The following is a 57,671-nucleotide window of genomic DNA, read 5'->3' on the forward strand; positions in this document are numbered from 1 at the left end:
CCCCCCCCCCCCCCCCCCCCCCCCCCCCCCCCCCCCCCCCCCCCCCCCCCCCCCCCCCCCCCCCCCCCCCCCCCCCCCCCCCCCCCCCCCCCACCTCTCTTGCCCGGTCAGTCCCGCCGCCTGCGTCGCGTGAGTTCCGCGATGCCGTCCACCCGTATCAGGTGCTCGACTCTCTTGCGGCCGGCCGCCCGCCCAGCTTCCCGGCGGGTGCCGGGAAGTCCAGCGCCACCTCCAGTTGGCGGGAGAGCACGGACGTGGGAGCCACTCGGAAGAGAATGTCGCGCATGGCGCGGGCGACCGGGTTCTCCAGCTGTTCCAGGGCGCTCAGCTTTCGGGACGCGGTGACCATGGCCCTGGTGCGCTCGCGCCGCTGGTCCTCGTAGGCGCGCAGGGCGGTCTGGGGGTGGTGCCGGTCCTCCGTGAGCGCGTGGGCGAGCATCACGGCGTCCTCGATGGCCATGGCCGCACCCTGGCCGAGGCTGGTGAGCATGGGGTGGGCCGCGTCACCCAGCAGCGTGACGGGGCCTGATCCCCAGCTCTCGAGGAATGCCCGGTCGTGCGAGGGGACGGCGAGTATGTCTTCCTCCGGGGTGCTGCGGATGATCGCCTGCACCTCCTCGGCCCAGCCGTCGTACGCGCGAACGATCTCTTGCTTGTCACCCGTCCAGTTCCGGGAGAGGGCGGCATCCATGTTCTTCGTGCCCCACCAGTAGTACCGGCCGTGACCGATGTCTATCAGGCCGAACCGCTGTCCGCGCCCCCAGTAGTGGCCGACATACCCTGGGTGGAGGCGCGGATGGTCGAAGGCTGCGAGCGCCAGCCAGCATATGTAGCCGCTGTCGCGGGATTCCTCCGGCCCGGCGAGTTGCCGGCGAATCACGGAGTTGAAACCGTCGGCCCCGATGAGAATGTCGCCGCGCGCGCTGGTTCCGTCGCCGAAATGAACGGTGACCCCGTTCTCGTCGGTCTCGTAGTGCGTGGCCTCAGCACCGAGGGACAGCGGGACATCGCCTGCCGCTTCGAGGAGCAGGTGCTGCAGAGCCGCACGGCTGATGTTCACACTCGGGGCACCCAGCCGGGCGGCGACCTCGGGCAACGGCTGCTTCCGGATCACCCGGCCGTGCCGGTCCATGATCGTGAATTCCTCGATGGCCTGGCCGTGCTCCTCGAGCGGCAGGCTGATGCCGAGGGAGGCGAGCGCATTGATCGCGTTGGTCATGACGGACAGGCCGGAGCCGGCTGCGGTCAATTCCGTGGCACGCTCGTGGACGCGGACGTCGATTCCGATCCGGCGCAGCGCGGCGGCGGCGGTCAATCCGCCGATGCCGGCCCCGACGATGACGGCCGTGGTGTTGGGAATCGGGATTGCCATGTGTTCAGGCCTTCCTGGTCTCGTCGGTCGAGGCGGTTGCGGACCTGCGCTCGAGCAGCTCGCCTACGGTCTTGGCGACGTGTTCCACGTAGGGTTCCTTCATGATCGACAGATGGTCGCCGGGGACCTGGATCACTTCCACCTGGCGGCCCGTCAGCTGACGCCATCCGTTGTCGGCGTCCAGGTACCGGGTGCCGACCGAGTCGTGCATCGACCGCAGCACCTCGGGTAGTGGGTCATTCGCCCGGATGAGGGTGAGGTCCAGATCGGCCGTATCCGGCATGTACTGAAGCGCCGCCGTCCAGTTCGACTCGTACACGTGGAAGAGCCGTTCGACAACGGCGGACGAGCTGCCTGCGGGAAGCACTCCGGATCGTGCCGCGGAGTCGGCGATGAAGGCGAACTTCTCCTCCAGCCCGACCAGTTCCGCCGGGATTCCCGACACCGCAGACTCTCCGCCGAGCGTCAGCAGCATCTCCCAGAAGAACCAGGTCAGCAGCTGGTCGTCGCTGTGGCGCGGGCGGGTGCCCGGAGTCGCGGCGACGGTGTCCAGCACGATCAGGTCGGCGACCTCCTCGCCTGCCGCCGTGAGCTGCCTGGCCATCTCGAAGGCGACGAAGCCACCGAAGGACCAGCCGCCGATGGTGTACGGCCCGTGCGGCTGCACCCGTCGTATGGCGGCCAGGTAGCTCTCCGCGAGTTCCGGCAAGGAGCGAAGCGGTGCCACGCCCGGGTCGGCACCCGCGGCCTGAAGGGCGTACAGCGGTTGGTCAGCCGACAGGTGACGGGCGAACCGCAGATAGCACAGTACGTTGCCGCCCATGGGGTGGACCATGAAGAGGGGAGGACGGGTGCCCTCCGGCCGGATCGGCACCAGGGGGTCGAAGACCGGTGCGGCCGCGTCCGAGTGCAGGCGGTTCGCCAGCTCGGCCACGGTCGGGGCGGCGATGAAGTCGGACAGCGAAATGGCGACGCCATAGCGCTGCTCCACATGCACCACCATCCGCATCGCCGTCAGTGAGGTGCCGCCGAGGTCGAACATGTTGCTGTGCACGCCGACGCTCGGCACTCGGAGCAGGTCGGCCAGTATGTCCGCCAGCACCCGTTCGTATTCGTCCCGTGGTGCGGTGGTGTCGGTGGCCCGGCCGGCGGTGGTGTCGGGACCGGTGAGCGGGATGCTGCGCAGCGCGGCGTCGTCCCGCTTGCCACTGGGGGTCAGAGGCAAGGCGGGCAGCCACTCGAACCGCGACGGCACCAGGTACTCAGGCAGCATGTCCCGCAGTCGGCTCCTGAGGCCGTCCAGGTCGGCGCGGGCCGGATCGCCGCTGAGGAACGCCGTCAGGAAGTCGTTGCCGTCCTCCGCCCGCCTGGCGACGACCGCCACCTCCTGGATGCCGGGGTCGTCCTCGGCAAGACGGACGACGGCCACCTCGGCCTCGGCCGGCTCGACCCGGTAGCCACGGATCTTGACCTGGTCGTCCGCCCGGCCGACGCAGACGATGTCCCCGTCGGGCAGGGTGAGGGCGATGTCGCCCGTGCGGTACAGGACCTCGCCCGCCGTGCCGGACGGGTGGTCGACAAACCGTTCCCTGGTCAGGTCGGGCCGTCCCGGATAGCCGAGGGCCAGGCACACCCCACCGATGTAGAGCTCGCCCAGGGCTCCTCGCGGTACCGGCCGCAGCTTGGAGTCCAGCACATGGACCTCGGCGCCGTCGATGGCTCGGCCGATGGGCGGCAGCGCGGGAAAGGCGGTGGAGTCACCGGTCATCGTGAAGGCGGTGACGACATGGGACTCCGTCGGCCCGTACTGGTTCTCGAGCAGGGCGCCGGGGAGCATGGCCATCAGCGCGCGGATCTCCCCTGTGACGCGGAGCTGCTCGCCGGAGGAGACCAGCACCCGCAGCCGACGTGGGGCGATGCCCAGGGTGGTTGCCGCCTCGGCGAACTGCTGGAGGACGACGTACGGGAAGAAGACCCGCTCGATCCCCTCACGGTCGATCCGGCGCAGAAGCGCGGGAAGGTCGCGCCGCTCGGACTCCGTGACGAGGTGCAGCGTGCCCCCTCCGCAGAGCGTGGAGAACATCTCTTGGAACGACACGTCGAAGCTCATCGGCGCGTAGGCCAGCGTCGCGCCTTTGACGGCACCGCTGTTCTGCCGGTTCTGCCAGGCCACCAGGTTGGCCATACCGCGGTGCGGCATAGCCACTGCCTTGGGCTCACCCGTGGAGCCGGAGGTGAACAGCACGTACGCGACCGACTCGGGATCCGGTTCGGGCATGTCGAACGTGCCGGGTACCTCTTCGGTGATGGAATCCGCGTACATCACCGGGACTCCGTCGCCCAGGTCCGCCTCATGCCCACGCTCGGTGATGATCCGGAACGGCTCGGCCTGCCGGACCATGGAGGAGATCCGGGCCTTCGGGAACGCCATATCCAGCGGTACGACCGCCGCGCCCGCCATGAGGGTGCCCACCGTCGCCGCGACGGTCAGCGGCGAGCGGTCCATCGCGATACCGACCCTGGCCCCGGAGGGCAGTCCGGCGGCGAGCAGCTGCCGCGCCACGGTACGGGAGGCATTCGCCAGCCGCTCGTACGTCCACCGCTCATCGTCCATGACCACGGCATCCGCTTGCGGAGTGCTTGCTGCCTGCTCCAGGAACCGCTGCACCACGCTGCGCCGGGCGTCGGCCCCGGGTTCGGCCCGGATCAGCGACGGCGCGAGGAAGGCGAAGTCCGGTGTCTCGTCAGGACGTTCGGCCATGCGGTGCAAGAGTGCGACCAGGAACCGGGCCAGCAGGTCCGCCTGGTCCGGGCTGAAGGCGTTGTCGGCGCAGTCGACCCGTACCCGCACCTTTGCGCTGTCGGGATCGGTGTAGACGTTGACCAGCAGGTCGAAGTCGGTCTCCTCCCAGGCGCCGAACGCCCGCAGCCGGATGCCGGGCAGTGCCAGCACCTGATCGAGTTGACGGAAGCGCACGTAGTTGAAGGCCGTGCGCATCACCGGCGCGCCGTGATCCTGCTGGATGGCGCTGATCGGATAGTGCCGGTGTGGGTGGCCCTCCTGCTCCTGCCGGAACACCTCCCGCACCACGTCCAGCCAGCTGGCGCCGCGTTCGCGCCGCCGCACGGGCACCGTGTTGAGGAACAGTCCGGCGATCCGGTCGCCGCCCTCCAGCTCCGGCCGCCCGTGCGTGATCATCCCGGTGGTCACGTCGTCCGTCCCGGCCACGAGCTGCAGCGCCAGGCAGTGGGCTGCGAGGAAGACGGACTTGACCTGCAGCGCGTTGTCCCGGGCGAGTTGTTCGATGCGGACGGTGAGGTCCTCCGGCAGCTCGACGTCGCGGACGGTCTGTCCAGTGTGGCCCCTCGGCGTTTGATGCGGGCGCAGCGTGCCCAGTGCCAGCGGTTCGGCATCGGCGAGGAGTTGCCGCCAGTGGCTGCGGCTCTTCTGTGACAGCAGAGCCTGCTGTTCGGCGCGGACGAAGTGGGCTCCGGACGGCAGCGCACCGTCGTCCACCGGGTCGATGGGAAGGCCCAGCTGGTGTGCGTAGTCCTGGAGCAGTTCCGCCATCAGGTTGGCCACGCTGCCGCCGTCGAGGAGCGCGTGATGGAAGCTGAGCACCAGTTCCACGGTGTCGGGCCGCAGATGGGCACGCAGCCGGTACAGCTCTCCCTGTTCCAGGGCGTAGTCGTGGTGACGGCGCTCCTCGATGTATCTGCCGATCTCCGCCTCGGCATCGGTCGAGGACCTGAGGTCGAGGACTTCGAGTACGTCGACTGCGGTGGTGTGGATGATCTGTACCGGTTCGCTGAGGCGGGCCAGGTCGAACGAGGACCTGAGCACCGGGTGACGTTCTGCCAGCGCACGGAACGCGCCGCGGAATGCAGGCTCCGCCCAGGGCATCTCCAGGGTGTAGCGGAAGACGTCTCGGTAGGCGGCCGCCCGTTCGCCGCGATTACCGTGGTAGAGCAGGCCCAGCTGAAGGCGGGTCAGCGGGTAGGCGTCCTGGGCCGCGGCCAGCCGGGCCCGGTCCACATTGGGGATGAGTGCGAACGGCGTCAGGTCCGGATCGGCGGCACGTCGGTCCGTGCGGGAGCAGAGCAGAGCCGCGAGGGCTTCGATGGTGGGGTGGCTCACCAGGTCGGCGAGGGAGAAATGGAGCCCGCGTCGCTCGGCCTGGGCGCGGATGCGCAACATGGTGATCGAGTCGCCGCCCAGGGCGTAGTAGTCGTCATTCACCCCCACCGTCCCGATGTGCAGCACGCCGGCCCAAATGGCGGCAAGCTCCGCCTCAACGGCGTTGGCAGGCGGCCGGCTCACCGACGGCGTGGTCGCGCCGCTCGGCGCGGGCAGGGCTGAGCGGTCGGCCTTGCCGTTGGGAGTGAGCGGGATGCGATCAATCCGCTGGAAGATCGACGGGATCATGAACTCCGGAAGTCGTTCACCCAGGATCCTGCGCAGACCGCCCGGCTCATGCTCCTCCTCGGAAACGTAGTAACCGACGAGATGGGTCCCCCTGGAGGGCTCGTGGCGGTCCACGACTATGGCATCGCGCACCCCGGGGACAGCGGCAAGAGCCGCGGAAACCTCGCGGGTCTCCACGCGGTTGCCTCGGATCTTGACCTGGCCGTCGGCGCGACCGAGGTACTCCAGAGTGCCATCGGCCAGCCATCGTGCCCGGTCACCCGTCCGGTAGAGCCGGCCCCCTGGGGTGAATGGGTCATCGACGAACCTGTCCCGGGTGAGCTCGGGCCGGTGCAGGTAGCCGCGGGCCACCTGCACGCCACCTATGTACAGTTCGCCGGGCACACCGACGGGCTGCAGCTCCCCGTGCCGGTCCAGCACGTACAGCTGGGTGTTGTCCACCGGGATTCCGATAGGTACCCGGCCGACGCGCTCTCCGCAGGTCGCCGGGCACTCGTACCAGGACACGTCCACGGTCGCCTCGGTGGGCCCGTAGAGGTTGACCAGCCTGGCGGTGAGCGCTGTCCTCCGGTCCGTGACCCGGTTGAACTGCTCGACCCTTGCCGGGGCCAGCGCCTCACCACTGCAGAAGACGTACCGCAGCGACCGGACCTGCTCGGCAGGGTATGACGAGTCGTCGAGCAACTCCAGGAGAGGGCCCAGCATGGAGGGTACGGAGTGCAGCATGGTGACCCGGTGTTCGCCGACCACGCGCAGGATCTCTTTCGGATCCTTCTCGCCGCCGGGCGGCAGCAGCACCAGCCGCACCCCCTCGATCGCCCACCAGAACAGCTCCCACACCGAGACGTCGAAGGAGATCGGTGTCTTCTGCAGCAGAGTGTCGCCTTCTCCGATCGGATAGGCGTGCTGCATCCACGCCAGGCGGTTGACCACCGAGCGGTGTTCCACCATGACGCCCTTCGGGATACCCGTCGAGCCCGAGGTGTAGATCACATAAGCGAGGTCGCCGGAGGTGGCAAGCGGCGCCACCGGCTGGGCGGATTCCTCAGAGTCCAGCAGTTCCGCCACTCGACGCAGTCCCGGGGCCTCCGCAGCCCCCGCGGGCACCGCCGAGTCGGCCAGCACTATTCTGGCGTCACTGTCCTCGAGCAGGAAGCGGATGCGCTGCTCCGGATAGCCGGGGTCCACCGGAACGTAGGCACCGCCGGCCTTCAGCACTCCGAACAGCGCCACCAGTAGCTGTGGGCCGCGCTCCATCATGACGGCGACCCGGTCGCCGGGCCCGACCCCCTCGGCTCGCAGGGCACGCGCGAGCCGGTTGGCGCGCTTGTCGAGCTCGCCGTAGGTCATGGTCTGGTCGTCGGCCGGGCCCACCAGGGCGATCCGGTCGGGGTCGCGCGCCACCTGAGTCTCGAACAGCCCGTGTAGAGTCGCCTGCTCCGGTAAGGCGACGACCGGCCCGCGGCTACGCCCCTCACCGAGGTCGGCGCGCTCGCCGGGGGTCAGCATGGGAACGGCGGTCAGCGGCAAGTCGGTCTTTTCGAGTCCATCACGCACCAGGGACTGCAGGTGGCCGGCCACGGACTCTATGGAAAAGTCCGCGTCGAAGACGTCTTTCGCGTGGACCAGGTCGACCCGGGCGTCGCCGCCGCGCTCGGGCACCGTCACGTAGACGTTGAGGGCGTCCTGGTCATGGCAGCCGGCATTGAGCAGGTTCGTCTCGCGGACCGCTCCGGGGACGTCCTCGGGCCGGGCGGTCTGGAGGTATGAGAAAGTAACGTCGAACAGCTGCCTGGCGTCGTTGCCCGTACTCGGGCGGGGAAGTGCCCGAAGGAGATCGCCCAGCGACAGCCGTGAGTGGCGCGCCAGCGGCAGGATCGCGTCCTGCACCTGCCCGACCAGGTCGTGCAGCGATGTCGTGTCCGTCGCGCACAACCGCAACGGCAGGGTGTTGGCGAAGTCGCCGACAACCCTCTTCTGTGCGCCCCAACGATTGGCCAGCGCGATCCCGAGAATGACCTCGTCCCGGCCCAGGACCCGGGAGAGATAGCCGCCGAGTACTGTGGCAAGGTAGGCGAACGGCGTGTACCCGGCCGCGCGGATGCGATCCATCGTCTCGCGCTCGATCACGAAGCTGTGGCTGGCGCTGCGTCGGCCGCCGGAGGCCGCCTTGCGTGAAAAGAGTGCCGGTACCGCGCCCTCGACGGCGCTGCGGCAGTAAGCCAGGTCATCCAGATACGCCTGCGAAGCCCGGTATTTGGCGTTGGCTTCCACGAACGGAAGGTATGCCGACTGCTTGTCTGCGGGGACGGACTCACCTGCCAGTGCGGCCTTGTAGTGATCGAAGACGCGCCGATCGAACAGCGCGCCCGAGAATCCGTCAGCGACGATGTGATGCACCTTCGAGTACACATGTGTCACGGCCGGGCTCTCCGCCAGCAGACTGACCTCGATCAGTGGACTCCGGTGCAACGGGAAGGGCCGGACCGTCGCACTCTCCATCCAGGCGGCACATGCCGCAGCAGGATCGTGATGTCCCGTCAGATCGATGACGGCAACCCGGAAGGGCTCCTCGCTGAACTGCTGATATGGCGTGCCATCTTCGTCCTCGTCGAATCGCAGGTGCAATGCGTCGAACTCCGAGTGGGCTCGTTCGACGCTCCGCACCAGTGCGGATCGGTCCACCTCGCCCTCGAGACGCGTATGCATCACACAGTTGAACTGGGGATTATCGGGCAGTAACGAGTTGGCCACCCAGATGTCATGCTGATAGGGGGTTAAACCATGGCGTTTTGCCATTACTTGCCACTCCGGATCCCGACCCTGACTATCGCCAAGACCGTTTCGAACTGCGAATTGCCTCACGTTGCCCCTCTCCTTGCCTGCGACTTGGATGATCACGATGCGCGCAGCATCCTAACCTCGCGCTTTCATGAGGGGGCCGTCCGACTTCTGTCCAAGAAGGCAGGAAGTGCCGCTGCCCAGCGAGAATAAGGTTGCTGAGGTCCTTGTTCCCGCCACGGTCGGAGGCACTTTTCAGGTGAAGAGGCGTATTGCGTCATACCCGCGTGTCCGCGTCGAGGTCGGTGGTCGCGGAGTGGTTTCGCAGGCCGGTGCTGTTGGTCGAGACGGTCCGCAAGTCCGGTCTGGATGCGGGGATATCGGCGGCGCTTGAGCCGTGGCGCGAAGCCCGGGCGGTGCACGATCCGGGCAAGGTCCTGCTGGACGTCGCGCTCGCGGTGGCGCTGGGCGGGGACTGCCTGGCCGATGCGGGCATGGTGCGGGCCGAGCCGGCCGTGTTCGCGCCGGTGGCCTCCGACCCAACAGTCTCCCGGCTGGTCAGCAAGCTGGCGTCGAGCGGACAGCGGGCCTTGGCTGCACTTTGCGCCGCCCGCGCCGAAGTACGCAAACGGGTCTGGCGGTTGGCCGGGAACGCGGCGCCGGACGCGGACGGGTAAGTAATCGTGGACATCGACGGTGTCCTCGTCCTGGCGCACTCCGAGAAGCAGGACGTCACCGCGACCTGGAAGAAGACGTTCGGGCACCGCCCGCTGATGGGATTCGTCGACCACGGTCGCGGCGGGTCCGGCGAGCCGGTCGTGGGCCTGCTGCGGCCCGGAAACGCGGGGCTCCAACACCGCCGCCGACCACATCGAGGCCACCCAGTCGGCCCTCTCCCAGCTGCCGAAACACCTCCGGCGGGGGCGTCAGACGCTGATCCGCACCGACTCCGGCGGCGGCACCCACGAGTTCGTCGCCTGGCTCACCCGGCGCGGGCGGTGACTGTCGCACTCGGTCGGCATGGCCATCACCGATGCCATCCGCCAGGCCGTCCTGAAGGTCCCGGCCTCGGCCTGGACGCCCGCCGTCGAACCCGGCGGTGACATCCGCGACGGCGCCTGGGTCGCCGAACTCACCGGCGACTGCCTGACCGGCCGGCCCAAGGGCCTTCGACTGATCGTGCGCAAGGAACGCCCGCACCCCGGAGCCCAGTTGCGCTTCACCGACGCCGACGGCATGCGCTTTACTGCTTCGCGACCAACACGGCCGTCGAGGCGATCGCCGCCCTCGAACTGCGCCACCGCCGGCGGGCCTGGGCCGAGAACCGCATCCGCGCCGCCCGCGCCACCGGCCTGCGCAACCTGACCCTCCACACAACAGCCCAGAACAAGGTCTGGCTCGAGATCGTCCAGATCGCCCTCGACCTGCTGGCCTGGATGCCCATGCCCACCCTCACCGGCAAGGCCCGAGTCTGGGAACCCCGCCGCCTGCGATTCCGCCTCTTCTCCGCAGCCGCCCAACTCGTCACCACCGGCCGACGCGAGATCCTCCGCCTCACCCAGCACTGGCCCTGGACCGGCGAGATCACCACCGCCCTCGAACGCCTCGCGCTCCTGCCCCCCGACTGACCAGCAACCTTCCACCGTCCCAACTGCAACATCACCCGCCCCGGGCAGTGGAACCCGGCGCCCACCCGACGCGACAACCGGGCCGCCGGCCTGCCCACCATCAGCTCCGGAAAGCGAAAAGGTCCACCGACTCCGTCGGCGGACCCTCATGAACGATCGAGGCTAGTGCATTGGGTAGCGCGTGAAAGACCACAACTCAAGGTAATCGGTTTCTCCCGTGCTCTGGTTCCCGTATATCGACGGGATTCCGAGGCATCGGAAGCACAAAGGGTTCATTCGTCATGCGTGCCGCCGAAATGTGCTCCTGAGTGGGCTGTGCCGAGTGCTTTCCCCTTGGGTTGGGAGGGGTACGACTCCAGCGCCTTACGGCGTACTGCGCACGGACATGAGACCTCGAAACCATGGAGACGCCATGACCCCGGAGATAGAGATGCCTTCGCTGCGATCAGGAGTGAGTACGGTCCGGACTCGATCGTCCGGGTCGAGGAGATCATGGCGGCGGGGAAGCAGCAGCGGCACCCTTAAAGAACGGTGCCAAGTGGATCCTGCCCGGTATTTCCCAGCAGCCCTGGCACGACCCGTACGGGCACCCGGAGCTGGCGCCGGTGGTGCATGCCTTCGATGCGAATCACGCTGCCATCAAGAAGGAGTTGGAGGACGCCTGGGCCGACCGGAGGGCCGCGTTCTCCGATTACGAGCACTACTTCTCACGCCAGTCGGACCGGCAAGCTCTCTATCTCTTTCGCAAGGGTGCCCGGGTGAGCGAGTCGGCGGACTCGGTTCCGACGCCTTCGACGTGCTGAACCAGGAGGTTGTCGACACGGGGAAGCTCTGCCCTCTGCTGGGGTGCCACTTCTCGACCCTGCTGCCCGGCGCGTGCATCGCCCCGCACTGCGACCTGTGGAACTTCAGCATCGACCTGCATCTGGCGGCGACATCCCCGAAGGTTGCGGTATCAGGGTCGCGGGCGAGACACGGGAGTGGCAGGAGGGCACGTGCCTGCTGTTCGACTACTCCTCCGGTATGACCAAGGACTCGACCGGCTCCATACGGCCGGTGCCGTTCTTCGAGACGTTCCGGCCGAGCATGGCGACCCCCAGGGAGGGGGAGGAGACGGACTCCAGCGTGTCCGCGGCCGCCCCGGTGTTCGTGATGTCGAAGAAGGCCGCGGTGGTCGCGGCGTCGAGCGGTGCGAAGATGCGGCCGTCATCCCGCCGACCAGCAGATCGGTGGTCGTCACGGTCCCGTCCGCCGTCGCACGGTGGCCGGTGTCCGTCACCGGCTGCGGTTTCGTGATCTATCCGGTCGGTTCCTCGCCGGAGCGTCGTCGGTAGTGGCTGCGGCGGGCTGTCGCTTGGTGTTGGCGCCGCCAGTTGGACCAGTGCAGCAGCCGTACCCGTTCTCGGCTGGGTACGGCCACAAGATCGCGACAGCAGACTGGAGTACTGGTGCTACCGGCAAGCGACTCGCCCTATGACCCTCCTGTGCCTGATGTGCCGTCAGGTAAGTCAGCATCTGATCAGCATCATTCCCCGCACATTCCGATTCCGAGACGGGCGTCCGAACAGACGCTTGGTCGGCGGCGGCACAACAGTCTGGCTCGCACGGAAGCCCAGGTAGGGAGCCTGGTTGCCAGAGTGAAGCGATGTTCCTCACAATCCTCGACTCCGACGCGTGCCGGTGTACAGTGAAGAACGCCCTTGACCTGCACAAAGCGGGCAGGGAGCCGTCTCCCAGGAGTCCAAAGTGCTGCGTACTATGTTCAAGTCGAAGATCTAGCGCTTAGATGTTTTCGCAGGTCAGAGCCCTAGTCGCCGCCTCCAGGTCAGTAAACGGTCAGCATCGGGCGCGGGAGCGTCCCAGCTTGCTGACCAGGTGGCCGCCATGACGGGGACTTGGACACAGGCGCCTGGCTCCTGCTTGGGAGGTTCGCTGCGTGGCTCGACAGCTCGTCCGCGGCATGGGCGTGAGCAACTGGGCTGCGTTCGGGGCCGAAGCGGCGTGCCCTATGGATGCTCCGGCCGCTGCCACGACCTACCTAGCCCGCCCCGGTGTCCTTCTCGTCCACTGCGCCGACGTCATGGCCCTCGGCTTCGACACCGTCGTCATTCGCGACACCGTGACCGAAGCCGCAGCCCACCCCACCGCGGCGCCCTCCGCGTGACCTGTTGCGTCACGATCACCCGCGCCCGCGAGCGGGGCTGGTCCTAGGTCGGCAGGGCAGCTGGTTGCCGCACCACCCGGAAGCTGCACGGGTAGGCCATGATGCCCTGAGCGCCCACGGGGTGAGGTGTTCGAAGGAAGGGCGGGTGGCGCCCGACCCGTACGTACGAGAGAGGAGCCCCGTATCCGCCATGCCGCCGCCTCCCAGCAGCGATACTGGATGCATGGACACGACGATCACCGCCCCTCGTGCTGAGGTGCTGCGGGACCGCTACCGCAGCCGGCTGCCCAAGCGCTTGCAGGAGCTGGCCGGCCCCGTCGAGGGCAACGTGGACCTGCCGCTCCACATCGTCTGGTCCGGGCGGACGAGCTACAGCCTGGACCGTCCGAAGTCCCGCATGACGCTCTACCGGACCGTCCTCGCCGAAGGACTGCGTGAGGACCTGGTGGCTCTCCTGCACCACCGGCTGCTCACCGAGCAGTGGCCCGTCCTGCGGCGCTTGATCAGCCCCTACATCCGCGAGGTCTGGGAAGACGCTTTCCCCGAGCTGCTCCGCACCGCTCCGGCCGACACGACCGCCGCGTGAAGCTCACTCCGCTCCACGAGCGTCTCCTCGCCGACATCCTCGACCTCGGCTCCCCCTACCCTCTGGTCCTCACCGGCGGATACGCCGTGCAGGCCCACGGCCTGGTCGAACGCTTCAGTCGTGACCTCGACGTCGCCACCGAGAACCCTGCTCCGATGCAGGAGATCGTCGCCTCACTCACAGCGGGTCTCAGCGCGCGCGGATGGCGGACCACGCACGTCCAGACTGATCCGCTCAGCGGCCGTTTCCTCGTCACCGATCCGGACACCGGCGAGGAGTGCGAGGTCGACGTCCTCAAGGAGGCGTTCTGGGCTCCGCCCGCTCAGACCCCCTACGGCCCCGTTCTTTCCCTCGATGACGTGATCGGCACCAAGGTCCGTGCCCTCGCCGACCGCGGCACCGTCCGTGACCTCATCGACGTCCAGGCTGCCTCCCGCCACCGCTCCACCGTCGACCTCGAATCCCTGGGCCGCCGTCGCGCCCACGACGAGTTCAGCCTCGAAGACCTCCGGGACCGGCTCATCGGCGCGGACTGGTACGAGGATGAGGACTACACCGCGTACGGGCTCACCTTCCGGCAGATCGAAGAACTCAAGGCGTGGGCGCTGGAGTGGGCGGAGGATCTGGGTGCGCGGATCCATGACGAGAACGCCTGAGAGGCGGTCATCGTGTCCATCCCCTCTACCACCGTTGCAACGAGAGGATGCGGTGTAGCCAGCAGGTTCCACCCCGGAGCCGTCCACGGCGGTGGCTGCCCTGCACGGCGGATGTGCAGGGCAGCCGAGCGATACACCGCAGTGGACTCACGGCGAAACCGGTCTGCGGTAACGGTCAAACACTGCATCCCACTCCCATGCCCAGTCCGGGTCCCGACGGTGGAACTCGGTAACGGCCAGCTCGAAGAATTGGTCGGAAGGCTTCCGGCTGGATCCGGAAAGTCTCGCCGAATCCCTCGGCGTCACCCCGCTGTCGAAGTCGCGTGTGGAGGAGGGGCATGGACCCGTCTGTAGTGAAGGCACGCCGCGAGCGGGGTCAGCAAATGGCGGGGGAATGCGCGAAGGGGTGATGGCCGCGGCAGCGGAAGAGGCCGCGTACTGGACGGGCGAGCACGCCGATCTTTCACCACGTGCCCCCTATGTGCCAGTTCGGCTCGTGGAAGCTGAACACCGTCACGCCTGTCCGTGTCCGTCTGACGCCCACGAGATTTCTACTAAAGGTCCGTAACCTTCTGAATGAAACTATGATGTAGGCCACGTCCCGGTCTCCAGGGGAGGGAGAGCCGAGGGAGCGGCGCGGTCGAGCATCGGCCGGGGCTGTGTGCAAGGGGGGTGTACATGCCCGAAGGGCAGACGGTTTCTGCGGCGTCGCGGAAGGTTGCAGAGCTGGTCCGTGCCTTCTCGTCCGGAATTTCTGAGCGGGAACTGGTCGTCGAGGCCAAGAGGCAGTTCGGCACACTGCCGGAGCAGCGGTTAATCAAGCTGGTCGCCGAGGCGGTCCGCGGAGGTCTGCTGATCGCTTCGGGGGACCTTCTCCTGCCTGTTGCTCCGCAGGAACTGGTGCGCCCGGCACAGGTGGCGTCCGAACGGCGCCAGCCAGGCGCTGAGTCCGCTGTTGCTGCACGGTTGGACGAGACGTCCGTGCTGCGGACCGTCGCGCTCGACGTCGAAAGCGTCGTACGGACGACGGCGACCGCTCCCTACTTGGAGCGGCACGTTTACGAGGCGGCAGCGGTCAGGTTCGGCGCCGATCGTGAATGGGTCGCTGCGGCGCCCCGCTGGCGGCGGTACCTCAGGTTCCCTGGTGACACTGAGGAGTTGCGTGACGGCAGCGTGCGGGACGCTGTGCTTGGCCAGGGGGTATCCCAGCAACAGGCGTGGACGGAGCTGCGTGACTTCCTGTCGGACGCCGATGTCGTGGTCGCCTATAACGGCACGACACTGGACTTTCCCGTCGTCTGTGAAGCGGCGAAGGAGGCCGGTACCAGCGATCCGCTCTCCGCCGTGCGCCCCGTCGATGCCCTGTACCTCGCGCACGCCATGTGGCCGACAGCCCCGTCCCACCGACTTCAGGACCTGGCGATCCAGCTCGACGTGTCCCGTTCGGGCCTGCGTGCCCATACTGCGGACAGTGACGCGCTCTTGCTGGTGCGCCTCCTGGAGCGGGCCGCCGCCGAGTTCGCCTGCAGGACGGCCGAATTACGCGGTCTCATCGCCGATGTCTGCCCCGACTCCGACGCGTGGCGACTGCTGCGGGAACTGGCCGAGGGCGAGGCTGCCAATGATCGAGAGCCGCAAGTGTGGGAGCACGCACACGTGACCCGCCTGTTGGGTGCCGAGTTCGGGCAGCACACGCCGCGTCGAACCCCTGGCGGAAGAGCACCGGGCAAGGGCGCCGTGGAGGTGCCGGACGTCTTGCGGGGCGCCGACGGACGGGTCGAGCCGACCGCTCTCGCCCGGGTTGTGCACGGCGCCCGCGTTGAACCCCGGCCCGCCCAGCAGGAGATGACGGCGACGCTGCACGACTGGACCGACCGCGGAGTCGGCGGCTTGCTGGAAGCGCCCACCGGCACCGGAAAGAGCTATGCCGTACTTGCCGCCGCGCTGGACTGGCTCGCCGGTGGTGACAGCCGTACCGCTGTCATTGCCACGTACACCAAACAGTTGCAGAGCCAGATGGCGAAGGACGTCCAAGACCTGGAGCGGGCCCTGCCAGGCATCCTCGGGGTCGCCGACCTGGTCAAGGGCAAGTCCAACCGGCTCTCTCTCGCAGCCCTGACGAAGACCCTCGCCGAGGCCACGCGTCGGCGCCGCTCCGCGGGCACCGCCCGCGCCCGCTTCTCCCAGCGGATCCGGTTCCGCGAACTCGCCGTCTTCCTCGCGCTGCGCCTGCTCGCGGCCAAGGAGCCCCCGCAGTCCTGGACGGCCAGATCGGTCGACCCGGTGGACCTGCCCGCCTTCTTCATCGACTACATCGGGCGCGGCCTGCCGCTCTGGCTGGAGTCGCTGTCCCAGCGCGACGGTGACTATGGCCCCGCCGCAGGCAATCCGCTCACTGTGCACACCGACACCGTCCGGGAGTCGATCGACAGCCACCGCCTCATCCTCGCCAACCATGCACTCGTCCTCTCCCACTTGGACGACCTGCGTGCCGTCGGACCTGAGGTGCTCCTCGTGATCGACGAGGCGCATGAGCTGGAGAACGCCGCCACGTCCGCGCTGACCGTGACCGTCAACTACCAGGACCTGGAAGCTTTGCTGCCGGAGTACCAGGCATGGATCGCGGACGCGCACCTGGGCACCGCCAAGGAGCAGGCCGCCGCAGCGATTGCAGACCTCGAACGACTGCTCGATGATGAACGCCTTCCTCGGTTGGCGGCGCAGGCCCTCGACGCCCAGGCCAAGGGCGTGGGCGTACGCATCGGCAGCCGGGCGACCACGCTCGCCAGCCCCTACGTCGGCACCTCCGGCACCCGGCACACCCGGCGGCTGTCGGTGGTGCTGGAGAGCATCGCCAAGGCGCTCGTGTTTTGTCGCATCACGCTGGAGCGGTACGTGGTCCAGCACGCTGCCGGAATCGATCCCCTGGTACGCGAGCGCCTGACCGCGCTCGCGGAGCACACCGAATCACTCACTACGGCCCTCGACCGGATCACGGCCGACATCCGCGCCTTTCTCGACCCCGCCCTCACCCTGGACGAGGCTCCGCCTTCGCGCGTCATACATCTGGAGGAAGCGGACGAACCCAAGGCGGAACTGCGGTCCTACCGCTTCCGTGTCGCCACCAGTCCCGTCGATCTGCCCGCAGACCCGGAGTGGCGGCGCTACCTGGCGTCCTTCGACCGTGTCTACTACGTCTCCGCGACCCTGCGTGTCGCCGGGGAATGGGATTTCATGCGGACCCGACTCGGGTTGCCCGACGATCTGCCGACGCTGTCCCTGCCTTCCCCGTTCGCCCTGCGCAGCCAGGCCGAGGTCGTGTGCTTCTCCGACTTCCCCTCCTGGGCGGAGCAGGAGGAGGGCGCCCTGCGGACCGTCGCCCACCACGTCGCCGGATTCGCCACCGAAATGACACGTGGACGCGCCGACGGCAACGGCTTTGATGGCGGCGGCGTGATCCTCACGACCGCTCGCTCGACCGCCGCGGGCATCGGCTTCCACCTCGTGCAGGAGCTGCGCTCCCGCGCCCTCGACACCCCGGTCGTCGAGGCGCTCACTCTCGGCAACGGCCGGGCCTATCAGGCCTTCACCGACCGACGGGATGGCGGAGGGTTTCTCGTCGGCACCAAGGGACTCTGGCAGGGGGTCGACGTCTCCGACGCCGAGCGGCTGCGTCTGGTGTGGATCAACAAACTGCCCTTCGCACCGTTCGCCGCTCCGATCGTGGAGGCCCGGCGCGCGGCGGTTGCCGAACGCGCCGAGCAGGCCGGCCACCCCGATCCGGAAGGTGCCGCCACCGAGCACTACTACCTGCCGCTCGCCGCGCTTCAGCTGCGTCAGGCGGTGGGCCGGCTCATCCGCTCCGACCGCCACCGTGGCGTCGTCGTCATCAGCGACCGCAAGCTTGCGGGAGCAAGCAGCCTGCGTCGCTCCTACCGGCGTGCCTTCCTCGGCAGCCTCGATGACGGACTTCAGCGCCCCGACCCGGAAACCGGCGACATCGGCGGCGGCAACGTCGCCACCATGGCCGAAGGATGGCGTCGCATCTGGGAGTTCATGGCGGCCCACAACCTCCTGGACCCCACCCGGGCTGCGGAGCTGTGTACCGACGAAGCCCTCGAACGACAGACCCTCCTACCGCACACCAGGCGCATCCGTGAACTGGCCCTGACCACAGAGGAGACTCAAAAGCTGCGGGAACAGGGCCTGCTCGTGGAGGAGATCAAGGACCGCTGCGCCCGCATCGGAGGATTGCTGCGGCTCGTCGACGAACCCGTGGCCCTCAAGCCGGCCCAGCAGGCCGTCATCGCCGCCGTGACCGAGGGGCGCAACGTACTCGGACTGCTTCCCACAGGCTTCGGCAAGAGCTTCACCTTCCAGCTGCCCGCGCTGGTCCTGCCCGGCGTCACCGTGGTCGTCAGCCCGCTCGTCGCTCTCATGCACGACCAGGCACTCGAACTGAACCGGTCCATCGGTGGCGCGGTCCGCGCACTCATCTCCCCGCTGCGCGAGTCCAGCAGCAGGGCTGGCAAGACAGAAGTGACGGACCAGCTCCTCGGTCGGGCCGACCACGGTATCCGCCTGGTCTACGTCAGCCCGGAACGCCTGTGCCAGCGGCGCTTCCGGGAGACCGTCCGCGCGGCCGCGGCGGCGGGCCGGGTGACCCGGATCGCCGTGGACGAGGCACATACCCTCCCGCAATGGGAGGACTTTCGGCCCAGCATGCGCCGGGTCAGCAGGTTCCTGGACGAGCTGCGCCGGGACCACGGGGTGGGGGTCACCGCGGTGACCGCCACCGCCAACAGGGCCGTCCACGAGGCGCTGCGCGAAGGGCTGTTCGGTCTGCCCACCGAGGTCCCTGAGCCCGCCTCGGCCGAGGCGACCGCCGAAGCAGAGCATCCCGGAGTCGTCGGTGGGCTTTTGACGGTGCGCGAGAACCCGATCAGGCCCGAACTCGCCGTCTTCCGCCGCTCCCTCGACCGACTCGGACAGGGAAGTGTGGCAGGGCTGGTCGAGCGCGTCGTCGACGCGCTCGACGGTCACGCCATCTTCTACTGCCTCACCGTCAAGGAGGTCAACACCCTCTACACCCACCTGCGCGAGTACGTGGGTGACGCTGGCGTCCGCGTGCTGCGGTTCCACGGCCGTCTGACGGAGGCGGAGAAGGCGGCCGTCATGACTGAGTTCCGGGAGGCGCCCCGGGGAGGCGACGACGGCTTCGTCCCGGTCGTGGTGGTGGCCACCTCCGCGTTCGGGCTCGGTGTCAACCGGCCCGACGTACGCACCGTGATGTGCGTGTCGCCGCCTACCGACCTGGCCGCGCTCTACCAGCAGTTGGGTCGGGCGGGGCGGGACGGCGCGGGCCGGGGGACGGCCGGCGACGGCCCCGTCAACAGCGGTCTCGCCCTCGCGACGAGCCGGGGCCTGCGCATGGTCCGTTTCATGACGGGCCAGGAACTGCCCACGTCGCTGCTCCGGCGCATGGGCAACCTTGTCCTCGCCCAGCGGGACGGCACGCTCGATCCGGTGCGGCTGGCCGACCTGCTGATGGCCGAGGACGCCGCGAGCGGTGCGCTGAGCGAGGCTGAGCTGGACGACCGGCACACCCAGGAGCGCTACCAGGGCGGCATCATGCGGGCATTCAGCGCGCTCGCCGACCTCGGCGCCGTCGAGGACCTCGGCGACCACCCACCGTTCTGCGCGGTCAAACCCGGCGACCTCCGACCGGCCGGCCACGGCGCAGGACAGACGCCTACCACTGCAGCGGAGCGCGACGAGGAAGCGGCCGGGTCCGTGCGGCTGGAGCAGACCGTCATCGACACCGCCCTGTCCTGGGACACCCCACGACAGGTCGACGTCCGAGCTCTCGACCGGGAACTCGCCGCCCGGTGCCCCGACTACCGCTCGGTCGCCGATGGACCGTCGGCGACCTGGGAACTGCTCGCCGACCTCCACGACCGTGGGCTCCTGGACGTCTCAGCGGCACCCAGCCGCCGCCTGGTCACCGGTCTGACCACCCGCACCGGCACCCTGCCCGACGGGTTCCTCCCGCTGCTCGGCCGACGCGGGCGCCGGGCCGCCGAGGAACTGGCCAGGCTCCGGAACTTCTTCGACGCGAGCACGGTATGCGCCCAACGGGTCTTCGCCGATTACTTCGGCGTCAGCGACCTGCCCGAGGGGTGCTGCACCACGGCCCGCTGCCGCTGCTCGGCCTGTTGGGACACCGGCCGCTGGCCCGTGGAGGAGCGGCGCCCTGCCGTCGCCCAGGCATTCGACAGCCCGCGCCCCCGCGAGGGAGGCGGTGCCGACACCTCACTGCGCGACCAGCGCGTCGACCTCCAGGTCCACCGGCTGCTGCAGCTCCAGCCGCAGGGCGCACACCCGCGCCGGCTCTGGCACGCACTGCGCGGCGACGAATCCTCCTACAACCCGAGGAATCGAAAGATGATCCCCCTGCCGAAGGCGATCCGGGAAAGCCGCCACTTCGGCGGTCGTGCGGATCTGTCCTATACGGCGGTGGGCGCGAGCCTCACACGGCTGGCCGCAGCCGGAGCCGCAGTCGAGGGCCCGGACAGCCTCTGGCGAGCTGTCCGCCCAGTCCGACACATGAGATCCCGCCGGGCGGGAAGCGGACCCGAACGGAAGGACAGCTGGGCGTGACCACGATGATCAGCACTGGACCGGACATCTGGCGGCCGTTCGACGGCGAGCCTGTGCTCACTCCCGCCATGACCGGCGGACACCGCAGCACACCCGCCGAGGAACTGGAACGGTTGCGTCGCTACCTGGAGGCGGTCGTGTCCGACCGCGTGTGTCCGGTGCACACCGCGGTCGCCTTCAATGCGGCCTATTTCGGCTACGAGCTCAGTGGCGAAGGTCACGGCAACGGCCCCTTCGACCTGGACGCGTTCCCCTCCCTGACGCTGGGCGACGAAGTACCGGCCTTGCCCGTCGGGGCACTCGTTCGCATCGAAACAGGATCCGACCCGCTGTACGCGGAGATCGTCTACAAGGAGGGCCGCCACCCCGGCGTCGAAGAGGGTGCCGACGTACCCGCGTGGGTGTCCGGGGTACCGGCCGGTGTCCGAGGACCGAGCGAGCTGTCGGAGGCACCGCACCCAGTGCGCCGGGAGCTGCTGGTCCCTGATCTCACGGCGTTCGGCCCCGCGCTGCAGCTCAGCGAGGCGAAGTTGCAGCGGTTCCGGTCCCGCCAGAAGTGGCTCAACAAGGACGGCCACGTCGTCGTCGACGCCCGCTACGGCTCGGCGCCGCACGCCGGGCTTGACGACTGCACCGCCTTCGTGCAGCATCTGCTGACCCACCAGCGCGAAGCACTGCTGAGCCCCCTCGTTCCCGCGTCCGTCGCCCACCTGGCCGGGGGTGGCACGGAGGAGCGGCTGAAGAGCGCCCTCAGCGGGCTGCTGGACACCGTCGATCACGCCTTGCGCACCAGCGACAGTCTGCGCAGCTGGGGCCACTACGCACTGACCCGTACCCGCATCGGGGCCGCCCTGGGCCACGACGGGCCGCTGGGCGGCGACGACCTGAGAGCCCTCGCCGGCTCCCTGGAACGCAGTGCGGCCCCTGCCACCCACCGACGGCACGGCGTGAACGGTTCCCGCACCGTGTACACGGCGATCGGGGCGTGGCTGCGCGGCGTCGACGGTGCCGAACCACTGCTGAGCGGAGTGGAATACGCGGTCTCGGTGTGCCGCGCCAACCTGGCGGTCGCGGATTTCGTCCGGGGAGACACGGACAACGGCATACGCGCCGGGAGCGACGTACGGATCACCCTCGACGACGACTTCCAGAACGGTGGCATCTGGCGGTCCCACCACCCGGGCTCGGAGGAGGCGGACGACAGTGATCCGCTACGCCCAGCGGGACGCGGCTGGCATGACACGGTACATCCACCCGCGCCGCCTCGGCCTGTCGCGGTGCCGCACGCACAGAGCGTCCCCCGAGAGGAACAGCCGGAGGACGAACGGTACGTCGATGCCGAACCCGCGGACACCCCGCTCGCGGACGGTGACCGGATCGGTCCGCCGAACTACCTGAGGATCAACGACAGCGAGGTCTGCTGGCAGACCCCGCTGCGTCTCGCCCACCTCATGGAGGACCGACTGCCGTTGAGCCCCAGGGCCCGGGACGGGTTGGCATATCTCGGCACGGATACCGGCTCCGTGCGCGTACGCCTGGAACTCAGCCATCCCGGCGGCGAGCTCGACGCGTCCGAGGAGGTCCAGGAGGTGCTTCTGGACCTCACCGATGAGACCGGCATGCTCCGGAACGTCCAGTGGCCGATCGATTTCTTCCCCGGGCTGTGCCTGTACATCCAGTGGCCGCGCGGCGGTACCGTCTTCCGGGTCCACACCGTCGAACTGGAACACCCCGTCGACATCGACGGGCAGCTCGTCGCGCATCGCTACGACTCGGGAGTGCTCACCCGGGAAGGAGCGCCGGGTAGTGAGCGGGACGGCGACTCGTCCGCCGGCCTCGACACCCGGCGTCTCGTCCTGCGTACCGTACGACGCTTCGGCCGCCTCACGCCCGAGGGACATGCTCTCCTTGACCGGGCCGCCCTCCCTCGAGGCGTCTACGACACAACTCCCGCCCCCCAGCAAGTCACCGCACTGGAGCAGGCCGTTGACGAGCTCCTCGCCGAACACCACCTGTACCCGGCCATCGGCAGCCGCGGTGTGGACGGCGAGCCCCACCACCCTGCCCGCGACGGTGAGCCGCCCATCGCCCTGATCGGTTACGCGCCGAACCCCGTAGTGGTGCCACGACCGGGCTCGCGTGCCGGCGCGCCGCCGCAGGTCCACGGCGTGGAGCACTTCGTCCACGGCTTCCTGCGGAGGCTGCCCGCGGGCTCGAATCCGACCGATGCACAGCGCGCTGCCTACCGCGAGCACTGCCGCCACGTCGGAAAGGCGGACGGCTGGGAACTGCCACCCGGCTACACCTTCGTCACGGAACACTCTCGCCGGCGCTGACCCGCCCCGGCCGGACCGGCCCGACATGCGCGGGCCGCACGCCACACCCCCCGCATCCACATCACAGGAAACAAGAGATCGGGACTGAATGACCGCCAGCTACGCCGTGGTCGCCAAACCACCGTCCTCCCCGCACGGCACACCGGTTGGACTGCTCAAGGAACTCGCCGTAACGCTCGACGGACTCGGCCAGATCCTGGACGCCGCCCTCGACGCCCTCACGGTCGGCGAGACGGAACTCGCGCTGAACTCCCTCGGGCCCAAGGATCGTCAGGCCATCATGAGGGGTCTCGGCTTCCGCAAGGTCGAGCCGCGGCGATTCGGGCGCGTGCTCAGCGAGCAAGTGCTCAAGCGGTTGCAACGGGTGGAGCCGACCCACCACAGGCATGCGGTGTCCCACCTCACCGCCCGGATCATGAACGACATCGATCACGAGGTCGCTGAGCACGGGGCCGCGGGCACGAGCCCCGGTCTCGTGAGCCGCTGGGGCGCATGCCTGCTCCGCCTGGCGCTCTTCTCCCACCTCCAGGCTTCGGCGCACGACGCCCGACTGCTCGTATGGGCCGCGGAACACGACTGGTTCGGTATGGAGGCGGACGAGGCGGCACTGGCCGCGGTACTCAAGGCCGCTCAGCAGGTAATCGACGCGACTCCCGGGTTTGACCACCTCACTGCGCTTGGCGAGGACGCGGCGGCTGAGGAACCACAGCCGACCGCTGCGGTCCCGGCTCCCCGGCTGCCCGAGCACATCTCGGCTCCAGAACTGGCCGAGTCCTCAGCGCAGCAGGGAGAGCAGCCCCCTGGTGAGGGGCGCTCCCTAGACGATCTGGCCTCGGCCGAGGAGGAGCTCAAGCACGTCGTCGAGGAGGCACGAGGCGCCGTCGACCGCGTGCGCGCCACCCTGCTGGACGGGTGCCCGCCCACCGACACTGATTTGGTGCCGCTCGCCGCGGTCGCCCCGGCGTTCTCCCACGTGCGGGGTGTGCTCTCAGAACTCGGCGTCACCGGCGTCACCGATCGCCTCACCGATGTCCTGAGGTCGATCGACGAGGTTCGTGCGCGCGTCGAACGGAAGGAGAGGAACGCCGAGGCCCGTCAAGTGGTGGAGACGGTGACGGCCCTGGGCTGCGCTCCGGACAGTGCGGTGGCCGCGGTGATCGCGGACGCCAGGCACAGCGCGGAGGCACTGCTCGCGAAGCAAGAGTGGGACGAACAGGACGACGCGTGCGCACACATTCTCACGCTGCTGGTGCGCCTCGCCGACATGAAGGACCGGTCCGACGCACAGCAGGAGATCATCGAGCTCCAACAGCAGTTGTCGGTCGCACATCCGCCGTACGCTGTGGCCGCCGTCCTGTACCAGCAGATCACGCTGAGCGAGCACAGGACCCCTCACCCCGACACGGCCGCCGCCCCGCAGGGCGAGGAATCCGCCGAGGTTCCCGAGGCGCCGGAACGGGCCATATCCCCGGAGACGGCCACCGCCGCGCAGGCTGACACCGGCGTGCCTGAAACGCAGGACCACAGCACCGCCGATTGCGTCCCGGCCGAGCGACCTCCCCGGTCCGCCGACACCGCCGAGCAGCAGCCCGCGCCGGAACGGCGGGTCTTCGCCGCCCCCGCAGCGACCGCGGCCGTCGACACCACCACGGAAACAGCCGACGGCACGGAAACGAAGAGCATCGAACCCGTCCTCGCCCGTCTCATCGCCGAGAAGCGCTTCGGACTTGCCGCCCACCTGTCGCAGGCCGCCGACCGCCCGGACACCGAGGCCGCGGTCCTGCGCCTGGCCGCCGCGGCGACACTGCTGCACTCCAGGACCGGCCGAGCGGCTCAGATCATCGAAGAGGCGCTGCACGAGTGGGAGGCCCGTAAGGAGAGCGACAGTGACGCGCTGTCCCTGCTCCTGCTGCCCACGCTGGTCCGGGCAGCCCTAGTGACGGGTGCACCCGTGGTCGGTGCACAGCTGAGGGCGCTCACCCCGCAACTGCCCGATGCCCTGCACGAGGTGGCCACCATGGTGGCAGAACGTGCACTGCAGGGCGCGCTGCTCATCGCGCCGCCCCATGCCGTTGTCGCCGATGTCTCCCACACCGAGGGCGAGCTGCGCGCGGCCGTGGACGCCTGCCAGGCTATGCTCACCGTCCCTCGAATGCGCTTCCAACGGGCCAGCGCCATGGTGCAGCGCTGGCTGGCGCCGACCGGTCTGCTCGGCAGCGTGCTGACCGCAATCGTGGCCGGGGCCCCGGACGCCGAGCACCTGGCCGACGAGCTGCTGGAAAACCTCGCCCGTCGAGCTCAGGTCGAGGCGGCGATCGACGAGATGGACGCTGCGCTGCGCGGGCCGGGCGGTCGTGGCATCCAGGGGTCGGGCCGCAACAACGTCCGCCACTGCCTCGAGCGCGTCCGGGACGCCGTTCGGCAGTGGCGTACGGTCAAGCGCGACCTGGAAGCAGGACGCTCCGAGGAGAATGTGTGGGCGTTCCAGTCCATTGCATCCCTGCGCCTCTCCCTCCTCGGCCTGCGTGAGCGGGTCGCCGACGACCTCACCGCGGCCGAACGCAGCTCCGCCGTCCTGGCGAAAGCCACCGCCTACGTGGCGCGGGACCTGTTCGCCGAGGTCTTCGACGGGCTGGATGCGAATAGTCGACCGGTCGAGACGGGATCCGAGCCGGACGTTCAGACGGTTCTGGACGCCGAGCTCCACAAGGCCGAGTCGGCCGTGCCGGGAGAGAAGCCGACCTTGGACGGCTTGCTGAAGGCAGTGGACCGTACCTGGGACGACGCGATCGAACGGCAGCTCGCCCGTGACGAATTCGGCGTGATTCGCACCATCACGGACCTCGCGGACTTCGACGTCCTTCCTGCAGCCCACACCTTGTCGCTCTCGGAGGAGCGTCGCGCACGCCTCAGCGCGATCCAGAAGGAGCGCCGCGCCGCGCTCGCCGAGAAACATCGGCAACTGGCCGCCCGGCTCCGCCGGTCCCAGGCCGACGAGGCACTCACCGTCGAACAGGACGTCAGCCTCCAGGAGTTGCTCGCCGACGCCCGAGCACACCTGGAGCACGACCGGCCGGGCGAGCTGGCCGCAGTCCGGCGCAACCTCGACCGAGTCGAAGAACTGCTGCCCCGTTACCGTGAGGAAGCCGCCGACCGGCTGCGCGCCCGGCTGGCGGCGCTGACGGACGTGAGCGCGGAGGACCGCGAACGAGTCCTGCGCAACCTGGACACCGACAGCCTGGCTACCGCGGCCGAACTCGTCTACTTCCTCGAACTCGGCGAACCGGTACCCGAGATCAGGTCCGAGGACTCGCACCTGGAGGCGTTCTTCCCCGCCGTGCCGGAATCGTTGCCGGGCGGCATCGACGCTGACCTGATCGCGGCCGTCCGCGCCCGTGGCCGATACGGCGACCGCGCCGTGCTGGACTATGCAGGACTCTCGGAGGAGGAGGCCGAACGGGCCGCCGCGGCCCTGAAGTTGTGGAGCACGCTCGCCGCGACGAAGGACCGTATCAACATCAATCCGCGCGAGAGCCTCAATCCGGCTCTGGCTCTCCTCGGATACGAGGCCCGGCGCGCACGGCCTCTGGACGATCTGCCGCGTGGCAAGGACTACCGGTTCTTCGAACTCGCGCCCGTGCACGTCACCGGCCGTGCCTGGGCGCCCGCGTTCGGATCGCAGATCAAGGACCGTGGCGGCAAGCTCCGCGCCCTGTTGATCTGGGGCCGGCCCGCGGCCAAACTGCTCATCACCCGCGCTCTGCAGGACCCCGACGAGAGCAGTCTGCTCGTCGTCCACTTCGGGACGCTGGACAGCAGAACCCGTAATGAGCTGGCCGCCGCCTCCCAGGACACCAAGCCGATCATGGTGGTGGACGACGCCGCGCTGGCCTACCTCATCGCGCACGGCAACCGGCGGGTGGACGCCACGACCGAGACGCTGCTTCCGTTCTCCGCGGTGAACCCATACATCAAGGAGAAGCGGGGCCAAATCGGCCGGGAGATGTTCTACGGACGGGACCGCGAGCGCAAGAGCATCCACGACCCGGCGGGGACCCAGATCCTCTACGGCGGCCGGGGTCTCGGCAAGTCGGCCCTGCTCGCCGACGCGGGGGACCGCTTCGAGGAACAGCGGCCGGGGGCCTACCGCAAGCTCTACCTCAACCTGGACAAGATCGGCATCGGCCGGGGCACCGCACTCGGTGCCGAGGCCATCTGGCCCACGCTCGACCAGGAGCTGATCAGGCAGGGCGTTCTGGAGGAGCCCCGACGCCGGGGCCCACAACAGGAATCATGGCAGCGGGTCACCGACGGGATCGCCCGGTGGCTCGCTCAGGATCCCGACCGGCGGCTGCTCATCCTCCTCGACGAGTGCGACCGCTTCTTCGAGGCAGACGTTCCCGAGTGCACGGAGACCCGTCGGCTGCGCGGTCTGGGTGAGGACTCGCGCGGCCGGGCCAAGGTCGTGTTCGCCGGTCTGCACTCGGTGCAGCGCTTCACCCGGCTCGCCAGGAACGGCCCGTTCAGCCACCTGGCGCAGACCCCGACGGTCGTGGGACCGCTCGCCCCCCAGTTCGCCGCCGACCTGATCGTGCACCCGATGCGTGCGCTCGGCTTCGAGTTCGCTGACGTCGACCTCGTCAACCGCGTGCTCGGGTTCTGCTCGTACCAGCCCTTCCTGCTGCAGATCTTCGGCAGCAGGATGGTGCAGGTCATGCAGGACAAGCGGGCGCGAGCACCACTCGCGCCGCCTCCATACACGATCGAGGATTCCGATGTCGACGCGGTAGAACAGGACACCTCGCTGCGTTCGGACATCACCGCGGCCTTCAAGGACACCCTTGCCCTGGACGACCGCTACCACGTCATCGCCAATGTGCTTGCCCAGCACGCTCGGGACAACGGTCTGGAAACCCGCCTCAGTGACAGGGAGTTGCGGGAGGAATGTGCTGGCTGGTGGCCCCGCGGCTTCGAGCACCTGGACAGCGAGGGGTTTCGCGCCTATCTGCAGGAGATGGTCGGCCTCGGTGTCCTGGCGCCGAACAACGACGGTCAGGGCTGGCATCTGCGAGGGCCCAACGCGCTGCGCATGATCGGTACCGCCCAGGAGATCGAGGCGCGGTTGCTGCGGGCGGAGACGGAGTCCCGGCTGGAGGAGACCGTTGTCCTGGAGAGCCGTCCGGACCTCTACGACGGCAGGTCCGCCCCGCTCACCGTCAACCAGATCGACTACCTGCTGGGCGAATACGTGAACCAAGTCCGCGTTGTTCTCGGTACACAGGCGATGGGCGTCGCCGATGTGGAACGGACCCTGCGTGAGGTGACGGGCAGGGTGGCGGGCTGGTCCGTGCCCGCCATCGGAAGTGCCAAGACGTTCCGCAAGGAGCTCGCCGCCGGCCGCGCTGGCGAGCGGCGACTGCTCATCAGCGATCTCTCTCTGGGCAGCGAGAAGTCCTGCCGGGAGTCCTTCGACCTGGCCAGGGCAGTGCTGCCCGAGGCCGCCGAGGCGACCCGCTCGGTGGTCCTCGTGTCGGGTGTGGAACAGCTCGGCTTCTGGTCCGGCCTCCTCACCGGTCCCGACGCCGACCACGACACCATCATGGTGCTGCGCCGGCATGACCTGCGCAGCCTGAAGGACTGGACGCAGCGCCACAGCCTGTGCGAGACGGAGGAACGGCTGATGCGTCTGGCGAAGGCGACCGGTGGCTGGCCGTACCTGCTGGACAAGGCGCTGCACCTGCGTGATCGCCGACCGGACCAGGACCGGGTGCTGGCGGACCTGACGTCGTGGCTGGGGCAGAGCAGCGGCGCCGAACAGTTCGTCGATGCCGTGGGGCTGCTGGAGAACGACACCCTCAAGGCCGCCTACGACGGGGTCGTCGAGCAGCTCGGTACCGATTGGCATGACGACGCCTACCTCGTCACCGCGGCCGAGATGGCAGGTCTCTCGTCCGGGGAGGCATGCCGGGCCGTTGTCTGCCTGGAAGCCCTCCAGGTGTTCGACCGGGACGGGACGCGCCTGCGCGTGGAGCCGGTTCTCCATACGGCGCTGGGCGTACTTGAGGCCAAGGTTTGACCAACCGGGTGGGGCCGGGGTTGCGCCTGGCCCCACCGAGACTCGACAAGCACACCCGCGTCCTGTCGGCGGCCACAATAGGAGTGCCGACGGGGCGATCTACTGTTGCCCCTTTCCAACTCGCCTGCCGAGCTTGCTTTGCCATGGGAGACCCTTGGCGCTGATAGCGATGACCGGGGAGAGGGTTAAGCATTCGGTCGGCCCCGTCGTGGTAACGGAACGCGACGGCTCACTGGTCGAGAGAGCGTCGGGGGCTTCTCGGTTGTCGAAGTGAAGATTGCGGAAATCTACTGGTACGACACGAAGGCCGTGTGCCTGACGCTGGCTGTGTAAGCTCCTCGCGGAGCTCTCGGGCTGCAGTGCGGGCTCCCGGTCAGCGAGTCGTCCTGTGACCCGCATGCACCTGATGTGGCGTCAGGTAAGTCAGCATCTGGTCAGCATCAGTTCCCGAACAGCCTGATACGGCTGTCCGACAGGCGCTTGGTCGATGGCGTCACAACAGCCTGGTCGGCGCGGAAGCCCAGGCAGGGAGCGCTATCCCCGCTGAGAAGCGATGTTCCTCACAATCATCGACCCCGGCGTGCCCATGTAGAGTGAAGACTGCCCTTGACCTGCACAAAGTAGGCAGGGAGCCGTCTTCCAGGAGTCCAAAGTGCTGCGTACTCTGTTCAAGTCCAAGATCCACCGCGCCACCGTCACCCAGGCCGACCTGCACTACGTGGGATCCGTGACCATCGACGCCGACCTGCTCGACGCCGCCGATCTGCTGCCCGGTGAGCTCGTGCACATCGTGGACATCACCAACGGGGCCCGGCTGGAGACGTACGTCATTGAGGGGGAGCGCGGGTCGGGGGTGGTCGGGATCAACGGGGCGGCCGCCCATCTCGTTCATCCCGGAGATCTGGTGATCATCATCAGTTACGCTCAGGTCACCGACGCCGAGGCGCGGGCGCTTGAGCCGCGGGTGGTGCACGTGGACCGCGACAACCGGATCGTGGCCCTCGGGGCGGACCCGTCGGAGCCGGTGCCGGGCTCGGACCAGGAACGGAGTCCGCAGGCCGTGTCGGTCTGACCTCGGACTCCCGGCCCCAGACGGACCAGGAGCGTGCGAGCCCATGAGCGACACAGAGATCCGCGACGACCGGGCGGCGGGCCGCCTGGAGGCCCTCGGGGACGGGGGCGAAGTCGTCGGCCACATCGAGTACTTCGTCCTCGAGTCCCCCGAGCGCGCCCTCGTCCCCGTCCACACCATCGTGGAGCCGGCGCACGAGGGGAAGGGCATCGCGGGCTCCCTGGCGCGTGAGCTGTACGCCGTCGCCGCGCGGGAGGGCGTCCCCGTGGCCCCGCTCTGCCCGTACGTCGTCACATGGGCCGAGCGCCATCCCGAGGAGGCCCCGGCCGCCGACCCGCGGCTGCTCCAGGCCGCGAAGGAGTGGCTCGTCGCGCACCCCGGGCGGTTCTGAGCGGATGGCCGACCACGACATGCTCGCCCTGCTGCACACCTCGACCGCTCACATCCCGGTCTTCGACGCCCTCCGGGACGAACACCACCCGGGCCTCGAACTGCGGCACGCGGTCGACGAGGAGCTGCTGGCACGTACCCGTCGGGAGGGGCCGGAGGCGGTGACGGACGACGTCCGAGCCGCCATCGACCGGCTCGTCGCCGAGGGCGCTCGGGCCGTGCTGTGCACCTGCTCGAGCATCGGCGCCGTCGCGGAGGCGTATGCCGCCGGGGCCGGGGTGCCGGTCCTGCGCGTCGACCGCCCGATGGCGGCCGCCGCGGTGGCGGCGGGCTCACGCGTCGTCGTCCTCGCCACCGTGGAGAGCACCTTCGCGCCGACCCGGACGCTGATCGAGGAAGAGGCCCACCGAGCCCACCGCTCCGTGACCGTCGGCACGCTCCTCGTCGACGGTGCCTGGGACCGCTTCGCCGCCGGTGACATCGAGGGGCACGCACGTCTGGTGGCGGCCGCCGTCGACGCGGTCACCGACGCCGACGCGATCGTGCTCGCCCAGGTCTCCATGACCCCGGCCCAGCGGTTCACGACGACCACCGTCCCGGTGCTGTCCAGCCCCCGCCCGGGGCTCGCGGCCGGAGCGGAGGCCGCGCGTCGGGAGGCCCACCTGGGCCGCCGCATTGACGCCCACGGGTGACTGGCCGCACGGGCGTCGGGTACGCGGGGGAGTAGTCCAGAGCGGACATTGTCCAGAGCGGACGTAGCCCAGAGCCGATGTCGACCGACTGGCCGGAGGACATCATGACCAACCCGTACCCGGACCCCGTTCATCCCGGACCGACGCCGGGCCCATCCCCGGACCCGACCCCGCCGGGCCCACCCCCGGACCCGACGCCCCCAGGTCCGCCCCCGGACCCGGCCCCGCCGGGCCCGGGCCCCACCCCCACCCCGCCCCCGGGACCCGACCCGACCCCGGGTCCCACTCCCACCCCGCCTCCGGAACCCTCCCCGTCCCCGATCCCGCCGGGCCCGGAGCCGGTGCCGAACCCGGAGCCCGGTCCACCACTCACGTGAACAACGTGAACAACGTGAACAAAAGGCGGTGGGCGGCGAAAAATCGCCGCCCACCGCAACTCACTCCCCGCCTCGTGGGCGTTAGGCCGACACCTCCGACCGGTCCCCGCCCCACAGCGTGTGGAACGCCCCGTCCCGGTCGGTGCGCCGGTACGTGTGCGCCCCGAAGAAGTCCCGCTGCCCCTGCGTCAGCGCCGCAGGCAACCGCTCCGCGCGCAGGGCGTCGTAGTAGGCGAGGGCCGCGGCGAAGCCGGGGGTCGGGACGCCCTGGCGGGTCGCGGCGACGAGGACCTCACGCCAGTCGTCCTGGGCGTCCGCGATCTCCCGCGCGAACGTCTCGTCCGACAGCAGGCTCGGCAGGTCGGCCCGGGTGTCGTAGGCCGCGCGGATGCGGTCCAGGAAGGCCGCGCGGATGATGCACCCGCCGCGCCAGATCGCGGAGACGGCGCCCAGGTCGATGTCCCAGTCGTACTCCTCGCGGGCCGCCGCGATCTCGTGGAAGCCCTGCGTGTACGACACGATCTTCGACGCGTACAGCGCCTGCTCGACGCGGTCCGCGAAGGCCCCGGCCTCGGACTCGGACAGGGGGGACGCCTTCGGGCCGGCCAGCCCGCGGGACGCCTCGCGCAGCGCCGCGTGCCCGGACAGGGAGCGGGCGAAGACCGCCTCCGCGATGCCGGACACCGGGACTCCCAGGTCGAGGGCGATCTGGACCGTCCAGCGGCCGGTGCCCTTCTGCTCCGCCTGGTCCACCACCACGTCCACGAACGGCTCGCCGGTCGCCGCGTCCACGTGGGACAGGACCTCGGCGGTGATCTCGATCAGGTAGGAGTCGAGGCGGCCCGTGTTCCAGGTGCGGAAGATCTCCGCGATCTGCGCGGGGGAGTACCCGGCCACGTCGCGCAGCAGCTGGTACGCCTCACCGATGAGCTGCATGTCGGCGTACTCGATGCCGTTGTGGACCATCTTCACGAAGTGCCCGGCGCCGTCGGGACCGACGTGCGTCACACAGGGCGCCCCGTCCGCCGCCTTCGCGGAGATCTTCTCCAGCATCGGGCCGAGCGAGTCGTACGACTCCTTCGGACCGCCCGGCATGATGCTCGGACCGAGCAGCGCGCCCTCCTCGCCGCCGGAGACGCCCATGCCGACGAAGTGGATGCCCTGCTCCCGCAGGTCACGCTCGCGGCGCCGGGTGTCCGCGAAGTGGGCGTTGCCACCGTCGATGATCATGTCGCCAGGCTCCAGGAGCGGGGCGAACTCCTGGATCACCGCGTCGGTCGGGTCGCCCGCCTTCACCATGACGACCAGGCGGCGGGGCCGCTCCAGCGCCGCCACGAACTCCTTGGCGGTCTCGGCCGCGATGAAGTCGCCCTCGCTGCCGAACTCCTCGACCAGGGCGTGCGTACGCGCCGCCGTGCGGTTGTGCACCGCGACCGTGTAGCCGTTGCGGGCGAAGTTGCGGGCGAGGTTGCGGCCCATGACCGCAAGACCCGTGACGCCGATCTGGGCTGAAGTGCTCATACGGTTTGGCTCCTAAGCATCCTGGACATCGTGGTGCCGGTCGTGCTCGGCAGTATTGCCGTTCCGGCCATCCTTTCGTGCCGGTGGACCGACCGCACGTCCCGGGGTGTTCGAGATTGCGTACGGTTGCGTACGCAGATACGCACGGAAGACCCCACCTGCCTCATCGGTTGTGCAACCGGTATTCGTTCCCGGTCACTTGGGCGCGGGTGAGGCTGATTTGCTGTCTTGTCATGGCTTGTTGGCGGCGCTTACTTTTGGCCCTCCTGCGCATGTCGAGGGGGAAGTACATGGCCGTACGCGGTCGGCACCGCCGGTATCAGCCCAACAGGATCAACCGCGCGTCACTCACCGTCACGGCGGGCGGTGCCGGTATCGCGCTACCGCTCATCGGCGCCGGAGCCGCCCAGGCGGCCGACGTGGACACCTGGGACAAGGTCGCCGCGTGCGAGTCGACCAACGACTGGGACATCAACTCCGGCAACGGCTACTACGGCGGCCTGCAGTTCACCCAGTCCACCTGGGAGGCGTACGGCGGCACCGCGTACGCGCAGCGGGCGGACCTGGCCACCAAGGACCAGCAGATCGCCGTCGCGGAGAAGGTGCTGAAGGGCCAGGGCCCCGGCGCCTGGCCGGCGTGCTCGGTACGGGCCGGGCTCACCCGGGGCGGCGACACGCCCGACGTCCACCCGAGCGGCACCTCGGCCCGGACCGAGAAGAGCTCCCTGAAGGACGTGCAGCCGCAGAGCACGCCCCAGTCGCGGGCGGGCACCGCGGAGATGTACACGGTGGTCCGCGGCGACACCCTCTCCGGCATCGCCGGTGACAGGGACGTCCGGGGCGGCTGGCGGGGGCTGTACGCCGCCAACCGCGCGGCCATAGGAGCCGACCCGAACCTGATCCTGCCGGGGCAGCGGCTGAAGCTGCGCGGCGAGGGCTCCGGCACGACGAGCCGGAGCGGCACCGAGTCCCGCGAGGAGAAGAAGACCTCCTCGTCCTCCTCGTCCTCGTCGCAGAGCACACCGAGGGCGACCAGCCACTCCGTGGTCGCCCCCGTGAGCGCCGCCACCGGCACGGCCTACCACGCGACGGGCTCCTCCTGGTCGAAGGGCTACCACACCGGTGTCGACTTCCCCGTGCCCACCGGCACGTCCGTGAAGTCGGTCGCGGCGGGCAAGGTCGTCAGCGCCGGCTGGGGCGGTTCCTTCGGCTACCAGGTGGTCATCCGGCACGCCGACGGGCGCTACACCCAGTACGCCCACCTCTCGGCGATCTCCGTGCGGGACGGCCAGTCGGTGGGCAGCGGGCAGCGCATCGGCCGCTCCGGCTCCACGGGCAACAGCACGGGCCCTCATCTGCACTTCGAGGTGCGGACGGGGCCCGGTTTCGGTTCGGACGTCGACCCGGTGGCCTACCTGAGGGCCGGCGGCGTCAGGATTTGACCCGGGTGCGGCGCCGGTCGAGGACGCGCACCGGGACGTACGGCCCGCCGTAGAAGCTGCCGTGGAAGGGCACCGGCTCATCGGTGTCCGACGCGTCCAGGTCGGCGTACGAGCTCTCCGGCACCGCCGCAGGGGACGGGATCCGGCTCTCCAGGACCTTGCTCTCCAGGACCCCGCTCTCCAGGACTTCCAGGAGCGCGGTCGGGTCGAACGCCTCCTCGGGCAGCGCGGCGAGCGGCTGCTCGGGGACGGTGGGGCGCACCTCCACCGTGACCGGGGGCACCGGGTCGGTGGCCGGGGCGGCTTCCTCCGGCGTGCGGGTGAGCCGCTCGATCGTCAGCAGGATCAGACCGCCGGCGGCCACCACACCGCAGCTCAGGGCGAGCGCGGTGCCCGTGGTGCCGTAGCGGAAGGTTTCGCCGAACATCGTGAGGCCGACCGCGGCGGCCACCACCGGGTTCACCACCGTGAGCGTGGCCAGCGGGGCGGTGAGGCCGCCGCTGCGGTACGCGGCCTGCGACAGCAGCATGCCGGCCGTGGCCAGTACGCCGATCACGGCGAGGGACGGCACGTCCGCGGCCGAGATGCCGTCGGTCCAGTCGACGGCGACGGTCTTGGTGAACACCGAGGACATACCGAACGCTATGCCGGAGGCGGTCGCGAGCAGCATGCTGCGCACCGCCGGGTGCCGGTGGGCCGCCCGGCCCGCGATCATCAGCGCGACGACCGCGCCACCCGTGAACAGGGCCACGCTCACCCGCTGCGGGGTGCTCAGCGACTGCGCCTCGGACGCGCCGACCAGGGACAGCAGACCCGCGAGACCCACCGTCGCCATGATCGCGCCCCGCCAGGCCGCCGCCCCGGCCTTGCGGCCGACGAACAGCGCGGCCATGGGCAACGCGAAGACGATGGTCAGCGCACCCAGCGGCTGGACCAGGCTGAGGGGACCGTAGGCGAGCGCCACCACGTGCAGCAGTCCGCCGAGTCCGTTCAGCGCCACCGCCGCCCACCAGCTCAGCCGGCGCAGCGGCGCGTACTCTTCGCCGGGGGAGGACACCGCGACCTGCTCCTGCACGATCGCCCCGCCCGCGTACGCGACGGCGGAGACGAACGACAGGACCACGGACAACGCGAGGGCACTCACCGGTTGCTCCTCTGGGCGAGGCCGGGGCGCTGGGCCCGGCGCGGCGAACGGTCTGCTTCCATGCACAACACGATGCCGTGCCGAGCTGTTCCCGTCGTCGTCCCTGAGCACGCAAATGGTCATACTGCCGATGGAGTACGACCGGGCCGCTGTCCTCCCTCAGGGGGGTGACACGGACCCGGACCCGTCGGCCGCGGGGCTTACGTCCCTTGGTACTACTTCTCGTCGTGGACCTCGACCCCGGCCTCTCCGCTCTCCGCCCGCTCGGCGGCTTCTTCGTCCTACGTACGGCCCTAAGTACGGCCCTGCGTACGGCAGGAGATCGGCGGGCGCCGCTGCCGACGCTCGCGCAGGTCTATACGGACACGGTCTCGGATGTGTTCGACGATCCGCTGACATTCCGTGTCCGGAAAGTGGCGGAAAGTCTGCGAGCTCCCGAAGTGCGGATCGCGGCTTCGATCGCGCACCAGGCCCTGGCGGCCCGGCTGTGGTCGGCGGCGCTCGGCTGCGCGGTCCTCTACGGCCGGACACCCGACCTCGATCCGGGGCTGCTGCACTGGGACGCCGACGCGTCGGCCCCCGACGACCTGTGGCTGACCGCGGTACGGCCCCTTTCCGGGGACGCGGCGACCGTGGCGGACGTCGTGCTCGAGGGGCACCTGCGACCGCTGTCCGCCGCCCTGCGCGCCCGCCACCGCCTCGCCGAGGGCCTGCTGTGGGGCAACGCCGGGTCCGCGCTGGCGGGCGCGGCCCGGGAGCTGGAGCGCTGGGCGCGGACCCACGGCCGTCCCGATGCCGCCGCGCGGGCCCGCGCCCTCACCGGCGAACTCTTCGCCCACCCCCTCCTCGCCGGCACCGGCAACCTGGCCGGCACGGCCTTCCGGCGCCGCAGCTGCTGCCTCTACTACCGCGTGCCCGGCGGGGGCGTATGTGGTGACTGTTGCTTCACACGCCCCCCGCGCTCTTCCGCGCGCGGCGCATCTGGGTGACCATGAAAGGGAACCGGCCGCTGAGATCAGGGGGTTGCGGGTGCGTGTGGGACTGCTGACCCGGGAGTACCCCCCGGACGTGTACGGCGGCGCGGGCGTTCATGTGGAGTTCCTCGCACGGGAGTTGAGGTCCCTCGTCGACCTCGACGTGCACTGCTGGGGCGAGGGCCGCGCGGAGGGCGTCGTACGCCACCGCCCCTGGTCCGCCCTCGACGGCGCCAACGACGCGCTGCGCACCTTCTCCGTGGACCTCTCCGTCGCCGCCGCCGTCGAAGGCCGCGACCTCGTCCACTCCCACACCTGGTACGCCAATCTGGCCGGACACTTCGCCAAACTGCTGTACGGCATCCCGCACGTGATGACCGCGCACTCGCTGGAGCCCCTGCGCCCCTGGAAGGCCGAGCAACTCGGCGGCGGGTACGAGCTGTCCGGCTGGGCCGAACGCACCGCGATCGAGGCCGCCGACGCGGTGGTCGCCGTCTCCGGCGCCATGCGCGAGGACATCCTCGCCTGCTACCCGGCGCTGGACCCGGGCCGTGTCCACGTCGTGCACAACGGCATCGACACCGGCCTCTACCGGCCCGACCACGACACCGACGCCCTCGCCCGGGTCGGCCTCGACCCGAACCGCCCGTATGTGCTGTTCGTCGGCCGCATCACCCGGCAGAAGGGCGTGCCGCATCTGTTGCGCGCGGTGCGGGACATCGACCCGTCGGCGCAGGTCGTGCTGTGCGCGGGCGCGCCGGACACGCCAGAGATAGACCGGGAGTTCCGCGACCTCTTCGAGGAGCTGAGCCGGGTCCGCGACGGCGTGTACTGGATCCCGCGGATGCTGCCGCGCGCGGAGGTGATCCAACTCCTCACGCACGCGGCGGTGTTCGTCTGCCCCTCGGTGTACGAGCCCCTCGGCATCGTCAACCTGGAGGCGATGGCCTGCGGGACACCCGTCGTGGCCTCCCGGGTCGGCGGCATCCCGGAGGTCGTCGAGGATGGCGCGACCGGTGTGCTCGTGTCCGTGGACGACGACTTCGAGGCGGGTCTGACCCGGGCACTGAACGCGGTCCTCGGCGACCCGGACCAGGCCCGCCGGATGGGCGAGGCCGGCCGGGAGCGCGCGGTGGAAGAGTTCGGCTGGGACACGGTCGCCCGTCGTACGGTCCGGTTGTACGAGGAGATCGTGAAACAGGCGTAGGGCGTGTCGCGCGGGGGCAGGTACGGGACAACCTGGGTGAGGGGAGCGGCCATGCGTCGTGGTGGACCTTCGGTACTCGGAATCGTACTGGCGGGCGGTGAGGGCAAGCGCCTGATGCCTCTGACCGCCGACCGCGCGAAACCCGCGGTCACCTTCGGCGGAACGTATCGCCTGGTCGATTTCGTGCTCTCGAATCTCGTCAACGCCGACATCCTGCGCATCTGCGTGCTCACGCAGTACAAGTCGCACTCGCTGGACCGGCACATCACCACCACCTGGCGGATGTCCAGCCTGCTGGGCAACTACGTGACCCCGGTCCCGGCCCAGCAGCGGCTCGGCCCGCGCTGGTACCTGGGCAGTGCCGACGCGATCCTGCAGTCGCTGAACCTGATCTACGACGAACAGCCCGAGTACGTCGCGGTGTTCGGCGCCGACCACGTCTACCGCATGGATCCCCGGCAGATGCTCACCCAGCACATCGAGGCCGGCGCGGGTGTGACGGTGGCCGGGATACGCGTGCCGCGCGTCGAGTCGTCGTCCTTCGGGGTGATCACGCCGGGCTCGGACGGCCAGAGCGTGGACCAGTTCCTGGAGAAGCCCGCCGATCCGCCCGGACTGCCCGATGACCCGGAGACCGTCTTCGCCTCCATGGGCAACTACATCTTCACCACCAAGGCGCTCATCGAGGCGCTCCAGCGGGACGCCGAGGACGAGAGCTCCGTGCACGACATGGGTGGCTCGATCCTGCCCCAGCTCACCCAACGGGGTGAGGCACATCTGTACGACTTCAGCGCCAACCACGTGCCCGGCGAGACCACAGGGGACCGGGGCTACTGGCGTGACGTAGGCACCCTCGACGCGTACTACGACGCCCACATGGACCTCATCGCCGAGCGCCCCGCCTTCAACCTCTACAACCGCAGCTGGCCCATCTACACCCTCTCCAACCAGCTCTCGCCCGCTCGTTTCAACGCCGGCGGCATGGCCAGCGAGTCGATCATCAGTGCGGGCTGCCTCATCCGCGGGCAGGTCACGCGGTCCGTGTTGTCTCCGGGTGTCGTCGTCGACCCGGGCGCGGTGGTGCAGGGCTCGATCCTCCACGACAACGTGCACATCGGGCGGGGCGCGGTGGTGCGCGGGGCCGTGCTGGACAAGAATGTCCAGGTACCGCCGGGCGCGACGATCGGGGTCAATCCGGGACGGGACGCGGAGCTGTACTCCGTGTCCAAGGGCGGGGTCATCGGGCTCGGCAAGGGCCAGCGCGTGTCGTAACGCCGCACCGATCGTTTTTCGCCACGACACGGTGCAACGTCTGTGGCCTGCGGGACTCCGGGGTTGCCAAGATCTGTTACTTAATCGGATGTTAACTGTGTGTAGCTTGATCGTGCTTGACCGTAATCGATCGAGGGCGATTCACTGTTGGTCCACCCTTCGTCGACGCGAGGCAAGCCCTTGACTGATCCGCTGGCACCTCTCGACCTGGCGTTCTGGAACATCGAGACCGCCGAGCACCCCATGCACCTCGGCGCACTCGGGGTCTTCACGTCCCACTCGCCCACCGCCGGCGCCCACGCGGCCGACCTGCTCGCCGCCCGCGCCGCCGCGGTGCCCGGACTGCGCATGCGGATCCGGGACGTGTGGCGGCCGTCCGCCCTCGGCGGCGCCGTGCGCGAACCCGACCCCGACTTCGACCCCCTCGACCACGTCCGGCTGCACGACCCGACCGACGACTTCCAGGCCGTGGCCGGCCGTCTCATGGGGCGCCCGCTGGAGCGCGACCGGCCGCCGTGGGAGGCGCACGTGCTGCCGGGCGAGGACGGTGTCTCCTTCGCCGTGCTCTTCAAGTTCCACCACGCCCTCGCCGACGGCCTGCGGGCGCTCACGCTCGCCGCCGCCGTCCTCGACCCCATGGACATGCCCGCGCCCCGGCCCCGCCCCGCCGAGCCGCCGCGCGCCCTCCTGCCGGACGTGCGCCGACTGCCCGGGCTGGTGCGCGGCGCCCTCTCCGACATGGGCCGCGCCCTCGACATCGGGGCCTCCGTCGCCGTGTCCACCCTCGGCATGCGCTCCACCCCCGCGCTCAGCGCCGGGCCCACCGGCACCCGCCGCACCGCCGGCGTGGTCGTCGACCTCGACGACGTGCACCGCGTCCGCAAGGTCGTCGGCGGCACCGTCAACGACGTCCTGATCGCGGTCGTCGCCGGTGCCCTGCGCCGCTGGCTCGACGAGCGCGGCGACGGCAGCGACGGTGTGGCGCCCCGCGCCCTGATCCCGGTCTCCAGGCGCCGCCCGCGCACCGCGCACCCCCAGGGCAACCGGCTCTCCGGCTATCTGATGAGGCTCCCCGTCAACGACCCGGACCCGCTCCGCCGCCTCGGTACGGTCCGCGCCGCCATGGACCGCAACAAGGACGTCGGCCCCCACCGCGGCGCGGGCGCCGTCGCCCTGCTCGCCGACCACGTCCCGGCGCTCGGCCACCGCATCGGCGGGCCCCTGGCGGCCCAGGCCGCGAGGCTGTGGTTCGACATCCTGGTCACCAGCGTTCCCCTGCCCAGCCTCGGCCTGAAGCTGGGCGGAAACCCGGTGACCGAGGTGTTCCCGTACGCCCCGCTCGCCGCGGGCCAGTCCCTGGCGGTCGCCATCTCGACGTATCGCGGCCGCGTCCACTACGGACTCGTCGCCGACGCCGAGGCGGTCCCCGACCTCGACCGGTTCGCACGGGCCGTGACCGAGGAGGTGGAGACGCTCCTCACGGCCTGCGGCTCTTGACCTGCGCGGGTTTGGAGGTGTGGCCCGGCGCTCCGTAAAATCGCCTGTTCGAGGGCGGGCGCGGTCGGAGCGCTGCGCGGGTGATCAGGGAAGCGGCAGCGCGATGACGGTGACAGAGGACGGCTCGGCGTCCATGGAGTCGATGGCACCCATGGAGTCCATGGAGTCGGTGGAGGAGATGGTCTACGGGCCCGGTATCGACCCGGAGCGGCTCGCCGTGTGCCTCAGCGTGCTCGAGGAGCTCGACAAGCTGGAGGTCGACCACCCCGACGCGATCGCCGTCCGCCGGGCCACCGCCGGCGTCTACCGCACCGTCAAGCAGCGCCGCCGTCAGGAGCGCCGGGCCGCCAAGACCGCGCACGACAAGGCGGTCACCGAGGCCACGGCCACCGGATCCGCCCAGCGCATCGACGACGAGACGGAGGGCATCCTGCCGTCGTCGGTCACGGGCGAGGGCAAGATCGCGGGGATCCTCCAGCGCCCCCGCTCCTGCTACACCTGCAAAACCCGGTACGTGGAAGTCGACTACTTCTACCACCAGCTCTGTCCCGACTGCGCCCGCGTGAACCGCGTGCACCGCGACGCCCGCGCCGACCTCACCGGCAAGCGCGCCCTGCTCACCGGCGGCCGCGCCAAGATCGGCATGTACATCGCGCTGCGGCTGCTGCGGGACGGCGCGCACACGACGATCACCACGCGGTTCCCCAAGGACGCCATCCGCCGCTTCAAGGCCATGGACGACTCGGCGGACTGGATGCACCGCCTGGAGGTCGTCGGCATCGACCTGCGCGACCCGGCGCAGGCCGTCGCCCTCGCCGATCAGGTCGCCGAGGCGGGCCCGCTCGACATCCTCATCAACAACGCGACGCAGACCGTACGCAGGCTGCCCTCCGCCTACGCCGCCCTGGTCGAGGGGGAGAGCGCCCCGCTGCCCGCCGGGGAGCTCCCCGCCCACCACGTCATCGGCGCTTTCAACTCCGGTGCCGTCGACGGGCTGGCGGCGCTGCCTCTCGGCACCAGCGGCCTCGACGCGCAGAAGGTCGCCGACCTCGCCCTGGTGGCGGGCAACGCCAGCGTCGCCCGGCACCTCGACGGCACGGCCATCGACGCGGGTGGCCTGGTCCCCGACGTCGTCGAGAGCAACACCTGGGTGCAGACCATCGAGCAGATCTCCCCGGTGGAGCTCCTCGAGACCCAGCTGTGCAACTACACGTCGCCGTTCATCCTGATCAGCAAGCTCCGCCCGAGCATGGCCGTCGCCGCCAGGACGGCGACGAGCGGGCGTGCGTACGTCGTGAACGTCTCGGCGATGGAGGGCGTCTTCGGCCGCGGCTACAAGGGTGCGGGCCACCCGAACACGAACGCCGCCAAGGCCGCGATGAACATGGTCACGCGGACCAGTGCGCAGGAGATGTTCCAGAGCGACGGCATCCTCATGACCTCCGTCGACACGGGCTGGATCACGGATGAGCGGCCGCACTTCGACAAGCTGCGCCTCGCCGACGAGGGGTTCCATGCGCCGCTGGATCTGGTGGACGGGGCGGCGCGGGTGTATGACCCGGTGGTGCGGGGTGAGGCGGGGGAGGACCTGTACGGGGTCTTCTTGAAGGACTACGCGCCGGGTAAGTGGTAGGCAGTTTCACGCCGGTGGGCGGGTGCGGGTTGTGGGGGCTGGTCGCGCCCTCGCGGCGGAGCCGCACATGTACTGGGCCCCGCGCCCCTATCGGGGCGCTTTGGCCGGCCTGACTCGAGTGCCACCGTCCACCAGTAGGTCTGCGCCCGTGATCCACTCCGCCCCGTCGGAGCACAGCCACAGCACCGCCTGTGCCACGTCCTCCGGCTCTCCGATCCGGCCCAGCGGCAGGCCCGACGCGATCTCCGTTTCCCCCGGCTCCCACACGAACCGGGCCATCTCGGTGCGTACGAGACCGGGGGAGACGGAGTTCACCCGCACCCCCGGCCCCAGCTCACCCGCAAGCTGCTGCGTGAGGTGAAGCAGGGCCGCCTTGCTGGTGCCGTACGCGCCGACGCCGGGGCCGACATGGGTCGCGCCCTCCGTGCAGATGTTGACCACCACTCCACCGTGCTCGCGCATCCAACCGTGCCACGCGCACTGCACCAGCCGCAGTGGTGCCTCGACGTTGATGGTGAACGCCTCCCGCCAGACCTCCGGGTCGGCGTCCATGAGGGGGCCGTACGGCTGGTTCGTCGCCGCGTTGTTCACCAGGACGTCCAGCCGGCCGAACTCGCGCAGGCACAGGTCCGTCAACTCACTCGGATGCCGGGCGTCCGCGACGTCCCCGGCCAGGCCGACCCCGCCCAGCTCAGCGGCGGCGTGCCGCACCTCGTCCGCGTTCCGTGCGCTCACGCACACCCGCGCCCCGGCGTCGGCGAGTGCCCGTGCCACCGCCCGGCCGATGCCCCGCGTGGCCCCCGTGACGACGGCGGCCCTGCCACACAACCCGTACGACGACGTCATCGGCGTACGGTCTCACGGCGCACCCTCAATCGACAGCCCCGAGACGGGAGTTGCGCGCCGCGACCAGTTCCAGCACGGTCCGCCAGTCCTCCAGGACACCCGCGTCGAAAGCGGCCGTCAGGGCGTCCTCGGCGGCCTGACGCAGGCTGAGCAGGTCGTCGTCGGCCGGTGTGCCGAGCCAGGGGTGCAGACGGACGAGGCGGGCGACCCGCTGGCCGAGCAGGGGCCGTACCGCGTCGGCGGCACGCTGGGCCCGGCCGGCGGGGTCTGCGGGGCGCAGCAGGTGTCCGACGGAGTGGACCAGGCCGGTCAGCTGGAGTTCCTTGTCCGCCGGGCGACTTCGGCGCAGCAGCGCGGCCGTGCGCAGCGCGTGCTCGTGCAGGTCGACCGAGCGGCCCGCCCGGTCGGGGGTGCCCCGTACGCCGCGGCAGGCGTACAGCAGGTCCATCAGCTCCTCGACGCTGCGCAGTTCCATGCGTCAGTCCTCCCGCGAGACAGCCGTTGCGGTACGCCAGGAGATCATGGCGAGCTTTCGACCGAGCCAACGGCACCTGAACTGCCCGACCCCCTGACGCCGCTTTCAGCCGTTGTAGGCCGGACGGGTGACTTTCAAACAGGGGCATCATGCGGCAAAAGGGTCCGCTTCGTGGCCAAATGCATACGGGCGACTTGCGATGGTTACACCGATTTTTCAGCCCCATAGAGCGGCCGCCCGCTCATTTGGTTAATCTATAGCCCGACGGACAGCAGTACCGGGTCCTACCCACACCCACCGTCCGTCATGGGACACGCCGGTTCACAGCGGCCTGCTCTCCTACGAGTGACCGGCGCCACCGCGTCCGAACTGCTTCGACCCAGACCCGAGCGGGCGTCAGGCCCAGGAACGCAGACTGGCCGGTACGCCCCAAGGGTGACCCGACACATAAGGAGTGCGCGGTGACACCGGAGAAGACGAATCGCGAACAGCGCCCCAAGGATCGACCTGAGCGCGCCCGCCGCCGCAACGGCGAGCTCGGCAGCCTCGACGTGTGGGCCCGCTCGGCCCCCATCCGCCTGGCCGGCTACGAGGACGACCTCGCCGAGCCGCACATCCTGCCCAGCGTGGACTGACCCGGCAGGCCCGTCGCGATCGCCGACGGCATGGGCGTGCGAGACGCACGCCCATGCTGGTCAGGGGTCGTGACTCAGTCCAGCGGAGCCGTCCGCCGCCACGGGCGGCGCTCCTCCAACCGCCCCGCCAGCTCCAGCAGTTCCGCCTCCGAGCCGGGACGCCCCACCAGCTGGACCGCGCACGGGGCCCCCGAGGGGAGCGTGCCGAACGGGACCGACATGGCCGGCCAGCCGGTGAGGTTCCACGGCGGGGTCAGCGGCGAGTAGGCGGTGTTGGCCAGGAGGTTGGGCAGCCAGCCCCGCTCGTGCCAGGCCGCCGCCTTCGGGGAGCGGCGGGCCAGCGCCGGCGTGAGCAGCACGTCGTACGTGTCGAAGAACGGCTCCAGGCGCCGCCGCAGCGCCTCCCTGCTCCCGCCCCGGCGCACCACGGGCAGGAACCCCCGCCCCACGGCTGCGTGCACCCGGGTGCGCCGGGCCAGCAGCCGCGGGTCGAGCCCCTGCGCGTCCACGGCCGTGCCCGCCGTCCAGTGCGCGAGCGAGGTCAGGCTCAGCGACTGCGGGTACGGCGGGTCGGCGCGCCGCACCTGGTGACCGGCCCTGATCAGCAACCCGGCCGCCTCCCGGGCGGCGTCCGCGTAGGGCCTGCTGACGGTGACACCGGCGAGCGGGCTGCGCAGCGAGACGGCGACCTTGTACGTGCCGGGCGCGCCACGGCGTACGACGTCGGTGTCCGCCAGGATCGACAGCAGCAGGCGCGCGTCCTCGACCGTCGTGGCGAGCGGACCGTTCTCGGACATGCCGAACCAGTCGCCCTCGCCGATGCCCGCGGGCACCACCCCGTGGCCCGGCTTGATGGTGACGAGGCCGCAGTTGGCCGCGGGTATGCGCAGCGAGCCCATGCCGTCGTTGCCGAGGGCGACCGGTACCAGTCCCGCGGCGACCGCGGCCGCGCTGCCGCCGGACGAGCCGCCCGCCGTGCGCGAGGTGTCCCACGGGTTGCGGGCGGTGCCGTGGACGCCGTCGGTGGTGCCGAACACACACAGCTCCGGCACGTTCGTCAGCCCCACGACCACCGCGCCCGCCGCCCGCAACCGGGCCACGGTGACATGGTCGTCGCCGGCGGGCGTGTCCGGCGTCGCCGCCGAGCCGACCCGGGTGGACTCCCCGCGCACGGCGAGGTTGTCCTTCACGGCCACCGGCACCCCGGCGAGCGGCAGTTCGGCCAGGTCCGCGCGGGCGCCCACCTCGTCCGCCTCGGCGAGCGCCGCCTGAGCCCGCACCGCACGGAACGCCCCGACCCGGCCGTCGACCCGTTCGATCCGGGCGAGGTGCTCGGCCACCACCTCACGGGCCGTGGCCCGCTTCTCGCGTACGGCGGCGGCGATCTCGACGGCGGTCCGACCGACCCAGGTGGTCACGCGGGCTCCTCTGGGGTGAAGGGGCTGGGTGTGCGTACTCGTGAGTACGCAGGGAGAACTGTGCCCCCGGAGCGGGCGTGGCGTCGAGAGGGGGAGGGCGGCAGCCGGCTCACGGGCCGAGCTGCGAGCGCAGCCACTCCTCCACCTCGCCCACGTGCGCCGCCGCCGCGGTCCGGGCCGCCTCCGGGTCGCGGGCGGCCAAGGCCCGGTGGATGGCGGCGTGTTCGCGGCGGGTGCGGGCGAAGGCGCCCTCCTCCTGGTAGCCGCGCCAGACGCGGGCGCGGAAGGTGCGGGAGGAGAGGCCCTCCAGGATCGCGGCCATGGTCTCGTTGCCGGCGGCCACCGCGATCTCGCGGTGGAAGGCGAGGTCGTGGGCGAGGATCTCCTCCGGGTCGTCGGAGGCATTCATCGCCGTCAGGTGCTTCTCCACGGTCGCGAGCTGGTCGGGAGTGATGCGGGCAGCGGCCAGCGCGGTCGCCGTCGACTCCAGGATCCGCCGGATCTCGAGGAGTTCCACCAGGCGCGGGCCCCGGGACAGGTCGGCCACCACGCCGAAGGTCTCCAGGAGGTCGCCGGCCTGGAGCTGGGTCACGTAGATCCCGGAGCCGTGACGGGCCTCCAGCACGCCGAGGACCGTCAGGGCGCGGATCCCCTCGCGCATCGAGCTGCGGGAGATGCCGAGCTGGGCCGCGAGATCGCGCTCGGTCGGCAGCCGCTGGCCCGGCTCCAGGCGCCCCTCCGCGATCATCGCCTTGATCTGCTCGATGGCGCGCTGCGTCACCGTGCCCTTCTGCGGGGCCGTCTCCTCCACGCCGTCCTCCAGTCACCGGGTGCGCCGAGTTTAACCACCCGAGTGGTCGGACCACTACGGCCGAGAAGCGGGAAATCTGGCACCAGAGGGTGTTCCCGAGGGGAAGTGGTCTGATAAGTATGCGGGCAACTGCTCGAAGACGCTCACCGAGGAGCTGCCAGATGCCCGGCAGGACAGTGTGGAAGCGGAACAGGACACGGATCGTCGGCGCGGTGGCCGCGGCTGTCGGCGCCTCGCTCGTGCTCGGCGCGTGCGGCAGCACCAAGGACACCGGCGCCTCCGGTGCCGGAGGGGGCGGAGGCGGCACCGGCAAGGTCGGGGTGATCCTGCCCCTGCTGACCTCGCCGTTCTGGCAGTCGTACAACGACTACGTGCCCAAGATGGCCAAGTCGGAGGGCGTCGAAGCACTGAAGACGGTCAACTCCAACAGCGACCCCTCACAACAGATCACCGACATCAACAACCAGCTCAACCAGAGCGTGAAGGGCCTGGTGGTCGCCCCGCTCGACAGCGCCGCCATCGAGGCCGGCCTCGACCAGGCCGAGCGCAAGGGCGTACCGGTCGTCGCCGTGGACGTGGCCCCGGACAAGGGCAAGGTCGCCATGGTCGTCCGCGCGAACAACGTCGCCTACGGCGAGAAGGCCTGCCAGTACCTCGGCAAGAACATCACCTCCGGCAAGGTCGTGCAGATCATGGGCGACCTCGCCTCGGTCAACGGCCGCGACCGCTCCGAGGCGTTCCGCTCCTGCGTGAAGAAGAACTTCCCGAAGCTGAAGGTGCTGGAGATCCCCGCGAAGTGGGAGTCCGACACCGCGGCCTCGAAGCTGGACACCCTCCTCAACGCCAACCCCGACATCAAGGGCATCTACATGCAGGCCGGCGGCGTCTACCTCGCGCCGACTCTGCAGACCCTCAAGTCGAAGGGGATGCTGAAGACGGCCGGCCAGGCGGGCCACATCACGATCGTCTCCAACGACGGCATCCCGCAGGAGTTCGACGCCATCCGCAAGGGCGAGATCGACGCCACCGTCTCCCAGCCCGCCGACGCCTACGCCAAGTACGGCATGTACTACATCAAGGCGGCGATGGAGGGGAAGACGTTCCAGCCCGGACCGACCGACCACAACTCCACGATCGTCAAGCTGCCCAGCGGCATCCTCGAGGACCAGCTCCCGGCGCCCCTGGTGACGAAGGACAACGTCGACGACCCCGAGCTGTGGGGCAACACGGTCGGATGAGCACTCCACTCGTTGAGGCGCGGGGCGTCGTCAAGCGGTACGGCCCCACCGTCGCCCTCGCCGACGGCCGGCTCACCGTGCTGCCCGGCGAGTCCCACGCCCTCGTCGGCCGCAACGGCGCCGGCAAGTCCACCCTCGTCAACGTCCTCACCGGCCTCCAGGCGGCGGACGAGGGCGAGGTCCGCTTCGACGGCGAACCCGCACCCGCCCTCGCCGACCGGGACGCCTGGCGCCGCAGGGTCGCCTGCGTCTACCAACACCCCACGGTCGTCCCCGAGTTGACGGTCGCCGAGAACCTGTTCATCAACCGCCAGCCGCTGCAACGCGGTTTCATCAGCTGGCGCCGTCTGCGGGCCGAGGCCGCCGCGCTCCTCGACACCTGGGACGTGCGCGTCGACCCCGAGGCGCGCACCGCCGACCTCAAGGTCGAGGACCGGCAAATGGTGGAGATCGCACGGGCGTTGAGCTTCGGCGCCCGCTTCATCGTCCTCGACGAGCCGACCGCGCAGCTCGACAACCGCGAGATCGAGCGGCTCTTCACCCGCATGCGTGCCCTGCAGGACTCCGGCGTCACCTTCCTGTTCATCTCGCACCACCTCCAGGAGGTCTACGAGGTCTGCCAGACCGTCACCGTGCTGCGCGACGCCCGCTGGATCACCACGGCCCCCGTCGCCGACCTGCCGAGGGCGGCGCTGGTGGAGGCCATGGCGGGGGAGTCCATCGAGGTGCTCGCCGAACAGGGCCTGCAGGAGAGGGCCGTCGACGAAGCCGCACCCGTCCTGCTCGAAGCGCGCGGGCTCACCTCGGAGGCGTACGAGGACGTCGACCTCACCGTCCGTCGCGGCGAGGTCGTCGGGCTCGCCGGCATCAGCGGCAGCGGCAAGATCGAGCTCGCCGAGTCCTTCGCCGGTCTGCACACACCGACCCGGGGGACCGCTCACCTCGACGGCGAACGGCTCCCGTTCGGGAGCGTGCAGGCGGCCCTGGAGGCCGGTGTCGGCTGTGTCCCCCGCGACCGGCACGACCAGGGCCTGGTCACCGGCATGACCATCGGCGACAACACCACCCTGAGCGTCCTGGACCGGCTCGGCCGCTTCGGCTTCATCGGCACCGACCGACGGCGCGGCTTCGCCGCCGAGCTGATCGACCGCCTCGACATCCATGCCGAGGGCCCGGACCAGCCCGTCTCCGACCTGTCGGGCGGCAACGCGCAGAAGGTCGTCATGGCCCGCGCGCTCGCCTCCGACCCGCGCCTCCTCGTCCTGATCAACCCCACCGCGGGCGTCGACGTGAAGTCCAAGGAGTCCCTGCTCGCCCGCGTGGACAGCGCACGCGAGGACGGCACCGCCGTACTCGTGGTCTCCGACGAACTCGACGACCTGCGCCGCTGCGACCGCGTCCTCGTCCTCTTCCACGGGCGTGTCGTCGCGGAGCACCCGGCGGGCTGGCGCGATCACGAACTGATCGCCTCCATCGAAGGAGTGGACCATGGCTGACACCAAGGCGGCCCCGCCGCTCGCCCCCGTCGGCGGCCCCGCCGTGGCCTCGGCCCGGACGGTCCTGCTGCGCCGGGCCCGCGAACTCGCTCTCCTGCCCGCCCTGTTGCTGCTCATGGTGCTCGGCGCGATCGTCAACGACTCCTTCCTCACCGAGCGCAACCTGATCTCGATCCTCGGCGCCTCCGCCGCGCTCGCCATGGTGGTGCTCGCCGAGTCGCTGGTGCTCATCACCGGCAAGTTCGACCTGTCCCTGGAGTCGGTCGTCGGCATCGCGCCCGCCGTGGGCGCGCTGCTGGTCCTGCCCGCCGCAGCCTCCGGATGGGGGACCGAACTACCCGCAGGGGTAGCCCTGTTGGCGGTTCTCGTCACGGGCGCGGCCGTCGGCGCCTTCAACGGCATCCTGGTCGTGAAGTTCAAACTCAACGCGTTCATCGTGACGCTCGCGATGCTGATCGTGCTGCGCGGCCTGCTGGTCGGCGCCACCAAGGGCAAGACGCTCTTCGGCATGCCGGACGCCTTCTACTCCCTGGCGACCACCACCTTCCTCACCGTCCCGATGTCGGTGTGGCTGGCCGCGGCAGCGTTCGCGATCGCCGGGTTCGTCCTGAAGTACCACCGTGTCGGACGCGCCCTCTACGCCATCGGCGGCAACGCGGAGGCCGCCCGCGCGGCCGGCATCCGTGTCGAGCGCGTGATGCTGGGCGTGTTCGTGGTGGCCGGCGTGCTCGCCTCCGTGGGCGGCCTCCTGCAGACCGGGTACGTCGGCGCGATCAGCGCCAACCAGGGCAACAACATGATCTTCACCGTGTTCGCGGCCGCGGTGATCGGAGGCATCAGCCTCGACGGTGGCAAGGGCACCATGTTCGGCGCCCTGACCGGCGTCCTCCTGCTGGGTGTCGTACAGAACCTGCTCACCCTCGCCCAGGTGCCGTCGTTCTGGATCCAGGCGATCTACGGCGGCATCATCCTCGTCGCCCTGATGATCGCCCGGGTGACCACCGGCCGCGCCCAGGACTGAGAAGGCACCCGCTCCTCCCCACCCACCGAAAGGCACCCCGTGTCCCCGACCCCCGCCCGCGTCACCGCGGTCGACACCCACGACATCCGCTTCCCCACCTCGCGCGAGCTCGACGGCTCCGACGCGATGAACCCGGACCCGGACTACTCGGCCGCCTACGTCGTGCTGCGCACGGACGCCGGGGACGGGCACGAGGGGCACGGGTTCACCTTCACCATCGGGCGGGGCAACGAGGTCCAGGTCGCCGCGATCGAGGCGTTGCGCGGACATGTCGTCGGCCGGTCCGTGGAGGAACTGTGCGCCGACCCGGGCAGCCTGAACCGGGACCTCATCGGCGACAGCCAGCTGCGCTGGCTCGGCCCCGAGAAGGGCGTGATGCACATGGCGATCGGGGCGGTGATGAACGCCGTCTGGGACCTGGCGGCCAAACGCGCCGCCAAGCCCCTGTGGCGCCTCCTCGCCGACGCCGACCCCGAGTGGCTGGTCGCCCAGGTCGACTTCCGCTACCTCACCGACGCCCTGACCCCCGACGAGGCCCTGGCCCTCCTCCGCGGCGCTCGCGAGGGCAGACAGGAGAGGCTGGACCGCCTGCTGCGACAGGGCTACCCGGCCTACACCACATCGGCGGGCTGGCTCGGCTACGACGACGCCAAGCTCACCCGGCTCGCCACCGAGGCGGTCGCCGACGGCTTCACCCAGATCAAGCTGAAGGTCGGCGCCGACCTCGACGACGACGTACGCCGCTGCCGCGTCGCCCGGCAGGTCGTCGGCCCGGACATCCGCCTCGCGATCGACGCCAACCAGCGCTGGGACGTCGACGAGGCCGTCCGCTGGACCAAGGCCCTCGCCGAGTTCGACCCGTACTGGATCGAGGAGCCCACCAGCCCCGACGACATCCTCGGCCACGCGGCGATCCGCCGGGCCGTCGCCCCGGTCAAGGTCGCCACCGGCGAGCACGTGCAGAACAGGATCGTCTTCAAGCAGCTGCTCCAGGCGGGCGCCATCGACGTCCTCCAGCTCGACGCGGCCCGTGTCGGCGGCGTCAACGAGAACCTCGCCATCCTGCTGCTCGCCGCGAAGTTCGGCATCCCCGTCTGCCCGCACGCGGGCGGCGTCGGCCTGTGCGAACTCGTCCAGCACCTGTCGATGTTCGACTACGTGGCGGTCTCCGGCACCATCGACGACCGCACCATCGAGTACGTCGACCATCTGCACGACCACTTCCTCGACCCGGTGGTGATCCGCCAGGGTTACTACAAGTGCCCCGCTCTGCCGGGCTTCTCGGCGGCCATGCGTCCCGAGTCGATCGCGCGGTACACCTATCCCGGCGGCACCTTCTGGGCCGCCGACATCGAGGCAGACATCAAGGCTGACATCAAGGCGAAGAAAGGTCACGCGGCATGAGCGACTTCGAGGGCCTCAGCGCCCTGGTGACGGGCGGCGCCTCCGGCATCGGCCGGGCCACCGCGGAGCTGCTGGCCGAGCGCGGCGCCCGGGTCGCCGTACTCGACCTGGACACGTCATCGGTCGAGAAGCCGCTGCGCGCCTACAGGGCCGACGTCACCGACGACGCCTCCGTGCGAACGGCGGTCGCGGCAGCCGTCGCCGACCTCGGCGGCCTCGACATCCTGGTCAACAACGCGGGCATCGGCGCCCAGGGCACCGTCGAGGACAACGACGACACCGAGTGGCACCGCGTCCTCGACGTCAACGTCGTCGGCATGGTCCGCACGGCCCGCGCCGCCCTGCCGCACCTGCGCGCCTCCGCCCACGCGGCCATCGTCAACACCTGCTCCATCGCCGCCACCGCCGGCCTGCCGCAGCGGGCCCTGTACAGCGCGACCAAGGGCGCCGTGTACTCGCTGACCCTCGCCATGGCCGCCGACCACGTCCGCGAGGGCATCCGCGTCAACTGCGTCAACCCCGGCACCGCGGACACCCCCTGGGTCGGCCGCCTCCTGGACACGGCAGACGACCCGGTCGCCGAACGCGCCGCCCTGGAGGCCCGCCAGCCCACCGGCCGCCTGGTCAGCGCGGCCGAGGTCGCGGGCGCCGTCGCCTACCTGGCGAGCCCCCTGTCGGGTGCCACCACCGGCACGTCCCTCGCGGTCGACGGCGGCATGCAGGGCCTGCGCCTTCGGCCGGTGGGACAGTGAGCGCGCTGGGCCGCAGCGGCGTCGAGGTCAGCGGCCTCGGCTTCGGCGCCGCCGTGATCGGCAACCTCTACACCGAGGTCACCGAGGAGCAGGCGTACGACGCCGTGGCCGCGGCCTGGCGGCAGGGCGTCCGCTACTTCGACACCGCGCCCCACTACGGCCTCGGCCTCTCCGAGCGCCGCCTCGGCGCCGCCCTGCGCGCACACCCCCGCGAGCAGTACACGGTGTCGACGAAGGTCGGCCGCCGCCTGGACCCCGCCGACGGCACCGGCGACGACCTGGCCCACGGCTTCGCCGTCCCCGCCTCCCACCGCCGTGTCTGGGACTTCACCGCCGACGGCGTACGGCGCACCCTGGAGGCGAGCCTGGAACGCCTCGGCCTCGACCGCGTCGACGTCGTCTACCTCCACGACCCCGACGACCACGCCGAACAGGCCTTCCGCGAGGGCTACCCGGCGCTGGAGAAGCTGCGCGCCCAGGGCGTGGTCGGCGCGATCGGCGCGGGCATGAACCAGGCGGAGATGCTCACCCGCTTCGTCCGCGACACGGACGTCGACGTGGTGCTGTGCGCCGGCCGCTACACGCTCCTCGACCAGAGCGCCGGGGCCGAGCTGCTGCCCGCGGCCGTCGAGCGAGGAGTGTCGGTCGTCATCGGGGGCGCCTTCAACTCGGGGCTGCTGGCGGATCCAAGGCCCACAGCCACCTACAACTACGCCCAGGCGCCGGCCGAGCTGCTCGAGAAGGCCTTGCGCATGCAGGCGGTGGCCGACCGGCACGGCGTCACCCTGCGCGCCGCCGCCCTGGCCTTCTGCGCCGCCCACCCGGCGGTCGCGAGCGTGCTGGTCGGTGCCCGCTCGGCAGACGAGGTGCGCGACTGCGCCGAGCAGTTCGCGACCCCCGTCCCCGCCGCCTTCTGGCAGGAGCTGAACGACACCGGTCTGCTGCCCCTGGAGGAGCCGTCGTGAGAGTCGCCCTGCACACCAAGGTCCGCGCCGACCGGATCACCGCGTACGAGGCCGCTCACCGAGAGGTCCCCGAGGAGCTCACCGACGCCATCCGCGCGGCCGGTGCCACCTCCTGGACGATCTGGCGCAGCGGCACGGACCTCTTCCATGTCCTGGAGTGCGAGGACTACGCCCGCCTCCTCGCCGAACTGGAGAAACTGCCGGTCAACGTGGCCTGGCAGGCCCGCATGGCCGACCTGCTCGACGTGGTGCACGACTACTCCGGCGAAGGGGCCGACGCCGGCCTGCCCGTCGTGTGGGAGCTGCCGTGACCGTCGACGCGCACCACCACGTCTGGGACCTGTCGGTCCGGGACCAGGACTGGATCAGGGGCCCCGAACTCCAGTCGCTACGGCGGAACTTCACCCTCGCCGACCTCGAACCCGACGTCCGCGCGGCCGGCGTCGACCGCACGGTCCTGGTGCAGACGATCACCGTGCCCGAGGAGACCCCCGAGTTCCTCGCCCTCGCCGCCGGACACGACCTGGTCGCGGGCGTCGTCGGCTGGACCGACCTGACCCGCCCCGACGTGGCCGACGAACTCGCCCGGCTCCGCGAACTCCCCGGCGGCGCCCACCTCAAGGGCATCCGCCACCAGGTCCAGGGCGAGCCCGACCCGCAGTGGCTGCTGCGCCCCGACGTCCACCGCGGCCTCGCCGCCGTGGCCGCCGCGGGCCTGGCCTACGACCTGGTCGTCCTGCCCCACCAACTCCCCGCCTGCGCCAAGGCGGCCGCCGACCACCCCGGCCTCACCCTCGTCCTGGACCACCTCGCCAAGCCGCCCATCGCCTCCGGCACCCGCGAACCCTGGGCCACCGCGGTCCGCGCCCTGGCCGCGCTCCCCAACACCGTCTGCAAGCTCTCCGGCATGGTCACCGAGGCCGACCACGCCCACTGGACCGTCCACGACCTGCGCCCCTACGCCGAGGTGGCGCTGGAGGCCTTCGGACCGGGCCGGCTGATGTTCGGCTCGGACTGGCCGGTGTGCACCCTGGCAGCGACGTACGGTGACGTGCTGTCCGCCGCCCAGGAGCTGACCGCGGACCTGAGCGCCGACGAAATCACCCAGGTCTACGAGACCACCGCCACCCGCGTCTACGACCTCTGAACCGCCACCGTCAGCCGCGTCGGCGGCAGAAACTCCCGCACATACGTCCGCTCCCAGCACGCGCCCGTCTCCCGCAGCTCCCGCCAGCTCGTGTAGCGGTAGCGGAAGAGGCGGGCGCGGACGTAGCGCGGGGGCTCGCCGGGCGGGAACGGGGAGCGGCGCAGCAGCCTGAGGGTGTCGCGGTCGTTCTCCAGGAGCCGCTCGACCATGACACCGAACCACGACCCGGCGTAGGCGGGGGAGAGGGCGGCGAACCACATCATCCAGTCCAGCCGGAGGTGGTACGGCGCGTACTGGCGGGGCCAGCGCCGCGGGTCGCCCGGCTTGCCCTTGAACTCGTACTCCCGCCACTCGGAGTCCTCGCGCGGGACGTCGTCGGGCGTGCCCTCGACCACCACCTCGTAGCGGACACGGCTCACGCTGCCGAACGCGCCGTAGGTGTTGACCAGGTGGAGCGGGTCGAAGGAGCGGTTCATGACCTGGCCGCGGGAGATCATGTTCACGACCGGGTGATAGCTCAGGTACACCAGCAGCGCGGCCACCGCCAGGACGACGACCTCGTACCAGATCGGGGTGTCGGGCAGGGACGGCGCCTCGCCCGGCAGCCGCAGCGCCGACAGGGCCAGCACGATGGTGATCCAGTTCAGCCAGGAGAAGTTGCCCGACAGGACCAGCCACAGCTGGGTGACGATCATCAGGGCGGCGGCGGCCGTGGCGATCGGCTGTGGGGTGAACAGCAGGACGGGCACGACGAGCTGCGTGACGTGGTTGGCGGCCACCTCGACCCGGTGCAGCGGCTTGGGCAGATGATGGAAGAACCAGCTCAGCGGGCCCGGCATCGGCTGCGTCTCGTGGTGGTGGTCCAGGCAGGTCAGCTTCCGCCAGCAGGCGTCACCCCGCAGCTTGATCAGACCGGCCCCGAACTCCACGCGGAACAGGATCCAGCGCAACAGGAACAGCACGAGGAACGGCGGGGCCACCTCGTCGTTGCCGAGGAGGACGGCGAGGAACCCCACCTCCAGGAGCAGGGACTCCCAGCCGAAGCCGTACCAGGTCTGGCCGACATTGACGATCGACAGGTACAGCGCCCACGGCACCAGCCAGAGCAGCATCGCGGCCCACAGCGGCAACAGGGAGTCCAGGCCCGCGATCAGCGCCACCGAGACCGCGCAGCCCGACCAGGCACAGCCGGCGAAGAAACGGTCCGAGTAGTGCAGATGGAACAGGCTCGGCGCCCGCCTGAACGGTACGCGCGCGACGAACCGGGGGATCGGCAGCATCCCCCGCTCACCCAGCAGCGGGCGGAACTGGAGGGCCGCCGTGAGGAACGCGACCAGATACACGCCGGCCAGAGCCCGCTGGAAGACCAGTCGGCTCAGCCAGTAGTCGGGTGCGGTGAACCACTCCACGGCCTCGCGCTCCTGTCCTCGGTCCCGACGGCCCCGTCACTCACCGTGTTCCATGCCTCGGGCTGGGTAACCCACGTGTCCCGTGCCCACTCGAATAATCGGGCAAATCCTGGCAAGGTGGGCGCATGGCTGATCGGGGAGCGAGCGCGCTGTCACTCCCGGACGACTGGCCCGCCCACCCGGATCCGATCCTGGCCCTCAACCGCATGGGCAGCTTCGACTGGGACCTGGACTCCGGCCTGTTCCACATGGACGCCCGGGCCCACGAGATCTTCGACATGCCCCCCGCGGAGTACGACGGCCGCCCCGAGAGCCTCTCCCCGCGCGTCCCGCAGGCGGAGGGGATCCGCCTGGACGCCCTGGTCGCCCAGGCCATCAAGGACGGCAGTGAGAACTACGGCGCCTACTTCCGCATCCGCCGCCGCGACGGCAGCCTGTGCTGGACCCACACCCAGGGCTACATCCGGCGTGACGAGACGGGCCGCCCCCGCCGGATCATCGGCATCGTCCGCGACGCCGCCGAGGAGCTGAGAGACCTCGCCGACCGCCGCGACGAGGCCGCCCTCGACGACGCCCGCCGCGAGCAGACCAACGTCGTCCAGCTCACCACCGCCGCCCTCGCGCACGCCCGCACCGTGCGGGAGGTGATCGACGTCCTCAAGGACACCCACGGCCTCACCCACCTCGGCGCGACCAGCCTCGTCATGGGCCTGGTCGAGGCCGGCCGCATCCGTCTGGTCGCCGAGGGACCCGCGGGCAGCTTCGTGCCCGGCACCCTGGTCACCCGCATCGACGAGCCCTACCCGATGAGCGAGGTCGTCCGCACCCTCAGCCCCCGGTTCATCGAGTCGCCCGAGGAGTTCGCCGCCGGCTACCCCGCGCTGTGGCCGCACATCACCGACCTGGACATCACCTCGGCCGCCTACCTGCCCCTCATCGTCCAGACCCGCCCCATCGGCGCCATGGGCCTGCTCTACAGCGACCGGCGCGGCTTCACCCCCGAGGAGCGCAACATCCTCGTCGCCCTCGGCAGCAGCATCGCGCAGAGCCTGCAACGGGCCATGTTCTACGAGCAGGAGAAGGACATCGCCCAGGGCCTCCAGCAGGCCATGCTGCCGCGCACCATCCCCAGCGTGGCCGGCGCCGACGTCGCCGTCCGCTACCGCGCCGCCACCATCGGCGGCTCCCTCGGCCGGGACATCGGCGGCGACTGGTACGACCTGATCCCGCTGCCCGGCGGCCGGGTCGGCGCCGTCATCGGCGACGTCCAGGGCCACGACACGCACGCCGCCGCCGTCATGGGCCAGCTCCGCATCGTGCTGCGCGCCTACGCCGCGGAGGGCCACACCCCCGCCACCGTGATGGCCCGCGCCTCCGTCTTCCTGCACGAACTCGACACCGACCGCTTCGCCACCTGCCTCTACGCGGAGGCCGACCTGTCCACCGGCGTGGTCCAGGTGGTCCGGGCCGGGCACATCGACCCCCTGGTGCGGGCACCCGGCGGAGCCTGCCGCCGCGTGCCCGTCGCGGGCGGCCTGCCACTCGGCCTGTCCGCCGAGTTCGGCACCCTCGAATACCCGGTCACCACCCTCGAACTCGACCCCGGCCACACCCTGCTGCTGTGCACCGACGGCCTGGTCGAACAGCCCGGCGCCGACCTCGACGACGGCATGAAGACCCTCACCGCCCTCATCGCCACCGGCCCCGACGACGTACGCAGCCTCGCCGACCGGCTGATCGTCGTCGCCGAGGAACGCGCCGGCGACGACGACGTGGCCCTGCTCCTGCTGCGCCGCCGGGGCCTCGACACCCCGCGGCCCGGGGGCCGCCTCCAGCAGCTCGTGATCCCCGGCGACCCCGAGGCCCTCACCGGCGCCCGGCACATGATCCGCGCCGCCGTCCGCTCCTGGGGCGCCCGCGACCGCGCCGACGAGGTCGAGCTGGTCGCCGACGAACTCATCACCAACGCCCTCATGCACACCGAGGGCGCCGCGATCCTCACCCTGCGGGTCCTCGGCAACTCCGACCGCCGCCTGCGCGTCGAGGTCGAGGACTCCTCCAGCGCCCTGCCGCGCCGCCGCGAGGCCGGGGATTCCGGCGTCTCGGGGCGCGGCCTGCTCCTGGTCGACCTGCTCACCGACGAGTGGG

At 70.3% G+C, this 57,671-nt stretch carries 35 protein-coding genes and 2 pseudogenes (1 of these 37 running past the window's edge); 27 read left to right on the plus strand and 10 right to left on the minus strand.

Going from position 1 to position 57,671, the window contains the following annotated elements; all coding sequences use genetic code 11:
• Nucleotides 1-157 precede the first annotated feature (157 nt).
• Together ACFYWX_RS34220 and ACFYWX_RS34225 are read right to left on the minus strand one after the other, a co-directional pair.
• Nucleotides 158-1,372 (minus strand): FAD-dependent monooxygenase, encoded by a 1,215-nt coding sequence (locus ACFYWX_RS34220; RefSeq protein WP_389428719.1) that lies wholly within the window; start codon nucleotides 1,370-1,372, stop codon nucleotides 158-160.
• 4 nt (nucleotides 1,373-1,376) lie between these two features.
• Nucleotides 1,377-8,597, minus strand: coding sequence for an amino acid adenylation domain-containing protein (locus ACFYWX_RS34225; RefSeq protein ID WP_389428720.1), 7,221 nt, complete (start codon nucleotides 8,595-8,597; stop codon nucleotides 1,377-1,379).
• A 241-nt stretch (nucleotides 8,598-8,838) separates the two neighbouring features.
• On the opposite strand from ACFYWX_RS34225, the pseudogene ACFYWX_RS34230 reads away from it, so the two are divergent.
• Nucleotides 8,839-10,207 (plus strand): annotated as a pseudogene (locus ACFYWX_RS34230) (IS1380 family transposase).
• Nucleotides 10,208-10,637: 430 nt separating this feature from the next.
• Nucleotides 10,638-11,164, plus strand: a pseudogene (locus tag ACFYWX_RS34235) (aspartyl/asparaginyl beta-hydroxylase domain-containing protein); the annotation flags it as partial.
• 53 nt (nucleotides 11,165-11,217) lie between these two features.
• Here the strand turns inward: ACFYWX_RS34235 and ACFYWX_RS34240 are convergent.
• A complete protein-coding gene (locus ACFYWX_RS34240; RefSeq protein WP_389428832.1) occupies nucleotides 11,218-11,643 on the minus strand; it encodes a copper chaperone PCu(A)C in 426 nt (141 codons plus the stop codon).
• A gap of 500 nt (nucleotides 11,644-12,143) precedes the next feature.
• Here ACFYWX_RS34240 and ACFYWX_RS34245 point away from each other — a divergent pair, with 500 nt between their 5' ends.
• The 9 genes from ACFYWX_RS34245 to ACFYWX_RS34285 all read left to right on the plus strand — a co-directional run bounded on the left by ACFYWX_RS34245 (nucleotide 12,144) and on the right by ACFYWX_RS34285 (nucleotide 30,839).
• Nucleotides 12,144-12,371: a hypothetical protein gene (locus ACFYWX_RS34245; RefSeq protein ID WP_358520474.1), complete on the plus strand. Its 228-nt coding sequence runs from the start codon at nucleotides 12,144-12,146 to the stop codon at nucleotides 12,369-12,371.
• Between the two features lie 223 nt (nucleotides 12,372-12,594).
• Entirely contained in the window at nucleotides 12,595-12,957 is a 363-nt protein-coding gene (locus tag ACFYWX_RS34250) for a hypothetical protein (RefSeq protein WP_358520471.1), read from the plus strand.
• Nucleotides 12,954-13,613: a nucleotidyl transferase AbiEii/AbiGii toxin family protein gene (locus ACFYWX_RS34255; RefSeq protein WP_358520468.1), complete on the plus strand. Its 660-nt coding sequence runs from the start codon at nucleotides 12,954-12,956 to the stop codon at nucleotides 13,611-13,613. The genes ACFYWX_RS34250 and ACFYWX_RS34255 overlap by 4 nt, the downstream gene beginning before the upstream one ends.
• Nucleotides 13,614-14,291: 678 nt before the next feature.
• Nucleotides 14,292-20,273 carry a DEAD/DEAH box helicase gene (locus ACFYWX_RS34260; RefSeq protein WP_389428721.1) on the plus strand — a complete coding sequence of 1,994 codons (5,982 nt, stop codon included), beginning with the start codon at nucleotides 14,292-14,294 and terminating at the stop codon, nucleotides 20,271-20,273.
• 5 nt (nucleotides 20,274-20,278) lie between these two features.
• The gene (locus tag ACFYWX_RS34265; protein WP_389428833.1) at nucleotides 20,279-22,609 is read left to right on the plus strand and encodes a hypothetical protein; all 2,331 of its coding nucleotides are present in this window, start codon (nucleotides 20,279-20,281) and stop codon (nucleotides 22,607-22,609) included.
• Between the two features lie 88 nt (nucleotides 22,610-22,697).
• Nucleotides 22,698-28,685 (plus strand): hypothetical protein, encoded by a 5,988-nt coding sequence (locus ACFYWX_RS34270; RefSeq protein WP_389428722.1) that lies wholly within the window; start codon nucleotides 22,698-22,700, stop codon nucleotides 28,683-28,685.
• 652 nt (nucleotides 28,686-29,337) lie between these two features.
• A complete protein-coding gene (gene panD, locus ACFYWX_RS34275; RefSeq protein ID WP_383463761.1) occupies nucleotides 29,338-29,757 on the plus strand; it encodes an aspartate 1-decarboxylase in 420 nt (139 codons plus the stop codon).
• Between the two features lie 43 nt (nucleotides 29,758-29,800).
• Nucleotides 29,801-30,148, plus strand: coding sequence for a GNAT family N-acetyltransferase (locus ACFYWX_RS34280; RefSeq protein ID WP_389428723.1), 348 nt, complete (start codon nucleotides 29,801-29,803; stop codon nucleotides 30,146-30,148).
• Between the two features lie 19 nt (nucleotides 30,149-30,167).
• Nucleotides 30,168-30,839, plus strand: a complete 672-nt coding sequence (locus ACFYWX_RS34285) for an aspartate/glutamate racemase family protein (RefSeq protein ID WP_389428834.1) — start codon at nucleotides 30,168-30,170, stop codon at nucleotides 30,837-30,839.
• Between the two features lie 458 nt (nucleotides 30,840-31,297).
• On the opposite strand, the gene gndA is transcribed toward ACFYWX_RS34285, so the two are convergent.
• The gene (gene gndA / locus ACFYWX_RS34290) at nucleotides 31,298-32,737 is read right to left on the minus strand and encodes an NADP-dependent phosphogluconate dehydrogenase (protein ID WP_389428724.1); all 1,440 of its coding nucleotides are present in this window, start codon (nucleotides 32,735-32,737) and stop codon (nucleotides 31,298-31,300) included.
• A 290-nt stretch (nucleotides 32,738-33,027) separates the two neighbouring features.
• Here gndA and ACFYWX_RS34295 point away from each other — a divergent pair, with 290 nt between their 5' ends.
• On the plus strand, nucleotides 33,028-34,179 hold the full coding sequence (locus ACFYWX_RS34295) for a transglycosylase family protein (RefSeq protein WP_389428725.1): 1,152 nt from the start codon (nucleotides 33,028-33,030) through the stop codon (nucleotides 34,177-34,179).
• On the opposite strand, the gene ACFYWX_RS34300 is transcribed toward ACFYWX_RS34295, so the two are convergent.
• Complete coding sequence (locus tag ACFYWX_RS34300; protein ID WP_389428726.1) at nucleotides 34,169-35,323, minus strand: DMT family transporter; 1,155 nt, start codon at nucleotides 35,321-35,323, stop codon at nucleotides 34,169-34,171. The genes ACFYWX_RS34295 and ACFYWX_RS34300 overlap by 11 nt on opposite strands.
• A 227-nt stretch (nucleotides 35,324-35,550) precedes the next feature.
• Between ACFYWX_RS34300 and ACFYWX_RS34305 the strand changes: the two genes are divergently transcribed.
• The 5 genes from ACFYWX_RS34305 to ACFYWX_RS34325 all read left to right on the plus strand — a co-directional run bounded on the left by ACFYWX_RS34305 (nucleotide 35,551) and on the right by ACFYWX_RS34325 (nucleotide 41,906).
• Nucleotides 35,551-36,312 carry a (2Fe-2S)-binding protein gene (locus ACFYWX_RS34305; protein WP_389428727.1) on the plus strand — a complete coding sequence of 254 codons (762 nt, stop codon included), beginning with the start codon at nucleotides 35,551-35,553 and terminating at the stop codon, nucleotides 36,310-36,312.
• Between the two features lie 40 nt (nucleotides 36,313-36,352).
• A complete protein-coding gene (glgA, locus tag ACFYWX_RS34310) occupies nucleotides 36,353-37,504 on the plus strand; it encodes a glycogen synthase (protein ID WP_389428728.1) in 1,152 nt (383 codons plus the stop codon).
• A 51-nt stretch (nucleotides 37,505-37,555) separates the two neighbouring features.
• Nucleotides 37,556-38,776, plus strand: a complete 1,221-nt coding sequence (gene glgC / locus ACFYWX_RS34315; protein ID WP_389428729.1) for a glucose-1-phosphate adenylyltransferase — start codon at nucleotides 37,556-37,558, stop codon at nucleotides 38,774-38,776.
• Between the two features lie 180 nt (nucleotides 38,777-38,956).
• Nucleotides 38,957-40,273, plus strand: coding sequence for a wax ester/triacylglycerol synthase family O-acyltransferase (locus ACFYWX_RS34320; protein ID WP_389428730.1), 1,317 nt, complete (start codon nucleotides 38,957-38,959; stop codon nucleotides 40,271-40,273).
• Nucleotides 40,274-40,376: 103 nt separating this feature from the next.
• Complete coding sequence (locus ACFYWX_RS34325; RefSeq protein WP_389428731.1) at nucleotides 40,377-41,906, plus strand: SDR family NAD(P)-dependent oxidoreductase; 1,530 nt, start codon at nucleotides 40,377-40,379, stop codon at nucleotides 41,904-41,906.
• Between the two features lie 87 nt (nucleotides 41,907-41,993).
• Here ACFYWX_RS34325 and ACFYWX_RS34330 read toward each other — a convergent pair whose 3' ends face one another.
• Both ACFYWX_RS34330 and ACFYWX_RS34335 read right to left on the minus strand, forming a co-directional pair.
• Nucleotides 41,994-42,752: an SDR family oxidoreductase gene (locus ACFYWX_RS34330; RefSeq protein WP_389428732.1), complete on the minus strand. Its 759-nt coding sequence runs from the start codon at nucleotides 42,750-42,752 to the stop codon at nucleotides 41,994-41,996.
• A 25-nt stretch (nucleotides 42,753-42,777) separates the two neighbouring features.
• Nucleotides 42,778-43,227 (minus strand): hypothetical protein, encoded by a 450-nt coding sequence (locus ACFYWX_RS34335; RefSeq protein WP_389428733.1) that lies wholly within the window; start codon nucleotides 43,225-43,227, stop codon nucleotides 42,778-42,780.
• Nucleotides 43,228-43,688: 461 nt separating this feature from the next.
• Here ACFYWX_RS34335 and ACFYWX_RS34340 point away from each other — a divergent pair, with 461 nt between their 5' ends.
• The gene (locus ACFYWX_RS34340) at nucleotides 43,689-43,862 is read left to right on the plus strand and encodes a hypothetical protein (RefSeq protein WP_389428734.1); all 174 of its coding nucleotides are present in this window, start codon (nucleotides 43,689-43,691) and stop codon (nucleotides 43,860-43,862) included.
• 74 nt (nucleotides 43,863-43,936) lie between these two features.
• On the opposite strand, the gene ACFYWX_RS34345 is transcribed toward ACFYWX_RS34340, so the two are convergent.
• Nucleotides 43,937-45,280 carry an amidase gene (locus ACFYWX_RS34345; protein ID WP_389428735.1) on the minus strand — a complete coding sequence of 448 codons (1,344 nt, stop codon included), beginning with the start codon at nucleotides 45,278-45,280 and terminating at the stop codon, nucleotides 43,937-43,939.
• A gap of 109 nt (nucleotides 45,281-45,389) precedes the next feature.
• Nucleotides 45,390-46,091 carry a FadR/GntR family transcriptional regulator gene (locus ACFYWX_RS34350; protein WP_389428736.1) on the minus strand — a complete coding sequence of 234 codons (702 nt, stop codon included), beginning with the start codon at nucleotides 46,089-46,091 and terminating at the stop codon, nucleotides 45,390-45,392.
• Nucleotides 46,092-46,252: 161 nt separating this feature from the next.
• Between ACFYWX_RS34350 and ACFYWX_RS34355 the strand changes: the two genes are divergently transcribed.
• Genes ACFYWX_RS34355 through ACFYWX_RS34390 form a run of 8 tightly spaced genes read left to right on the plus strand, consistent with a single transcriptional unit; the run spans nucleotide 46,253 to nucleotide 54,114 of the window.
• Nucleotides 46,253-47,329, plus strand: a complete 1,077-nt coding sequence (locus tag ACFYWX_RS34355; protein WP_389428737.1) for a sugar ABC transporter substrate-binding protein — start codon at nucleotides 46,253-46,255, stop codon at nucleotides 47,327-47,329.
• Nucleotides 47,326-48,825, plus strand: a complete 1,500-nt coding sequence (locus ACFYWX_RS34360) for a sugar ABC transporter ATP-binding protein (protein ID WP_389428738.1) — start codon at nucleotides 47,326-47,328, stop codon at nucleotides 48,823-48,825. The genes ACFYWX_RS34355 and ACFYWX_RS34360 overlap by 4 nt, the downstream gene beginning before the upstream one ends.
• Nucleotides 48,818-49,846: an ABC transporter permease gene (locus tag ACFYWX_RS34365; RefSeq protein ID WP_389428739.1), complete on the plus strand. Its 1,029-nt coding sequence runs from the start codon at nucleotides 48,818-48,820 to the stop codon at nucleotides 49,844-49,846. The genes ACFYWX_RS34360 and ACFYWX_RS34365 overlap by 8 nt, the downstream gene beginning before the upstream one ends.
• A 39-nt stretch (nucleotides 49,847-49,885) precedes the next feature.
• Entirely contained in the window at nucleotides 49,886-51,250 is a 1,365-nt protein-coding gene (locus ACFYWX_RS34370) for an L-fuconate dehydratase (protein WP_389428740.1), read from the plus strand.
• Nucleotides 51,247-52,002 (plus strand): SDR family NAD(P)-dependent oxidoreductase, encoded by a 756-nt coding sequence (locus ACFYWX_RS34375; protein ID WP_389428741.1) that lies wholly within the window; start codon nucleotides 51,247-51,249, stop codon nucleotides 52,000-52,002. The genes ACFYWX_RS34370 and ACFYWX_RS34375 overlap by 4 nt, the downstream gene beginning before the upstream one ends.
• Nucleotides 51,999-52,967, plus strand: coding sequence for an aldo/keto reductase (locus tag ACFYWX_RS34380; protein WP_389428742.1), 969 nt, complete (start codon nucleotides 51,999-52,001; stop codon nucleotides 52,965-52,967). The genes ACFYWX_RS34375 and ACFYWX_RS34380 overlap by 4 nt, the downstream gene beginning before the upstream one ends.
• Nucleotides 52,964-53,278, plus strand: a complete 315-nt coding sequence (locus ACFYWX_RS34385; protein WP_389428743.1) for an L-rhamnose mutarotase — start codon at nucleotides 52,964-52,966, stop codon at nucleotides 53,276-53,278. Before ACFYWX_RS34380 ends, ACFYWX_RS34385 begins: the two co-directional genes overlap by 4 nt.
• A complete protein-coding gene (locus ACFYWX_RS34390; protein ID WP_389428744.1) occupies nucleotides 53,275-54,114 on the plus strand; it encodes an amidohydrolase family protein in 840 nt (279 codons plus the stop codon). The genes ACFYWX_RS34385 and ACFYWX_RS34390 overlap by 4 nt, the downstream gene beginning before the upstream one ends.
• Here the strand turns inward: ACFYWX_RS34390 and ACFYWX_RS34395 are convergent.
• Nucleotides 54,102-55,523 (minus strand): lipase maturation factor family protein, encoded by a 1,422-nt coding sequence (locus tag ACFYWX_RS34395; RefSeq protein ID WP_389428745.1) that lies wholly within the window; start codon nucleotides 55,521-55,523, stop codon nucleotides 54,102-54,104. The two genes, ACFYWX_RS34390 and ACFYWX_RS34395, sit on opposite strands and share 13 nt — an antisense overlap.
• A 125-nt stretch (nucleotides 55,524-55,648) precedes the next feature.
• On the opposite strand from ACFYWX_RS34395, the gene ACFYWX_RS34400 reads away from it, so the two are divergent.
• On the plus strand, nucleotides 55,649-57,671 hold the 5' portion of the coding sequence (locus ACFYWX_RS34400) for a SpoIIE family protein phosphatase (RefSeq protein WP_389428746.1). It continues 59 nt past the right edge of the window; 2,023 of the gene's 2,082 nt are visible here — the first part of the coding sequence; the start codon lies at nucleotides 55,649-55,651; its stop codon lies off the right edge, out of view.

Origin of the sequence: Streptomyces sp. NPDC002888 (assembly GCF_042888465.1) — a bacterium.
Lineage (GTDB): Bacteria > Actinomycetota > Actinomycetes > Streptomycetales > Streptomycetaceae > Streptomyces.

Coding starts and splice junctions, on each gene's coding strand:
- ACFYWX_RS34260 (WP_389428721.1), top strand. CDS start 14,292: ATGCCCGAAGGGCAGACGGTTTCTGCGGCGTCGCGGAAGGTTGCAGAG.
- ACFYWX_RS34280 (WP_389428723.1), top strand. CDS start 29,801: ATGAGCGACACAGAGATCCGCGACGACCGGGCGGCGGGCCGCCTGGAG.
- ACFYWX_RS34335 (WP_389428733.1), bottom strand. CDS start 43,227: ATGGAACTGCGCAGCGTCGAGGAGCTGATGGACCTGCTGTACGCCTGC.
- ACFYWX_RS34295 (WP_389428725.1), top strand. CDS start 33,028: ATGGCCGTACGCGGTCGGCACCGCCGGTATCAGCCCAACAGGATCAAC.
- ACFYWX_RS34250 (WP_358520471.1), top strand. CDS start 12,595: ATGGACACGACGATCACCGCCCCTCGTGCTGAGGTGCTGCGGGACCGC.
- ACFYWX_RS34365 (WP_389428739.1), top strand. CDS start 48,818: ATGGCTGACACCAAGGCGGCCCCGCCGCTCGCCCCCGTCGGCGGCCCC.
- ACFYWX_RS34355 (WP_389428737.1), top strand. CDS start 46,253: ATGCCCGGCAGGACAGTGTGGAAGCGGAACAGGACACGGATCGTCGGC.
- ACFYWX_RS34265 (WP_389428833.1), top strand. CDS start 20,279: ATGATCAGCACTGGACCGGACATCTGGCGGCCGTTCGACGGCGAGCCT.
- ACFYWX_RS34270 (WP_389428722.1), top strand. CDS start 22,698: ATGACCGCCAGCTACGCCGTGGTCGCCAAACCACCGTCCTCCCCGCAC.
- ACFYWX_RS34285 (WP_389428834.1), top strand. CDS start 30,168: ATGCTCGCCCTGCTGCACACCTCGACCGCTCACATCCCGGTCTTCGAC.
- ACFYWX_RS34325 (WP_389428731.1), top strand. CDS start 40,377: ATGACGGTGACAGAGGACGGCTCGGCGTCCATGGAGTCGATGGCACCC.
- ACFYWX_RS34375 (WP_389428741.1), top strand. CDS start 51,247: ATGAGCGACTTCGAGGGCCTCAGCGCCCTGGTGACGGGCGGCGCCTCC.
- ACFYWX_RS34360 (WP_389428738.1), top strand. CDS start 47,326: ATGAGCACTCCACTCGTTGAGGCGCGGGGCGTCGTCAAGCGGTACGGC.
- ACFYWX_RS34225 (WP_389428720.1), bottom strand. CDS start 8,597: ATGGCAAAACGCCATGGTTTAACCCCCTATCAGCATGACATCTGGGTG.
- ACFYWX_RS34220 (WP_389428719.1), bottom strand. CDS start 1,372: ATGGCAATCCCGATTCCCAACACCACGGCCGTCATCGTCGGGGCCGGC.
- ACFYWX_RS34330 (WP_389428732.1), bottom strand. CDS start 42,752: ATGACGTCGTCGTACGGGTTGTGTGGCAGGGCCGCCGTCGTCACGGGG.
- gndA (WP_389428724.1), bottom strand. CDS start 32,737: ATGAGCACTTCAGCCCAGATCGGCGTCACGGGTCTTGCGGTCATGGGC.
- glgC (WP_389428729.1), top strand. CDS start 37,556: ATGCGTCGTGGTGGACCTTCGGTACTCGGAATCGTACTGGCGGGCGGT.